At 69.4% G+C, this 55152-nt stretch carries 52 protein-coding genes and 1 riboswitch (2 of these 53 cut by a window edge); of the genes, 28 read left to right on the plus strand and 24 right to left on the minus strand.

The features are described from left to right. The 3 genes from AC07OY_RS25350 to AC07OY_RS25360 all read right to left on the minus strand — a co-directional run. Positions 1–306, minus strand: the beginning of a protein-coding gene (locus AC07OY_RS25350; protein ID WP_495045367.1) for a DUF885 domain-containing protein. Its footprint begins 1392 nt before the window's first position; 306 of the gene's 1698 nt are visible here — the first part of the coding sequence; the start codon lies at positions 304–306; its stop codon lies beyond the left edge, outside the window. A gap of 72 nt (positions 307–378) precedes the next feature. Continuing rightward, positions 379–1326: a glutathione synthase gene (gene gshB, locus AC07OY_RS25355; protein WP_495045368.1), complete on the minus strand. Its 948-nt coding sequence runs from the start codon at positions 1324–1326 to the stop codon at positions 379–381. A 57-nt stretch (positions 1327–1383) separates the two neighbouring features. Beyond that, positions 1384–2562: a benzoate/H(+) symporter BenE family transporter gene (locus tag AC07OY_RS25360; RefSeq protein WP_495045369.1), complete on the minus strand. Its 1179-nt coding sequence runs from the start codon at positions 2560–2562 to the stop codon at positions 1384–1386. A 47-nt stretch (positions 2563–2609) separates the two neighbouring features. Between AC07OY_RS25360 and AC07OY_RS25365 the strand changes: the two genes are divergently transcribed. Then, the gene (locus tag AC07OY_RS25365; protein ID WP_495045370.1) at positions 2610–3392 is read left to right on the plus strand and encodes a class II glutamine amidotransferase; all 783 of its coding nucleotides are present in this window, start codon (positions 2610–2612) and stop codon (positions 3390–3392) included. Here AC07OY_RS25365 and AC07OY_RS25370 read toward each other — a convergent pair. The 8 genes from AC07OY_RS25370 to AC07OY_RS25405 all read right to left on the minus strand — a co-directional run bounded on the left by AC07OY_RS25370 (position 3379) and on the right by AC07OY_RS25405 (position 15132). Then, on the minus strand, positions 3379–4695 hold the full coding sequence (locus AC07OY_RS25370) for an APC family permease (RefSeq protein ID WP_495045371.1): 1317 nt from the start codon (positions 4693–4695) through the stop codon (positions 3379–3381). The two genes, AC07OY_RS25365 and AC07OY_RS25370, sit on opposite strands and share 14 nt — an antisense overlap. Continuing rightward, entirely contained in the window at positions 4692–6542 is a 1851-nt protein-coding gene (locus AC07OY_RS25375) for a potassium transporter Kup (RefSeq protein ID WP_495045512.1), read from the minus strand. The genes AC07OY_RS25370 and AC07OY_RS25375 overlap by 4 nt, the downstream gene beginning before the upstream one ends. Positions 6543–6781: 239 nt before the next feature. After that, positions 6782–9733 (minus strand): TonB-dependent receptor plug domain-containing protein, encoded by a 2952-nt coding sequence (locus AC07OY_RS25380; RefSeq protein ID WP_495045372.1) that lies wholly within the window; start codon positions 9731–9733, stop codon positions 6782–6784. Between the two features lie 185 nt (positions 9734–9918). Continuing rightward, complete coding sequence (gene gshA / locus AC07OY_RS25385; RefSeq protein ID WP_495045373.1) at positions 9919–11184, minus strand: glutamate--cysteine ligase; 1266 nt, start codon at positions 11182–11184, stop codon at positions 9919–9921. A gap of 55 nt (positions 11185–11239) precedes the next feature. Then, positions 11240–12373 (minus strand): GGDEF domain-containing protein, encoded by a 1134-nt coding sequence (locus AC07OY_RS25390; RefSeq protein ID WP_495045374.1) that lies wholly within the window; start codon positions 12371–12373, stop codon positions 11240–11242. Positions 12374–12478: 105 nt separating this feature from the next. Further along, complete coding sequence (gene amt / locus AC07OY_RS25395; RefSeq protein ID WP_495045375.1) at positions 12479–14005, minus strand: ammonium transporter; 1527 nt, start codon at positions 14003–14005, stop codon at positions 12479–12481. 35 nt (positions 14006–14040) lie between these two features. Further along, positions 14041–14379 (minus strand): P-II family nitrogen regulator, encoded by a 339-nt coding sequence (gene glnK / locus AC07OY_RS25400; protein ID WP_056192325.1) that lies wholly within the window; start codon positions 14377–14379, stop codon positions 14041–14043. A gap of 24 nt (positions 14380–14403) precedes the next feature. After that, a complete protein-coding gene (locus AC07OY_RS25405) occupies positions 14404–15132 on the minus strand; it encodes a TorF family putative porin (protein WP_495045376.1) in 729 nt (242 codons plus the stop codon). 253 nt (positions 15133–15385) lie between these two features. On the opposite strand from AC07OY_RS25405, the gene AC07OY_RS25410 reads away from it, so the two are divergent. Genes AC07OY_RS25410 through AC07OY_RS25435 form a run of 6 tightly spaced genes read left to right on the plus strand, consistent with a single transcriptional unit; the run spans position 15386 to position 23055 of the window. Then, the gene (locus tag AC07OY_RS25410; RefSeq protein ID WP_495045377.1) at positions 15386–16039 is read left to right on the plus strand and encodes a hypothetical protein; all 654 of its coding nucleotides are present in this window, start codon (positions 15386–15388) and stop codon (positions 16037–16039) included. Then, positions 16036–17559: a S1 family peptidase gene (locus tag AC07OY_RS25415; protein WP_495045378.1), complete on the plus strand. Its 1524-nt coding sequence runs from the start codon at positions 16036–16038 to the stop codon at positions 17557–17559. The genes AC07OY_RS25410 and AC07OY_RS25415 overlap by 4 nt, the downstream gene beginning before the upstream one ends. Continuing rightward, complete coding sequence (locus tag AC07OY_RS25420; protein WP_495045379.1) at positions 17559–19091, plus strand: YifB family Mg chelatase-like AAA ATPase; 1533 nt, start codon at positions 17559–17561, stop codon at positions 19089–19091. The genes AC07OY_RS25415 and AC07OY_RS25420 overlap by 1 nt, the downstream gene beginning before the upstream one ends. Before the next feature lie 2 nt (positions 19092–19093). Further along, positions 19094–20065, plus strand: coding sequence for an ABC transporter substrate-binding protein (locus AC07OY_RS25425; protein ID WP_495045380.1), 972 nt, complete (start codon positions 19094–19096; stop codon positions 20063–20065). 37 nt (positions 20066–20102) lie between these two features. Further along, positions 20103–21077: an ABC transporter substrate-binding protein gene (locus AC07OY_RS25430; RefSeq protein ID WP_495045381.1), complete on the plus strand. Its 975-nt coding sequence runs from the start codon at positions 20103–20105 to the stop codon at positions 21075–21077. Between the two features lie 4 nt (positions 21078–21081). Beyond that, positions 21082–23055, plus strand: a complete 1974-nt coding sequence (locus tag AC07OY_RS25435; RefSeq protein WP_495045382.1) for a diguanylate cyclase domain-containing protein — start codon at positions 21082–21084, stop codon at positions 23053–23055. Positions 23056–23073: 18 nt separating this feature from the next. Here the strand turns inward: AC07OY_RS25435 and AC07OY_RS25440 are convergent, their stop codons facing one another. From AC07OY_RS25440 to metH, 3 genes are all read right to left on the minus strand, one after another. After that, positions 23074–23526 (minus strand): glycine zipper 2TM domain-containing protein, encoded by a 453-nt coding sequence (locus tag AC07OY_RS25440; RefSeq protein WP_495045383.1) that lies wholly within the window; start codon positions 23524–23526, stop codon positions 23074–23076. A 49-nt stretch (positions 23527–23575) separates the two neighbouring features. Further along, positions 23576–24142: a glycine zipper 2TM domain-containing protein gene (locus AC07OY_RS25445; protein ID WP_495045384.1), complete on the minus strand. Its 567-nt coding sequence runs from the start codon at positions 24140–24142 to the stop codon at positions 23576–23578. Positions 24143–24237: 95 nt separating this feature from the next. Further along, complete coding sequence (gene metH, locus AC07OY_RS25450; RefSeq protein WP_495045385.1) at positions 24238–26934, minus strand: methionine synthase; 2697 nt, start codon at positions 26932–26934, stop codon at positions 24238–24240. An 18-nt stretch (positions 26935–26952) separates the two neighbouring features. Further along, positions 26953–27019, minus strand: a riboswitch (S-adenosyl-L-homocysteine riboswitch). An 85-nt stretch (positions 27020–27104) separates the two neighbouring features. Here metH and AC07OY_RS25455 point away from each other — a divergent pair. From AC07OY_RS25455 to AC07OY_RS25480, 6 genes are all read left to right on the plus strand, one after another. Beyond that, positions 27105–28307: an HD-GYP domain-containing protein gene (locus tag AC07OY_RS25455; RefSeq protein WP_495045386.1), complete on the plus strand. Its 1203-nt coding sequence runs from the start codon at positions 27105–27107 to the stop codon at positions 28305–28307. 100 nt (positions 28308–28407) lie between these two features. Further along, on the plus strand, positions 28408–28797 hold the full coding sequence (locus AC07OY_RS25460) for a GntR family transcriptional regulator (RefSeq protein WP_495045387.1): 390 nt from the start codon (positions 28408–28410) through the stop codon (positions 28795–28797). Beyond that, positions 28794–29678: an ABC transporter ATP-binding protein gene (locus AC07OY_RS25465; RefSeq protein WP_495045388.1), complete on the plus strand. Its 885-nt coding sequence runs from the start codon at positions 28794–28796 to the stop codon at positions 29676–29678. Before AC07OY_RS25460 ends, AC07OY_RS25465 begins: the two co-directional genes overlap by 4 nt. Next, positions 29675–30343, plus strand: coding sequence for an ABC transporter permease (locus AC07OY_RS25470; protein WP_495045389.1), 669 nt, complete (start codon positions 29675–29677; stop codon positions 30341–30343). Before AC07OY_RS25465 ends, AC07OY_RS25470 begins: the two co-directional genes overlap by 4 nt. Positions 30344–30351: 8 nt before the next feature. Further along, positions 30352–32451: an ATP-binding cassette domain-containing protein gene (locus AC07OY_RS25475; RefSeq protein ID WP_495045390.1), complete on the plus strand. Its 2100-nt coding sequence runs from the start codon at positions 30352–30354 to the stop codon at positions 32449–32451. Between the two features lie 92 nt (positions 32452–32543). Then, positions 32544–33305, plus strand: a complete 762-nt coding sequence (locus AC07OY_RS25480) for an ABC transporter permease (protein WP_495045391.1) — start codon at positions 32544–32546, stop codon at positions 33303–33305. On the opposite strand, the gene AC07OY_RS25485 is transcribed toward AC07OY_RS25480, so the two are convergent. From AC07OY_RS25485 to AC07OY_RS25495, 3 genes are all read right to left on the minus strand, one after another. Next, complete coding sequence (locus AC07OY_RS25485) at positions 33302–34090, minus strand: hypothetical protein (RefSeq protein WP_495045392.1); 789 nt, start codon at positions 34088–34090, stop codon at positions 33302–33304. The two genes, AC07OY_RS25480 and AC07OY_RS25485, sit on opposite strands and share 4 nt — an antisense overlap. A 41-nt stretch (positions 34091–34131) precedes the next feature. Beyond that, a complete protein-coding gene (locus AC07OY_RS25490) occupies positions 34132–34890 on the minus strand; it encodes a hypothetical protein (protein WP_495045393.1) in 759 nt (252 codons plus the stop codon). A 108-nt stretch (positions 34891–34998) separates the two neighbouring features. After that, on the minus strand, positions 34999–36285 hold the full coding sequence (locus AC07OY_RS25495) for a S8 family serine peptidase (RefSeq protein WP_495045394.1): 1287 nt from the start codon (positions 36283–36285) through the stop codon (positions 34999–35001). A 77-nt stretch (positions 36286–36362) separates the two neighbouring features. Between AC07OY_RS25495 and AC07OY_RS25500 the strand changes: the two genes are divergently transcribed. Together AC07OY_RS25500 and AC07OY_RS25505 are read left to right on the plus strand one after the other, a co-directional pair. Further along, entirely contained in the window at positions 36363–36869 is a 507-nt protein-coding gene (locus AC07OY_RS25500) for an RNA polymerase sigma factor (RefSeq protein WP_495045395.1), read from the plus strand. Further along, positions 36866–37456, plus strand: coding sequence for an RT0821/Lpp0805 family surface protein (locus tag AC07OY_RS25505; protein WP_495045396.1), 591 nt, complete (start codon positions 36866–36868; stop codon positions 37454–37456). Before AC07OY_RS25500 ends, AC07OY_RS25505 begins: the two co-directional genes overlap by 4 nt. Positions 37457–37462: 6 nt before the next feature. On the opposite strand, the gene AC07OY_RS25510 is transcribed toward AC07OY_RS25505, so the two are convergent. The 3 genes from AC07OY_RS25510 to AC07OY_RS25520 form a co-directional block, all read right to left on the minus strand. Next, entirely contained in the window at positions 37463–37756 is a 294-nt protein-coding gene (locus tag AC07OY_RS25510) for an antibiotic biosynthesis monooxygenase family protein (protein ID WP_495045397.1), read from the minus strand. A 7-nt stretch (positions 37757–37763) separates the two neighbouring features. After that, the gene (locus tag AC07OY_RS25515; protein WP_495045398.1) at positions 37764–38201 is read right to left on the minus strand and encodes a nuclear transport factor 2 family protein; all 438 of its coding nucleotides are present in this window, start codon (positions 38199–38201) and stop codon (positions 37764–37766) included. Between the two features lie 230 nt (positions 38202–38431). Then, complete coding sequence (locus AC07OY_RS25520) at positions 38432–39064, minus strand: TetR/AcrR family transcriptional regulator (RefSeq protein WP_495045399.1); 633 nt, start codon at positions 39062–39064, stop codon at positions 38432–38434. Positions 39065–39185: 121 nt separating this feature from the next. Between AC07OY_RS25520 and AC07OY_RS25525 the strand changes: the two genes are divergently transcribed. From AC07OY_RS25525 to AC07OY_RS25555, 7 genes are all read left to right on the plus strand, one after another. Beyond that, positions 39186–40517: an NAD(P)-dependent oxidoreductase gene (locus AC07OY_RS25525; protein WP_495045513.1), complete on the plus strand. Its 1332-nt coding sequence runs from the start codon at positions 39186–39188 to the stop codon at positions 40515–40517. After that, positions 40510–41817 (plus strand): NAD-dependent dihydropyrimidine dehydrogenase subunit PreA, encoded by a 1308-nt coding sequence (gene preA, locus AC07OY_RS25530; protein ID WP_495045400.1) that lies wholly within the window; start codon positions 40510–40512, stop codon positions 41815–41817. The genes AC07OY_RS25525 and preA overlap by 8 nt, the downstream gene beginning before the upstream one ends. A gap of 10 nt (positions 41818–41827) precedes the next feature. Further along, on the plus strand, positions 41828–43327 hold the full coding sequence (locus AC07OY_RS25535; protein WP_495045401.1) for a CoA-acylating methylmalonate-semialdehyde dehydrogenase: 1500 nt from the start codon (positions 41828–41830) through the stop codon (positions 43325–43327). 124 nt (positions 43328–43451) lie between these two features. Continuing rightward, complete coding sequence (locus AC07OY_RS25540; RefSeq protein ID WP_495045402.1) at positions 43452–44921, plus strand: NCS1 family nucleobase:cation symporter-1; 1470 nt, start codon at positions 43452–43454, stop codon at positions 44919–44921. Further along, positions 44918–46366 carry a dihydropyrimidinase gene (hydA, locus tag AC07OY_RS25545; protein WP_495045403.1) on the plus strand — a complete coding sequence of 483 codons (1449 nt, stop codon included), beginning with the start codon at positions 44918–44920 and terminating at the stop codon, positions 46364–46366. The genes AC07OY_RS25540 and hydA overlap by 4 nt, the downstream gene beginning before the upstream one ends. An 11-nt stretch (positions 46367–46377) precedes the next feature. After that, positions 46378–47634 (plus strand): Zn-dependent hydrolase, encoded by a 1257-nt coding sequence (locus tag AC07OY_RS25550; protein WP_495045404.1) that lies wholly within the window; start codon positions 46378–46380, stop codon positions 47632–47634. 71 nt (positions 47635–47705) lie between these two features. Then, a complete protein-coding gene (locus tag AC07OY_RS25555; protein WP_495045405.1) occupies positions 47706–48773 on the plus strand; it encodes an alpha/beta fold hydrolase in 1068 nt (355 codons plus the stop codon). Here AC07OY_RS25555 and AC07OY_RS25560 read toward each other — a convergent pair. Beyond that, entirely contained in the window at positions 48754–49179 is a 426-nt protein-coding gene (locus tag AC07OY_RS25560) for a hypothetical protein (protein ID WP_495045406.1), read from the minus strand. The two genes, AC07OY_RS25555 and AC07OY_RS25560, sit on opposite strands and share 20 nt — an antisense overlap. A gap of 81 nt (positions 49180–49260) precedes the next feature. Here AC07OY_RS25560 and AC07OY_RS25565 point away from each other — a divergent pair, with 81 nt between their 5' ends. Together AC07OY_RS25565 and AC07OY_RS25570 are read left to right on the plus strand one after the other, a co-directional pair. Further along, positions 49261–49635: a MerR family transcriptional regulator gene (locus AC07OY_RS25565; RefSeq protein WP_495045407.1), complete on the plus strand. Its 375-nt coding sequence runs from the start codon at positions 49261–49263 to the stop codon at positions 49633–49635. Between the two features lie 158 nt (positions 49636–49793). After that, positions 49794–50528: a PEP-CTERM sorting domain-containing protein gene (locus AC07OY_RS25570; RefSeq protein ID WP_495045408.1), complete on the plus strand. Its 735-nt coding sequence runs from the start codon at positions 49794–49796 to the stop codon at positions 50526–50528. 19 nt (positions 50529–50547) lie between these two features. Here the strand turns inward: AC07OY_RS25570 and AC07OY_RS25575 are convergent, their stop codons facing one another. Continuing rightward, complete coding sequence (locus AC07OY_RS25575; protein ID WP_495045409.1) at positions 50548–51693, minus strand: methionine aminotransferase; 1146 nt, start codon at positions 51691–51693, stop codon at positions 50548–50550. Positions 51694–51772: 79 nt separating this feature from the next. Here AC07OY_RS25575 and AC07OY_RS25580 point away from each other — a divergent pair, with 79 nt between their 5' ends. Next, positions 51773–52309, plus strand: a complete 537-nt coding sequence (locus tag AC07OY_RS25580) for a GNAT family N-acetyltransferase (RefSeq protein WP_495045410.1) — start codon at positions 51773–51775, stop codon at positions 52307–52309. Here AC07OY_RS25580 and AC07OY_RS25585 read toward each other — a convergent pair. Together AC07OY_RS25585 and AC07OY_RS25590 are read right to left on the minus strand one after the other, a co-directional pair. Continuing rightward, positions 52286–52744 carry a hypothetical protein gene (locus tag AC07OY_RS25585; protein WP_495045411.1) on the minus strand — a complete coding sequence of 153 codons (459 nt, stop codon included), beginning with the start codon at positions 52742–52744 and terminating at the stop codon, positions 52286–52288. The genes AC07OY_RS25580 and AC07OY_RS25585 overlap by 24 nt on opposite strands. Then, on the minus strand, positions 52741–53154 hold the full coding sequence (locus AC07OY_RS25590) for a VOC family protein (protein ID WP_495045412.1): 414 nt from the start codon (positions 53152–53154) through the stop codon (positions 52741–52743). The genes AC07OY_RS25585 and AC07OY_RS25590 overlap by 4 nt, the downstream gene beginning before the upstream one ends. A 134-nt stretch (positions 53155–53288) precedes the next feature. Between AC07OY_RS25590 and AC07OY_RS25595 the strand changes: the two genes are divergently transcribed. The 3 genes in view from AC07OY_RS25595 to AC07OY_RS25605 are tightly spaced (at most 14 nt apart) and all read left to right on the plus strand, a layout consistent with a single transcriptional unit that may run on beyond the window. After that, a complete protein-coding gene (locus AC07OY_RS25595; protein ID WP_495045413.1) occupies positions 53289–53897 on the plus strand; it encodes an RNA polymerase sigma factor in 609 nt (202 codons plus the stop codon). After that, positions 53894–54394 carry a hypothetical protein gene (locus tag AC07OY_RS25600; protein ID WP_495045414.1) on the plus strand — a complete coding sequence of 167 codons (501 nt, stop codon included), beginning with the start codon at positions 53894–53896 and terminating at the stop codon, positions 54392–54394. The genes AC07OY_RS25595 and AC07OY_RS25600 overlap by 4 nt, the downstream gene beginning before the upstream one ends. Before the next feature lie 14 nt (positions 54395–54408). Then, a protein-coding gene (locus AC07OY_RS25605; RefSeq protein ID WP_495045415.1) for a hypothetical protein crosses the window boundary here: on the plus strand, positions 54409–55152 show its 5' portion. Its footprint extends 417 nt past the window's final position; the window shows 744 of its 1161 coding nt (coding positions 1–744); the start codon lies at positions 54409–54411; its stop codon lies beyond the right edge, outside the window.

Below are 55152 nucleotides of genomic sequence, written 5' to 3' on the forward strand. Positions count from 1 at the left end.
CGTCAGCAAGGCGAGGTCCATGCGCTGGCTGGTGCTCAGCGAAGCGTCGGTCTGGCGTTCGAACTCGGCCAGCCAGCGCTTGTGGAAGACGCGCATGCGCTCGCGCTGGGCGCTGCTGGGCAGGGTCATGCGCGGCGCGAATTCGAAGCGGCCCGCGGCAACGGCCGCATCACCGTCCACGCGCCACAAGGCCTCGAGGAACTTGTCGGTCAGCTTGTCGAAGCTGCTGTCCTGGGCACGCGCAACCGAAGGAATGACGGAGGCGGCGGCGAGGGCGAGGCTGAACTGGCGGCGGTTGAATGGCATGGGCGCGACGAGCTGGTTGAGCCGCTATCGTCGCTCATGGCCAGGTCATGGCCAAAAGAAAGGCCGCCCTGCTCAGCGCAGCGCCGCCTCCAGCGCGTCGACGAACATCTTCGCGACATCGAAGCCGCTCTGGTCCGTGATCTCCTGGAAGCAGGTCGGGCTGGTCACGTTGATCTCGGTGACGTTCTCGCCGATGACGTCCAGGCCCACCAGCAGCAGGCCGCGGGCGGCCAGGATGGGGCCGAGGTACTCAGCGATCTCGCGGTCGCGGCTGGTGAGCGGGCGGGCCACGCCCTTGCCGCCGGCGGCGAGGTTGCCGCGCACCTCGTTGCCTTGCGGGATGCGCGCCAGGCAATGCGGCACCGGCTTGCCGCCGATGATGAGGATGCGCTTGTCGCCCTCGGTGATGGCGGGGATGAAGCGCTGCACCATCACCGTCTGCGTGCCGTCCTTGTTCAGCGTCTCGATGATGGAGCCGAGGTTGAGACCGTCGTCCTTGACGCGGAAGATGCCCATGCCGCCCATGCCGTCCAGGGGCTTGAGGATGATGTCGCGCTGCTCGGCGTGGAAGGCGCGGATCTCGGCCGGGTCGCGCGTCACCAGGGTCGGCGAGATGAACTGCGGGAACTCGAGGATGGCCAGCTTCTCCGGGTGCTCGCGCAGGCTGCTTGCGCGGTTGAACACCTTGGCGCCTTCGCGCTCGGCCTGGCTGAGCAAGTGGGTGGCGTAGAAGAACTCGCTGTCGAACGGCGGGTCCTTGCGCATCAGCACCGCGTCGACATCGGCCAGCGCGACATCGCCGGTCGACGCAACCGTGTACCAGTTGTCCGCATCACCGGTCAGCTTGATCTCCAACGCATTGCGCGCCGTCACGCGGCCGCCGCGCTGCCAGACGAGCTGGCCCACCTCGCAGGCGACGAGGCTGTGGCCGCGCCGGCCGGCCTCGCGCATCATCGCGAAGGTGGAGTCCTTGTAGGTCTTGAAGGTGTCGAGAGGGTCGGCAACGAAAAGCAGCTTCATGGTCGGGGCGCCTGTGCAATCCGGCCAGTGTTGCACAGGGCTACCCGCCCTGCCCGCCTAGGGTTGCGACCGCCTGAAACTGGCCACAGCCGTCGCCACACCGCCCGCCACCACGCCCCAGAAGGCCGCGCCGATGCCGAAGGCGCTGATGCCGGACAGGCAGACCAGGAAGGTCAGGATGGCCGCGTCGCGGTGCCCCTCGTCCTTCAGCGCCGTGGCCAGGGCGCCGGCGATGGTGCCGAGCAGGGCCAGGCCGGCAATCGCCGCCACGAGCTCGCGCGGGAAGGCCGACAGCAGGATGGCGACGGCGCCACCGGCCAGGCCGAGCAGCACATAGAACAGCCCGGCGGCCACGCTGGCCGTGTAGCGGCGCGCCGGGTCCTCATGCGCCTCGCGGCCCATGCAGATGGCGGCCGTGATGGCGGCGAGGTTGAAGGCATAGCCGCCGAAGGGTGCGAGCAGCGTCGTCGCCGCGCCCGTGACGGCGATGCTGGCCGAGACCGGCGTCTGGTAGCCGCTGGCGCGCTGGGCCGCGACGCCCGGCAGGTTCTGCGAGGCCATGGTGACGATGAACAGCGGCAGGGCCACGCCGATGGCGGCATGCCAGGTGAAGACCGGCGCCGTCCAGGCCGGCATCGCGAACAGCTGCGAGGTGTCGACGCCGGCGAAGCTCAGCCGCCCCTGGGCCAGGGCCACGATGACGCCGGCGATCAGCACGCCCGGCACGGCATAGCGCGGCCACAGCCGCCGGCCGAGCAGATAGGCGGCGGCCATCGCGAGCACGAGCAGGGGCGCCGTCTTCACGCTGCCGACGGCGTCCAGGCCGAAACGGGCCAGCACGCCGGCCAGCAGGGCCGAGGCGATGGCCACGGGGATGCGATCCATCAGCTTCTCGAACCAGCCGCTGGCGCCGGCCCAGGCGATCAACAGGCCACAGACGATGAAGGCGCCGATGGCCTCGGGCATCTCGACGCCCGAGGTCGAGGCCAGCAGGGCCGCGCCGGGCGTGGACCAGGCGGTCAGGATGGGCTGGCGCGTCCACAGGCTCAAGCCCAGGCTGGTCAGGCCCATGCCCAGGCCCAGGGCCCACAGCCAGGAGGCGGTCTGGGCCGGCGTGGCGCCGAGGGCGACGGTGGCCTGGAAGATGATGGCGACGGAGCTGGTGTAGCCCACCAGCACCGCCACGAAGCCGGCAACAACAGTGGACGGCGAAAAGTCTTGCAGCAAGGAACGCATGCATCCAGCATAGCCACCACTTCATCAATGACGGGGAGTGCACGCGGATGTGCCGTTTTCTCGCCTACTCGGGCGACGCGATCTATCTGGAAGACCTGGTCTGCAAGCCGCGCCATTCGCTGGTGCGCCAGAGCCTGCAGGCCGAACAGGCCAAGTCGGTGACCAATGGCGACGGCTTCGGCATCGGCTGGTATGGCGAGCGCGACACGCCGGGCGTCTACCGCGAGGTGATGCCGGCCTGGAGCGACGAGAACCTGCTGGCCCTGTGTGCCAATGTGCGCTCCCACCTCTTCATGGCCCATGTGCGGGCGGCCACCGGCGGCGGCGTGTCGCGGCTGAACTGCCACCCTTTCCACCTGGGGCCCTATCTCTTCATCCACAACGGCCAGATCGGCGACTTCCCGCGCCTGCGCCGCGGCATGGAGGCGCAGCTGTCCGACGAGCTCTACGACCTGCGCCGCGGTGCGACGGACTCCGAGCTGCTCTTCCTCCTCATCATGGGCCGCGTGAAGGCCGGCGCGACGGTGGAAGCGGCGACGCGCCAGGTGCTGCTGGACACCGTGGACGAGATGGAGGCCCGCGGCATCACGACGCCGCTGCGCTTCTCGGCGGCCCTGGCCGATGGCGAACAGCTCTGGGCCGTGCGCTGGGCCAGCGACGACAAGCCGCCCAGCCTCTACCTCAAGCCCCAGCCGGGCGGCTGGGCGATCGCGTCCGAGCCGCTGGGGGACGACGCCGAGTCCTGGCAGCCGCTGTCAAAGGGCGAGGTCGTGCATGTGCACGACGGGCGCATCGAGCGGCGCCTGCTCTGCGGGGCTAGCGCCGCCTGATCAGCAACAGCAGCAGCGCGCCGGCGGCCAGCACGGCCACGCCGGCGACGGCGCCGGCCTTCACATAGGCGAGGCTCGCCCACAGCAGGTAGACGCTGCAGGCGCTGAACAGCAGCGGCAGCCAAGGATAGAGCGGCACACGGAAGGGCCGCGGCCTGCCGGGTTCGCGGCGGCGCAGCACGATGAGGGCGGCGCCGCTCAGCACCAGGAAGGCCCAGTAGACCGGCGAGAGGTAGTCCACCATGGTCGAGAAGCCGCCGCGCGTGGCGTCGCCCAGGGCCACCAGCAGCAGGGCCACCACGGCTGTGGCGACGATGGCCGCGCTCGGCGTGCCGCGCTGCGCATTCCACTGCGCCAACCGCCACTCGGCCGCGAGATCGCGCGCCGCCGCATAGGTGGTGCGCGGGCCGGCGATGAGGATGGCATTCATGACCGACAGGGCCGTCAGCGTGACGACGCCCACCATCAGCAGCTCGGCGCCGCGCCCGAAGGCCACTCGCATCAGCTCGGCCGCCGGCGCCTCGCTGCGCGCCAGCCCGGGCAATCCCAGCACGCTGACATAGGCCCAGTTGGCCAGCAGATAGAGGGCCATGACGACACCCAGGCCGAGCAGCAGCGCGCGCACGATGCCACGGCGTTCGTCGCGCATCTCGGCCGACAGCGTCGCCGCGTCGCTCCAGCCGCCGTAGGCCAGGAAGACAAAGACCATGGCCGTGCCCCAGTCGGCGCTGGCGGTCGCCGCGCCCTGGGTCACCGCAGGGCGGTCGCCGAACTGCTGCGCGCCCAGGCCCAGCAGCAGCAGGCCGGCGATGACGAGGGTGGTCAGCCCCAGCTGCGTGCCCAGGCCCACGCGCACGCCGAGCAGGTTGAGCCCCGTCAGCAGCACGATCAGCGCCGCGGCCAGCACCGCGCTGGCATGGCTGCCCAGCCAGGGGCTGAGGTCCACGACCTGGGCCAGGTAGTCGCCGAAGACAAAGCCCAGCAGGGCCATGGAGCCGGTGTGGATGACGGCGAAGCGCGACCAGGCGAACAGAAAGCCCAGGCGGCGGCCATAGGCGCGGCTCAGGAAGTGATAGTCGCCGCCGGCGTCGGGAAAGGCCGCGGCGAGTTCCGCAAAGCACAGCGCGCCGACAAAGGACAGCAGGCCGCCCAAGGCCCAGGCCAGATAGAGCTGGGCCGCATCCGGCAGCGACTGCGCCACCATGGGCGAGGTCTTGAAGATGCCGGCGCCGACGACCATGCCGACGCACAGGGCGCCGGCGTGGCGGGCGCCCAGGCGGCGCTCCGGCGTGGCCAGATTCAAATCTCGACTTTCGAGCCCAGCTCGACGATGCGGTTGGTTGGCAGGTGCAGGAAGTCGGCCGCCGCGGATGCGTTGCGGTGCATGCTGGCGAACAGCTTCTCGCGCCACAGCGCCATGCCCGAGCCGATGGTCGGGATGATGATGTCGCGGCTCAGGAAATAGCTGGTCTCCATCTCGTCGAGCTGCACGCCCTGCTTCTTCTTCAGCTGCTCCAGCGCCTCGGGCACGTCGGGCTCGTTCTTGAAGCCGAAATGCAGGGCCACCTGCCAGCAGTTGTTGCCCAGGGCCTCGACCTCGCAGCGCTTCTCCTGGGCAATCCACGGCACCTCGTGGTGCTTGACCGTGACGAAGATGTTCTGCTCGTGCAGTACCTTGTTGTGCTTGAGGTTGTGCAGCAGCGCATTGGGCGTGCTGCCCTTCTCCGACGACAGGAAGACGGCCGTGCCGGACACCCGCGTCGGCGGGTTGATGAAGACGGCTTCCAGGAAGGCATCGAGCTCGATGGCGTCCTCGCGCAGCTTGTCGGACAGCTGGCGGCGCCCCTGCTTCCAGGTCAGCATCAGCGTGAACACGCAGACGCCGATCAGCAGCGGGAACCAGCCGCCATGCAGCAGCTTCAACAGGTTGGACGCCAGGAAGGTGACGTCGATGAGGAAGAAGATGCCGGTGGCGGCCACGCACAGCGCCAGCGGGTAGCGCCAGCCGTAGCGGATGACGAAGAAGGTCATCACCGTGGTGATGGTCATGTCGATGGTGACGGCCACGCCGTAGGCACCGGCCAGCTTGCTCGACGAGCCGAAGAACACCACCGCGACCACCACCAGCGCGAACAGGCTCCAGTTGATGAAGGGCACGTAGATCTGGCCGGTGTCGCGCACGCTGGTATGCACGATGCGCAGCCGCGGCATGATGCCCAGCTGGATGGCCTGCTTGGTGACCGAGAAGGCCGCCGTGATGAGGGCCTGCGAGGCCACCGTGGCCGCGGCCATGGCGAGCAGGAACAGCGGGATCTCGGCCCAGGACGGCGCCAGCAGGTAGAAGGGGTTCTTGATGGCCGAGGGATCGTTCAGCAGCATCGCGCCCTGGCCGAAGTAGTTGACGACCAGCGACGGCATGACGACGCCGTACCAGGCCATGCGGATGGGCTTCTTGCCGAAATGGCCCAGGTCGGCATAGAGGGCCTCGCCGCCGGTGACCACGAGCACCACCGCGCCCAGCGCGACGAAGGCGACCCAGCGGTACTCCAGGCAGAAGTTCAGCGCGTAGACGGGGTTGACGGCCGCCAGCACGCGCGGGTTCTCGAGGACGTGGGGCAGGCCCAGCGCCGCCAGGGTCAGGAACCACGCCAGCATGACCGGCCCGAAGGCCTTGCCGATGCCACCGGTGCCGAAGCGCTGCACCGCGAACAGGCCGGCCAGCACGATGAGGGAGATCGGCAGCACGGCATCGTGGTACTGCGGCGCATAGACCTCGATGCCCTCGATGGCGCTCAGCACCGTCATGGCCGGCGTGATGACGGCGTCGCCGAAGAAGATGGCGGTGCCGAACAGGCCGACCAGCATCAGCGTGCGCCGCAGCGGCGGCTTGTCGTTCACGGCATTGGTCGCCAGGGCCAGCATGGCGATGAGGCCGCCTTCGCCGTTGTTGTCGGCCCGCAGGATCAGCAGCACATACTTGATCGAGACGATGACGGTCATCGTCCAGAACAGCAGGGACAGCACGCCGAGGATGTTGTCGGGCGTGGTGGCGACATGGCCGCCATGGAAAACTTCCTTGAGGGCGTACAGCGGGCTGGTGCCGATGTCGCCATAGACCACTCCGAGTGCCCCGAGGGTCAGGCCCGCCATCGCCGAGGGGCTGCGGGCCGCATGAGAAGAACTCACGTCGCGAAGGCCATCTGCTGCTGCAGTGGCGTTTGTTGTTCGAAAGTGGGGATTCTGCGCCCGGTTTTGGTGTTTTGTGCAGTGCAGCAATCTATTGACATCCGGCCCGACAAGCGCCATGAGGCCCTTCCCCAATGAAAAACGGCGCCCCGAGGGGCGCCGCTGCAGCCTTGCCGCCGGCCGGGGCCGGCAGCGGACTGGCATCACTTGAAGATGTAGTCCACCGACACGTTGAAGCGACGGCCCAGCTGGGCGGTCGTGCCGGTATCCCAGAAGGTGAAGGCCGACGGGATGTTGATGGAGCGGCGATAGCTGTTGGTCAGGTTCAGGATGCTGGCCGAGATCACCAGGTCCTTGATGCCACGGTAGGCGCCGCCGATGTCGAAGGTGCCTTCGCGGCCGACGTGGCAGCCAGTCTGCTCCTGCAGCATCACGTTGGCGGCCGCCGTCGACGTCAGGCAGGCGTCGGTCGTCGGGCGCCACAGCGCGTCCTGGTGGTTGTAGCGCGCCCAGCCGGAGGCGGTGTCGCCCTTCCAGTTCACTTCCAGCGTCGCCTTGGACTTGGGCAGGTCGGCCGTCGAGGTGCCAGCCAGGCGGTCCACCACGCCACCGGCCAGCACGAGCTGGTCGAAGCGCTGGGTGTAGGTGCCGCTGAACTTGCCGCCGAACTTGCCCCACTCGCCGGCCGGCAGGCGCACGTTCAGCTCGTAGTCCAGGCCGGCCGTCTTGGTGTACTGGAAATTGCCGTACTGGCGCACCAGGGCCAGGATGGGACCGCTGTTGGCGACGCCGGGCAGCCAGGTGGCCGGGTTCGGGTCGCGGATGACGGCCGCGGCATTGGCCACCGGGTCGGCGTTGTAGGCCGCCATGATGTCCACGCCACGCTGCACGCGGATTTCCTGGTTGCGGCGGAAGTACCAGGCGTCCAGGCTCAGGTCGATCTCCTTGCTGGGCGAGAGCAGCAGGCCCAGCGTGAAGGACTTGGACTCCTCGGGCTTGAGGTTGCGGTTGGCGCTGACGACGGTCGGCAGGTTGCCGACGGCGTTGGTCAGGGTGCGGCCCAGCACGTTGCAGTCACGCAGGTTCGGCGGGTCGGAGCGGCTGACGCCGTTGTTGCAGCGCAGGTTGTCGACGACGGCGTAGTCCTGGAAGCTGTGGAAGGACGCCAGGTAGGAGTCGCCGATCTGCGAGATGGACGGTGCGCGGAAGCCCGTGGCGGCCGTGCCGCGGAAGGCCAGCGTCGACGGGATGGCCGAGTATTTGAAGCCCAGCTTGCCGGTGGTGGAGTTGCCGAAGTCGCTGTAGTGCTCAAAGCGCAGGGCGGCCTGCACCTCGACATCCTTCAGCACCGGCAGGCTCAGCTCGGTGAAGGCGGCGCTGGCCTTGCGCTTGCCGCTGGCACCGTTGGCCACCAGGCCGATGTAGTCGCCGGCCAGGTAGTTGGCGTCCGGCGTGGAGGTCAGCTTCTCCTGGCGGTATTCGGCGCCCAGGGCGATGGCGGCGGGGCCACCCGGCAGGGCGAACAGCTCGCGGCTGGCGCGGGCGTCGACGCTGGTGATGCTGGAGTCGCCGGTGTTGATGGCGTCCGAGCCGATGCTGGCGATGGCCTCGGGCGTGTTGATCTTGCCGAAGCGATAGGTGCCGGAAGCGATGGAGGCGGTCAGCTTCGAGGAGCGCAGGCGGTTCTGCTGCACGCGCTCGTTCTCCTGCTTGCTGTGCATGATGGCCGCGTCGACGTCCCAGCCGGCCACGACGCCTTCGACGCCCAGCAGGAAGCGACCCGACTTCAGCGTCGAGATGTCGTCCGAAGGCACGTCCTCGAAGCGGTGGATCAGCTGCACCGGCTGCGCATTGGCCGTGCCGTTGGTCGGGTTGTCCGGGTGGCCCACGGGCAGGATGATGGCGCTCTGGCGCAGGAAAGTACCATCCAGCTTGGGCCAGGTGACGGCCGAAGGTGCGGTCGCGCTGCTGAAGACACCGGTCGTCAGCGTGCGCGGCACGCCCTTCTCGGTGGTCTTGGTCTTGGACAGCATCACGTCGGCGTAGGCCGTCAGGTCATTGCTGAGGGCGAAGCTGCCATGCAGCATGCCGCTGACCTTCTCCTGGGCGGAGATGGCTTCGTCGGCGTTGTCGAGGTTGAAGCGGCACTGGCCGGTGATCAGGCTGGCACCGTTGGTGGCCAGGCCGTCCGGGCGGTTGGGCACGCCCTGGCCGACGGTGCGGTCGGCCGGGCAGCCAGGCATGGTGCCCAGGTAGTTGGCGCCGAAGGGGCTGTTGTTGGCGACGGTCTTGCCGTCGATGACGGTGCTGCCGGCGGTGCTGGCAGGCACCTTGTAGTAGCTGCCGTACATCGAGGCCACGGAGTCGGGCGTGAAGCGGGTCAGGCCGTTGGCGGTGGCGGTGGCGGTGGCGTTCAGGTAGCGGTCGTACAGGGCCTGGTTGCCGCGGTCCTTGAGTTCCGAGTGCATGACCGAATCGCGCTTGGAGACGTCGATGCCGCCGAAGACGTTGAAGCGCTGCGTGTCGAGGTTGCCGAAGCCGAAGGTGACGCCGCCGGTCTTCTGGCCGCCCACGCCCTTGTCGTTGGCGCTGTAGCCGGCATTGCCTTCGATGCCCTGGAAGTCCTTGCGCAGCACATAGTTGACGACGCCGGCCATGGCGTCGGAGCCGTACATGGCCGAGGCGCCGTCCTTCAGGATGTCGATGCGGTCGATGGCACCCTTGGGGATGGTGTTGGTGTTCAGCAGCGTGCCGCGGCCGAAGTTGATGTCGACGGCGCCCACGGGCGCGATGCGCCGGCCGTTGATCAGCACCAGCGTGCCCTGGGAGCCGAAGCCGCGCAGCGAGATGGTGGACAGGCCGCCGACGAAGCCGGTGGCGGCGCCGTCCTGGATGGAGCTGGCGTCGACCGCGCTGTTGGCGCGCAGCATTTCATCGATGGTGGCGTAGCCCGAGCCGCGGATGTCTTCGCGGGTGATGGACTGGACGGGCGAGGGCGTGGCGCGGTCGACGCGCTTGATCAGCGAACCGGTGACTTCGACCCGCTCGATCTTGTTGACCGGCTCGGCGGTCGTCTGGGCAAGGGATTGGCCGCAAAGGACGGCCAGCGCTGCGACGGCAATGCCATGCCGGCGCATCGTGGGATTTCGACGCATGAGGGAACTCCAGTGGACAGCCCAGTGGCTGCATCCCGTCACCCTAGGGAACGCCCCCCACACATGACGTAAGTCAGCCCGCAAAAACCGCGTTTTCCCCTAGACAAACCGACACATGCACGCAACAGATGCGCAACATTCGGCGCCGGCCCGCGGGCTTGCGCGCGCCTCCCGGCGCGCGGCCCTCAGGCCGCTTCGGCCTCGGCCTGCGGGTCGGTGGCCTCGAGCTCGTAGCTGGCCGCCAGCATGGCCAGGCGGCCGATGACGCCGTACATGTAGAAGCGGTTGGGCGCGCTGGCGCCGGGCTTCTCGCCGGGGCGGGGCAGATGAGGCGACTCGGCGAAGGCCAGCGGCACATAGCTGGCGCCGGGGGCGTTCAGGTTCTCGTCGATGCCGCGGTGGGCGTGCACGCGGTAGTAGCCGCCGACGACATAGCGGTCCATGGTGTAGACCACGGGCTCGGCCACCGCCTCATGCACGCGCTCATGCGTGGGCACGCCTTCCTGCACGATCACCTGCTGGCCGAGGTTCTCGGGCAGGGCCGCGGCCAGGCCCTCGATGTCCTTGGCGTCGCGCACCGTCATGACGCCGCGGCCATAGCTGCCGACGTCGCTCTTGATGATGACGAAGGGCTTCTCGTTGATGCCGTATTCCTTGTACTTGCGGCGCACCTTGGTCAGCTGGGCGTCGGCGGCGGTCTGCAGGGCCTCCAGGCCCTTCTTGCCGTGCATGTCGACGCCCTGGAACATCGGCGTGATCAGCCAGGGGTCCATGCCCAGCAGCTTGCCGAAGCGCTTGGCCACTTCCTCGTAGGCGCGGAAATGCTGGCTCTTGCGCCGCACCGTCCAGCCGGCGTGCAGGGGCGGCAGCAGGTATTGCTCGTGCAGGCCCATCAGCTGCGGCGGCGTGCCGGCGGACAGGTCGTTGTTGAGCAGGATGGTGCAGGGATCGAAGCCCTTGAGCATCAGGCGGCCGCGCTTGCGCACCAGCGGCTCGACGGTGATGCTGCCGCCGTTGCCGATCTTCAGCTCGGTCGGCTCGGTGACCGCCGTGTCCAGCGTGCCGAAGCGCACGTTCAGGCCGGCCTGCGTGAAGATGCGCGCCAGCGTGGCGAGGTTGTCCAGGTAGAAGCTGCAGCGCGCGCCGGTCTCGGGAATGACGAGCAGGTTGCGGGCCTCGGGGCAGATCTTCTCGATGGCCGCCATGGCCGCCTGCACGGCCTGGGGCAGCATCTGGGCGGTCAGGTGGTTGAAGCCGCCGGGGAAGAGGTTGGTGTCCACCGGCGCCAGCTTGAAGCCGGCATTGCGCAGGTCCACCGACGCGTAGAAGGTCGGCGTGTGCTCCATCCATTCCAGCCTGAACCAGCGTTCCGTGGCCGGCATGGATTCCAGGATGCGGGCCTCCAGCTCGTTGATGGGGCCGTTCAGGGCGGTGATCAGATGGGGAACCATGGCCGAATGATCTCAAACTCGGGAAGGGCGTCCCACTTGGGGGCGCCAGCGGGGATCACAAGACGCCCTCGGCGCAGCTGGTCTGGGCGCGGCCGGCATGCTTGGCGCGGTAGAGCTGGTCATCGGCCCGCTTGATGGCCGCGGCCAGGGCCTCGCCGGCCTCCACCCGCACGGCGCCGGCGCTGAAATCGACGACAAAGCCCAGGCTGCTCTCGCAGCGCCGCGTCAGCGCCATGTGCAGGCGCGCGTCCAGGCGGCGGAAGGCCTCGGGCTCGCAGTGGTTCAGCAGCAGGCAGAACTCCTCGCCGCCGTAGCGGCCGACCAGGTCGGTGGCGCGCAGCTCGCCGCGCAGCACCTCGCCGGTCAGCTTGAGCACCTCGTCGCCGACCGGATGGCCGCGCTCGTCGTTGATGCGCTTGAAATGGTCCAGGTCCAGCATCAGCAGCACGGCGGGGTTGTCCGACGCGGCCTGGATGCCCAGGGCCTGGCCGGCGCGGTTCATCCATTCGCGGCGGTTCAGCAGGCCGGTCAGCATGTCCAGCGACGCCAGCCTCACCAGGGCCTGCTCGGCGGCATCGCGGTGCGCGAGCAGAAAGCCCATGGTGCCCAGCACCAGGCTGGCGTTCAGCAGCATCATCGAGCTGAAGTTGAGCGGATTGGGCGCGAGGAAGCGCGGGTAGATCTCGGGCCAGCCCAGCACCAGGCAGCCGCGCGCCAGCGTCAGCACGCCATTGGCCACGGCCGCCACGCCGCACAGCCAGCGCCAGCGCACCTGGCCGACGCCGCGCAGCAGCAGCCAGCCGCCCCAGATGATCTGGACACCGATGGTCAGGTTGGTCACGCCGGTCGCCACGCCGAGGTCGCTGAAGACGGCGGCATGCACGACGCCCAGGCCCAGCGGCACGGCCAGCAGCCAGCGGCTGGGCACCGTCAGGCCGAGGAAGCGGCAGACCGTCAGCACCATGGCCGAGGCCGACCCACTCAAGGCCATGACACCGAGCGTGGCCATCAGCCGCGGCGCGCCAAAGGTGGCGCCGATCAGCAGGCCGAAGCCCAGCGCCTGCCCCAGCAGCATGAACTGCCAGGCCTGCAGGCCGCTGCGCGAGCGGATGCCGACACCGACGAACAGCGCCAGCATCATCAGCAGCGCATTGACCAGGACCGCCGCGAGCAGGGTGAGCACATCCATGGCCGGCCAGCATAACGGCCGGTCGGCAGGCCCAAAGAAAAAGCCGCCCCGGGGGGCGGCCAGTCGTGAACTAGGGCCGGCGCTTGCCGGCCCCAGGCGTTCACATCACTTGTGATATGCCGTCTCGCCGTGCGACGAGATGTCCAGGCCCTCGCGCTCTTCCTCTTCGGTGACGCGCAGGCCGATGGTCATGTCCACCAGCTTGTAGGCGACGACGGAGACGACACCCGACCAGGCCAGCGTCACCAGCACGGCCTTGGTCTGGATCCAGACCTGGCCGGCGATGGAGTAAGCGTCCGGCGTGATCATGGTCGCGGTGACCCAGTCGCCCATGGCGCTCGGGCCGCCGAGGTTGGGCGAAGCGAACACGCCCGTCAGGATGGCGCCAACGATGCCGCCGACACCGTGGACGCCGAAGACGTCCAGCGAGTCGTCCGCACCCAGCAGCTTCTTCAGGCCCGACACGCCCCACAGGCAGGCGAAGCCGGCGACCAGGCCGATGACCAGGCCACCGCCGATGCCGACGTTGCCCGCGGCCGGCGTGATGGCGACGAGACCGGCGACGGCACCCGAGGCAGCACCCAGCATGGAGGCCTTGCCCTTGAGCAGCGCTTCACCCACGCACCAGGCCAGCACGGCGGCAGCGGTGGCGGCCAGCGTGTTGAAGAAGGCCAGGGCGGCGAAGCCGTTGGCTTCCAGGGCGGAGCCGGCGTTGAAGCCGAACCAGCCCACCCACAGCAGCGAGGCACCGACCATGGTCAGCGTCAGGCTGTGCGGCGTGAAGGCTTCCTTGCCATAGCCGACGCGCTTGCCGACCATGAAGGCACCCACCAGGCCGGCGACGGCGGCGTTGATGTGCACGACCGTGCCGCCGGCGAAGTCCAGCGCGCCCCACTGCCAGAGCATGCCGGCCTTGCTGTTCATCTCATCGGCGACAGCGGCGGCGCTGTAGGCATCCGGGCCCATCCAGAACCAGACCATGTGGGCCATCGGGATGTAGCTGAAGGTGAACCACAGCACCAGGAAGGCCAGCACGGCGGAGAACTTCATGCGCTCGGCGAAGGCACCGATGATCAGGCAGGCGGTGATGCCGGCGAAGGTCGCCTGGAAGGCCGCGAACACGATCTCGTACATCGGCGTGCCCTTGCTGAAGGTCGCACCCAGGGCGAACGCGCCGGTGACGTTGTCCCACAGGCCCTTCATGAAGAGTCGGTCCGTGCCGCCGATGAACTTGTTGCCCTCGGTGAACGCAAAGCTGTAGCCGTACAGCACCCACAGCACGACGATCAGCGAGAAGCCGACCATGACCTGCATCAGCACCGACAGCATGTTCTTGCTGCGCACCAGGCCGCCGTAGAACAGGGCCAGGCCCGGCACCGTCATCATGATGACGAGCAGCGTCGACAGCATCATCCAGGCGGTGTCGCCCTTGTTGGGCTGGACCGCGGGGGCTGCGGGGGCGGAAGCGGCTTCGGCCGGCGCCGAAGCGGCAGCCGCCGGAGCGGCATCGGCCGCGGAAGCCGCAACCGGCGCGGCGGTGGCCGCGGCCGAGGCGGCCGGATCCTGGGCCCAGGTCGCGCCCGGCGCCAGCACGGCCGCCGCCAGGGCGAGGCCGGCAAGGAATTTCTTCATTTGAGTGTTCTCCAAGCGGTTGTTATGGACGTGCCTCAGAGCGCGTCATTGCCGGTTTCACCGGTGCGGATGCGAACGACCTGATCCAGCGGCGACACGAAAATCTTGCCGTCGCCGATCTTGCCGGTGCGGGCGGACGACTCGATGGCCTCGATGACGCGCTCGACGACGTCGTCATTCACGGCGGCTTCGATCTTGACCTTGGGCAGGAAGTCGACGACGTATTCAGCACCGCGGTACAGCTCGGTGTGGCCCTTCTGGCGGCCGAAGCCCTTGACTTCGGTGACCGTCAGCCCCTGCACGCCGATGGCGCTGAGGGCTTCACGCACCTCGTCGAGCTTGAAGGGCTTGATGACGGCAGTGATCAGTTTCATGGGGTTCTCTCCTCGCGCGTTGGATCAGAAGGCGTACTTGAGCCCGACGACCACGGAGGTCTTGCCCAGGAACTTGTCCTTCACGGTGTAGAAGCCCTTGTCGGCGTCCGTGCCGATCACCGCAACGCTGGGCGTCAGGCCGCCGAAGGCCTTGGACAGGGTCAGCGAGTAGTCGGTGTAGGTGGCCGGGCCGCTGAACGGGCCCTTGATCTTCTGGTAACCGATATGCGGCGCCAGCGTCCAGCCGTCGGCGACCTCGAAGCTCGCCGTGACGTCAAGATAGCCACTGTTCTTGCTGTCCAGATTGGCGAAGGTGTCGGTCAGCGCGTGCGAGTACTTCACGGTGACCGGGCCGAAACTCAGCGCGCCGTACAGCTCGAAGGTGTTGGCGCTGGGGTTGAGCTTGTTGCTCGGGTAGTAGTACTGCAGGCCGCCGACGTCCAGGGTCAGGCCCTTGGCGACTTCGCCCTTCCAGCCGCCATAGACGTCGATCTCGACCTCGGAGTCGCCCCCGAAGTCCTTGATCCACTTGATGGTGGAGCCCCAGGCGCCGACGTAGAAACCGCCCGGCAGGGCGTAGTCAACGCCGCCCTGCAGGGCCGGCTTCAGGCGGGTCTGGGAGATGCCGCGATAGCGGTATTCGCTGACGACGCCGACGTTGAAGGACAGCGGGTCCGGCGCCGGCTCATCGGCGAACGCGGGCAGGGCGACCGCGGACAGCGCGAGTGCGATCAGCGAAGGGGACAACTTCATGGCGGAGCTCCTGAGTGGGTAGAAGGGGTGGGATACGGTCCGGCGGGGTATTTGCAGCTTCCGTGCCAAGCGTCACACCTTGTCACGCCGCACGAATCTGGGCCGCCGGCGCCCTCATCCCAGGCGTTTGCACCAAACTGGATCCTCCCGATGAAGGACACGGCACGCAATTGGTGCGTTGTTGGGAGAAGCACCGGGCCGACTGGCGCCAGACCGGCGGCTAGACTGCCTCGACACCTCTGGGAGCCCCCCGATGCCGGAGCCCTCCGCCTCCCCGCCCGCCCCCGCAGCCAGCCCGGCGCCGACGGCCATCGACTGGGCCGCCGGTGCCGCCCTTGGGCTGCTGCTCGGGCTGCTGGTGGGCCTGTCGACCGCGCCGGTGGTGTCGGCCGTCGTCACCGGCCTGGTCGCCCTGCTGGCCGCCATGTTCGGCCTGTCAGACAAGCTGCCTGTCGGTGGTCTAGGCCTGAGCCGTGCCGGCGCCCACCGCCTGACCGCCTTTGCCCTGGCCGCCGCCGTCGCCGTGCTGCTCGGCATGCAGATGCGCACGCGCTGGCTGCAGCCCGATGTGGATGCGCTGCGCGACCAGCTGGCCGAGATCGGCATCACCGACCCCGCCGAGCAGAAGGCCATGCTGCGCTATCTGCGCTTCGGCCTGGCGCCCGACGGCAGCAAGGCCGCCGAGCCGCCCAAGGGCGGGCAGAACGTGCTGTACAGCGAGCGGCCGGACTTCTGCCCCAATCTGCGCCGGCAACTGGCCGAGCAGGCGGCGCCGGGCGATGTGCTGCTGCACCTCGGTTCCGGCAGCGAACGCGCCCGGCAGGCGGCGCGCGCCATCGCCGCCCTGCCCGAGGTGGAGCGCGTCCCCGCGCTGCGCGCCGCGCCGGCCTATCTGTGCACCCCATGAAGCAGCTCGCCGCGCTCGCTCTGCTGGGCGCCGGCGCGGCGGGGGCCCAGGCGCCCAGCTTCGAGACCCGCCAGCAGGTGCTGCAGACCCTGGTGCAGGTGACCGCGAGCGACTGCGCCGACGGCGTGTCGCGCAGCGGCAGCGGCTTTGCACTGGAAGCGCCGGGCCGCATCGTCACGGCCCACCATGTCGTCGGTGGCTGCCGCACGGTGCAGGTCAGCTACGAGGCCGTCAAGTCGCCCGCCCCCAAGCGCCGCGAGGCCCGCGTGGTGCGCGTGCTGGCCGCGGGCGACCTCAGCCTGCTGCAGATCGATGCGCCGCCTCACGTGCCGACGCTGCGCCTGGCCGGCCGGCCGCCCTCCCGCGACCAGGTCTTTGCCGGCTTCGGCTATGCCTTGGGCATGCCGACGGCGGGCGACCAGGAGGTGCGTTTCTCCACCGGCGCCACGCGGCTGACGGACATCCTGCCCGCGGCCGCGGCGGAGGAACTGCGCAACAGCGGCAGCCCCATCGCCGTCGATCGCGAGGTGCTGCGCTTCAACGTCGCGCTGCAGCCGGGCATGAGCGGCGGCCCCATCGTCAACGCCGCGGGCGAGGTCATCGGCATCGTCGCCGGCGGGCTCAAGGCCGGCGCCGCGCCGGCGAGCTGGGGCTGGCCGGGCGACGGCGTGCGGCGGCTGCTGGAGTCCAGCGAGCCGACGGACCGGGTGGTGCGCGTGGCCAGCACCTACTACTCGCTGCAGGACTTCACCCAGGTTTCGCGCGCCCTGGCACAGAACCGTCGGCTGCGTTGCGGCGAGCTGGAGTTCACGGACATGGGGCTGCGGCGCTTCAGCGAGCTGGCGCGCGGCGCCGATGACATGCAGCGCCTGCTCTACGTCATCGGGCTTTCCGGCGACAGCGTCGCGACGCTGGCCAATGAGCAGTACCGCGTCTGGGTGCACACGCCCAGCGGCGCGACCGCCGTCGTTCCGCTGGGGGCGGAATTGAAACCCGACGGCTCCGCCTGCGTTGCCAGCTCCGGCGACGGGCAGCTGCGGCAGCTGGTGTGGGGCACCGCCACGCCGGCGATCCAGGACTTGCAGGCGCGCTCCGTTGATTTCGAGAACCGCGTTCTCGCGCCACGCCTGCCGCGCTTCGTGTTCAGCCAGTTCGACACCAACCTGACCACGACGGTCATCAACCCCATGAATGGCATGCCGGTGCCCGGCCCGCAGATCCGCGGCAATCCGAACGACATCGACAACCTGCTCGTCTTCAACCGCACAGGCCTGTCGATGCAAGCCCGCCCACCCCAGTTCATGGGCGAACAGCCGCCTTACGGCCATGTGTTCCGCGCCTTGGCGGCCCGCTCGCGCCATTTGCTCGCCACGGCCACCCTCTATGCCCAGGTGGACCCGATGATTGCGACCTGTCGCCTGCAACCCGCTGCAATGGGTTGCGTCGGCGCGCAGCAGCATCAGCGCCAATGGACCCGCTTCGTCCTCGCCACCCAGCTCTCCACCTTCCCGACCTATTGATGTCCCTCGCCACCGTCCACAGCCGCGCCCTCGATGGCCTCGCCGCCGCGCCGGTGACCGTGGAGGTCCATCTCGCCAACGGCCTGCCCTCCTTCACCGTGGTCGGCCTGGCGGACACCGAGGTCAAGGAGGCCCGCGAGCGGGTGCGCGCGGCGCTGCAGAACAGCGGCCTGTCCTTCCCGGCCAACAAGCGCATCACCGTCAATCTCGCCCCGGCCGACCTGCCCAAGGAGGGCGGCCGCTTCGATCTGCCCATGGCCCTGGGCCTGCTCGCCGCCAACGGCCAGATCGACGCGACCAAACTCGCGCGCTTCGAATGCGCGGGCGAGCTGTCGCTGGCCGGCGAGCTGCGCGCGGTGCGCGGTGCCCTGGCCATGGCCCTCGCGCTGCGCCAGGACGGTGCCGAGCGCGAGCTGCTGCTGCCCGAGGCCAGCGCCGCCGAAGCCGCCCTCGTCGACGGGCTGGTGGTGCACCAGGCCGGCCATCTGCTCGACGTCGTGGCGGCCCTGCAGCCCGACGGCGAGGCCCTGCCGCGCGCCACCGCCCTGCCGCGCGCCACCGCCCTGCCCCGCGAGGCCGCGCGCGGCCTGCCCGACCTGGCCGACATCAAGGGCCAGGCCGCGCCCAAGCGGGCGCTGGAGATTGCCGCGGCGGGCGGCCACAGCCTGCTGCTGGTGGGGCCGCCCGGCACCGGCAAGTCCATGCTGGCCCAGCGCCTCGCCAGCCTGCTGCCGGCGCTGGACGACGAGGCCGCCCTCGAGTCCGCCGCCGTGCTCAGCCTCGCGGGTCAGTTCGACATCGGCCGCTGGGGGCAGCGCCCGCTGCGCTCGCCGCACCACTCCGCCTCCAGCGTGGCCCTGGTGGGCGGGGGCTCGCCGCCGCGGCCGGGCGAGATCTCGCTGGCCCAGCACGGCGTGCTCTTCCTCGATGAACTCCCTGAATTTCCCCGCGCCGCCCTGGAAGCCCTGCGCGAGCCGCTGGAGACCGGCCGCATCCTGATCTCGCGCGCCGCGCGCCAGGCCGAGTTCCCGGCGCGCTTCCAGCTCGTCGCCGCGATGAACCCCTGCCCCTGCGGCCACCTGGGCAGCCCGCTGAAAGCCTGCCGCTGCACGCCCGACCAGGTGTCGCGCTACCAGGGCCGGCTCAGCGGCCCCTTCCTCGACCGCCTCGACCTGCTCATCGAGGTGCCCGCCGTGCCGCCGCGCGATCTGCAGGACCTGGCGCCGGGGGAGGCCAGCGCCACCGTCGCCGAACGCGTCGCCGCGGCACGCCAGCGGGCCGTCGACCGCCAGGGCACCTCCAACGCGCTGCTGCAGGCCCAGGAGCTCAACGAGCACGCCACGCTGGAGCCCGCCGCCAAGGCCCTGCTGGAACGCTCGGCCGAGCGCCTGGGCTGGTCGGCCCGCAGCTTCCACCGCGTGCTGCGCGTGGCCCGCACGGTGGCCGACCTGGCCGGCGCCAGCCTCATCGCCGGCCCCCATGTGGCCGAGGCCGTGCAGCTGCGCCGCGGCCTGCCCGGCCAGGGGGCATGAGCATGCTGCGGCTCGCACGCCTGGGTCTGATGGCGGCGCTGCTGGCGATGGCCGCCTCATCGGCAAGCGCCGCCACCATCAGCATCGCCATGCCCACCGGCCCGGTGTCGCTGCCGCTGCTGGTGGCCGTCGAGCGGCGGATGTTCCAGGACGAGGGCCTGGACGTCGTGCGCATCCCCTGCAACAGCGGCAAGGCCTGCCTGGCGGCACTGCGCTCGGGCTCGGCCGACATCGCCGCGAGCGCCGAGTTCGCCGTCGCGATGACGGCCAGCCAGACGCCCGCCGTCGCCATCCTCGCGTCCATCGGCGAATCCACGGCCCAGATCAAGCTCATCGCCAGCCGCAAGGCCGGCGTGCGGCAGAGCGCGGACATGGCCGGCAAGCGCATCGCGACGGTGGCCGGCACCTCGGCCGAATACTTCGTGGACCGCTGGCTCACCTACCAGGGCATCGACCCCGAACGCGTCAAGCTCAGCTTCGCCGAGCCCGGCGCCCTGGGCGACCTGGTGCACCAAGGCAAGGCCGCCGCCGCCGTGGTGTGGGAGCCCGAGGCCTCCCGCATCGAGGACAAGCTGGCCGAGGATGCGGTGCGCCTGCCCTCGGCTCACGTCTACACCCAGCATTTCTGCATCGTCGCCCAGGCCCGCGCTGTCGAGCGGGACCGGCCGCGCTTCGAGAAGGTGCTGCGCGCCCTGCAGCGCGCCCAGCGCTTCATCGCGGAATCGCCCGTCGAGGCCCAGACCCTGCTCGCCGCCAGCCTCAAGGTCAGCGCGTCGGTGGCGCAGCGCCTGATGGCCGAGCAGGACTACCGCCTCGCCCTGCACACCTCGCTGCCGGCCACCATGCTGAGCCAGATCCGCTGGCAGCTCGGCCAGGACGGCAAGTCGACCGAAGCGCCTCCCTCGCTGCAGCAGCTGATCGACGCCCGCCCGCTGCAATCGCTGCAGCCGAGCGCCGTCACCCTCACGCGCTGAAGCCGCACCGGCGGGTTTCTCCAGGAAGGACATCTGCATGCTGTCACTGCCGTTGAATTGGCCCGGCCTGCTGCTGATGGCCGCTTGGCTGGCCGGCACGGCCAGCGCCGCGCCGCTGACGATCGCGGTGTCGCGCTCGCCGCATTCCCTGCCCGTCTTCGTCGCCCTGGCCGAGGGCCTGTTCGAGGCCGAGGGCCTGGCGGTCAAGGCCATCGAGGCGCCCAGCGGCCGCCGCTGCCTGAAGCTGATGGCCGAGGGCCAGGCCGACCTCGGCACGGCAGCAGAGACGGCCATCGCCTTCGAGTCCCTGGAGCGCAGCGACTTCGCCGTCGTCGCGACCTTCTCCAGCACCTCCAGCGACGTCGAACTGGTGGCCCGCCGCGCCGCCGGCATCAAGTCGGCTCGTGACCTCGTCGGCAAACGCGTCGGCGTCGTGAAGGGCACCTCGGCCCAGTATTTCCTGGACAACTTCCTGCTCGACAAGGACATCGACCCCAAGACCGTGCTGCAGGTCGCCCTCCAGCCCGAGGCCGCGCTGGACGCGCTAGCCTCGGCCCAGGTCGACGCCGTGGCCGTCTTCCAGCCCTTCGCCTATGCGGTCGCCCACAGCCCGCGCGTGGACGCCGTGGTACTCAGCGAGACCGGCGACTACAAGCAGACCTTCAACCTCGTGGCGCAAAGCCGTTTCCTGAAGGTGCGGCGCGCCGACGTCGAGCGCTTCCTGCGGGCCATGCACAAGGCCAATGAATTCATCCGCGCCCAGCCGCGCCGGGCCGAGGCCATCTTCGTCAGCCGCCTGGGCGTCGAGCCGGCTTTCGCGCTGTGGTCCATGCAGCGTACACATGCCGTGCTGGCGCTGGAGGAGTCCCTGCCGCGGGCCCTGCAGTCGCAGGCGAACTGGGCGCTGCGCGAAGGCCATGCCAGCGGCCGCAAGCCGGCCGACTACCGCAGCCTCATCGAGGCCGCGCCGCTGCGCGCCGTGCTGCCCAACGCCGTCAGCCTGCCGCGCTGAGCCCATGAAGATCCGCACCCTCTTCATCGTCGCCGGCGCCGCCACGCTGCTGGTGGGCCTGGCGGCCATCGCGGCGATGTGGCAGGCCACCCGCGAGGAGGCACTCGCCGAAGCGCATCAGCAGCGCGCCCAGCAGGTGGCGCGGGATGTGGCGGGCCTGGTCGGCGCCACCTATGTCTTCCAGCGCGAGCGCGATGAGCTGTCGATCTCGGAATGGAAGAGCTGGCATGTCAACATCGTGCGCGATCTGGCCGGCGCCGAGCCCCACGGCGTGTCCGAGGCCGAGGTCGAGCTGTTGAAGGATGCTGTCGAGCGCCTGCCCGCCCTCTTTGAGCGCGCGTTGAAGACGGCCGCCGCGCCGGCCAGCGAGTTCGAGCGCCGCCGCCACGACCAGGCCTTCGACCTGCTGCTCGGCGACACCCAGGCCATGGCGGACGCGGCCTTCCGCTGGTCACGCAATGCCGGCGATGCGCGCCGTCTGGCCGAGGACCGGCACGAGGCCGTCGCCATGGGCGCGGTCGCAGCCTTCGGTGTGCTGCTGCTGGTGCTGGCCATCGTCGGCGTGCGCCGCGTGCTGCGCCCGCTGGCTCGGCTCACCCAGGCCACCGAGGCCCTGGAGCGCGGTGAGCAGGTGCCGCTGTTCGCCAGCACGGCCCAGGACGAACTCGGCGCGCTGAAGCGCCGCTTCGATGCGATGACGATTGCCCTGCAGCGCCGCACCGACGAGTTGCGCGAGGCCGAGCAGCGCATGCGCAAGATCACCGACAACATCCCCGTCGTCGTCTCCCATTTCAACCGCGACATGCGCGCCGACTTCGGCAATCTCGCCGTCGAGCGCGTGCTGGGCCGGCCGGTGTCGGAGCTGACGGGCCTCACCTTCCGCGAGATCCGCGGCGATGCGGTGTGGGAGATCGCCCAGCCGCATATCGACGCCGTGCTGAAGGGGGAGCCTCAGGAATTCGAGTCCTTCGTGACCCGGGACGGGCAGACCCGCTACTTCGCGCAGCGCTATGTGCCCGACTTCGACGCCCACGGCGAGGTGCAGGGCTTCTACTCCGTCTCTTTCGACATCACCGAACGCCGCCAGGCCGAGGCGCGGCTGGCCGACAGCGAGAAGCGGCTGCGCGACATCGCCGACAACCTGCCCGTCATGATCTCGTACATCGACAAGGACCAGCGCCTGCTGTTCCTGAACCAGACCTTCAGCGAATGGACGGGGCTGGACCACCGCGCCACCATCGGCAAGACCGTGGCCGAGGCCGTGCCGGCGCCGCTGTACGAACAGCGCCGCGAGGCCCTGGCCCGCGCCCTGGCCGGCGAGCGGGTGGAGTTCCAGCTGGAATCCCGGTCGCTCGGCGTGGCCCGCTCCCTGCACAACCTCTACCTGCCCGACGTGGCTCCAGACGGCTCGGTGCGCGGCCTCTACGCCCTCAGCACCGACGTGACCGAGCACCGCCGCCTCGAGCGCCGGCTGGCCGAACTGGCCCGCACCGACACCCTCACGGGCCTGCCCAACCGCTACAGCTTCAACGAGCAGCTGGCCACCGTCATCAAGCGCGCCCAGCGGGCCCAGAGCATCACGGCCCTGCTCTACCTGGACATCGACAAGTTCAAGCTCATCAACGACAGCCATGGGCACGGCGTCGGCGACGAGGTGCTGCGCGAGTTCGCGCGCAGGCTGCTGGAACTGGTGCGCGGCACCGACTTCGTCGGGCGGCTGGCGGGCGACGAGTTCGTCGTCGTGCTGGAGGGCCTGCATTCAGCGGCCGAGGCCGAGGCCGTGGCGGGCAAGATCATCGAGTCCATCAACCGGCCCTTCGAGCTGTCGGCGGGCTCGCTGGCGATTGCGACCAGCATCGGCATCGCCGTGCACGCGGGCGACGAACTCGACGGCGAGGAATTGCTGGGCCGGGCCGACCAGGGCCTCTACCTGGCCAAGGGCGCGGGCCGCAACCAGTACCGCGTGCACGCGCCCTGAAGGCGGCGCACGGTGGGGTCAGCGGCGGACGAGCATGCCGTCGCGCTCGCGCACCGTATCGCCGGCGGTGAGCATGGGATCGGCGCTCATCTCGACGCGGCGCATCTGGCCGCTGCGGTCGACCACCTGGGCCACCCAGACGGTGGACTTCTTGGCGTTCTTCTCGACCTCGTTGCCGGCATAGCCGCCGGCCACCGCGCCGCCCGCGGTCGCCAGCTTCTTGCCGGTACCGCCGCCGATCTGGTTGCCGAGCAGGCCGCCGATGACGGCGCCGCCGACCACACCCAAGCCGCTGCCCTTGCCCTGGCGCGTCTCGGCATGGATCTCCTGCACCCACAGGCAGTCGCGGCACAGCGCATCGCGCTGGGCCTGGGTGGGAATGGACAGCACCGGCGCGGGATGGTCATCCGCACGGGCCACGGTGGACGACAGGGCGGCCGCCAGGGCGGCGGTGGTCATCAGCAATTTCATCGCTTCACTCCTTGGAACCCGCCCTGTTGTTGCCGGACATCGCCGCGCTTCAGACGCGCGAGAAGCCGTTCTCCGTCAGCCTGACCTCGTCGCCGGCGCGCAGGCCCGGATCGGCGCTGCGCTCGAAGCGGCGCAGGCGGCCGTCGCGCTCGCGCACCTGCACGATCCAGACGGTGTAGCTCTTCTGGTTCTTCTCGATCTCGTTGCCGGCATAGCCGCCGCCAACGGCACCCGCCACGGTGGCGATCTTCTTGCCGTTGCCGCCACCGACCATATTGCCCAGCAGGCCGCCGACGACGGCGCCGCCCACGGCACCCACGCCGCTGGCCTTGCCGCGGCGGGATTCGGTATGCACATCGGTCACGCGGCCGCAGCTGCTGCACAGGGCCGGTTGGGCCTGGCTTTCAACCACCGGCGCCGGCTGGCTCTGGCGCACCGGGTCGGCGCTGGCCAGACGCTGCGGCTGTGCCGCGGGAGCCTGGGTCGCCGCGACGACCGGCTCGCTGTCCGCCGTCTGCGATCGGCCCACCGCGTAGGCGCCGCCGAGCAGCGCCAGCACGACGGCCACGCCGGCGACGATCTGGGTGGACTTGACGGAATGTGTGGGGGTCGACATGGGGCCTCTCCGGGGCTGTTCGTATGACCCGCAGGATGCCGCCCCCCTGCGGCCCGCCCTGTAGGACGAGGCCGCTTCGACCTAGGGGTGTCGACCTAACCCAACAGCGGCGCCAGTGCGCGGCGGGCCTCGGCCTCGCCCAGGCCGCAGCGCGCGGCCCAGTCGGCGAGCTGGTCGTCGCCAATGCGACCGACGTTGAAGTAGGCCGCGTCGGGATGGGCCAGGTAGAAGCCGCTGACGCTGGCCGCCGGCGTCATGGCCATGCTGTCGGTCAGGCCCATGCCGATCTCGTCCGGTGCCAGCACCTTGAAGAGATCGCGCTTGGACAGGTGATCCGGGCAGGCCGGATAGCCGGGTGCGGGGCGGATGCCGCTGTACTTCTCGGCGACCAGTTCCTCATTGCTCAACGCCTCGTCAGCGGCATAGCCCCAGAACTCGCGGCGCACGCGCTCGTGCAGCCATTCGGCCGCGGCCTCGGCGAGGCGGTCGGCCAGGGCCTTGAGCATGATGGCCGAGTAGTCGTCGTGGGCCGCCAGGAAATCGGCTTCCTTCTTGTCGACGCCCAGGCCGGCCGTCACGGCAAACATGCCCACGTGGTCGCCCTGCTCGGCGACGAAATCGGACAGGCAGCGGTTGGGCCTCTTCACGCCTTCGACGACCGGCCGTTCGCTCTGCATGCGCAGGCCGCGCCAGGTCATCGGCGGTTCGCTGCGGATCTCGATGTCGTCCTCGTTGACGCGCGCCGCCGGGTAGAGGCCGAAGACCGCATGGGCCTGCAGCCAGCGGCCGTCGATGATCTTCTTCAGCATGGCCTGGGCGTCGGCGAAGACCTTGCGCGCTTCGGTGCCGACGACGGCGTCGTCCAGGATGGCCGGGTAGGGGCCGGCCAGGTCCCAGGTCTGGAAGTAGGGGCCCCAGTCGATGTAGCGGGCCAACTCGGCCAGGTCGAGGTTCTTCAGCACGCGGCGGCCGGTGAACTTCGGCGCCGGCGGCACGCGGGCCATGTCCAGCACGGCCTTGTTGGCGCGCGCCGCGGCCAGCGTGACCAGGGGCGTCTGCTTCTTGTTGGCGTGCAGCTGGCGGGTCTTCTCGATGTCGGCACGCAGCTCGGCGACATAGGCCGCGGCGCGCTCGTCGCTGAGCAGCTCGGAGCAGACGCCCACGGCGCGCGAGGCATCGGGCACGTAGACGACCGGGCCCTCGTAATGCGGCGAGATCTTGACGGCCGTGTGCACGCGGCTGGTGGTGGCGCCGCCGATCAGCAGCGGCATGTGGCGCGAGGCGAAGTAGGCATCGCGCTGCATCTCGGCGGCGACATGCTGCATCTCCTCGAGGCTGGGCGTGATCAGGCCCGACAGGCCGATGATGTCGGCGCCCTCTTCCTTGGCCTTCTTGAGGATGTCCTGGGCCGGCACCATGACGCCCATGTTGACGACCTCGTAGTTGTTGCACTGCAGGACCACCGTGACGATGTTCTTGCCGATGTCGTGCACATCGCCCTTGACGGTGGCCATGACGATCTTGCCCTTGGGCTTGGCGTCGCCGCCGCCTTCGATCAACAGGCGCTTTTCTTCCTCGATATAGGGCAGCAGGTGGGCGACGGCGGACTTCATCACCCGCGCGCTCTTGACGACCTGGGGCAGGAACATCTTGCCCTGGCCGAACAGGTCGCCGACGACATTCATGCCGGCCATCAGCGGGCCTTCGATGACGTGCAGCGGCCGGCCGCCACCGGCCTTGATGGCGACCCAGGCTTCCTCGGTGTCCGCAACGATGAAGTCGGTGATGCCGTGCACCAGCGCATGCGACAGGCGCTCGTTGACGCTGCCGGCACGCCAGGCCAGGCGGGCCGAGTCGTCCTTGCCGGCGCTCTTGGCGCGGTCGGCGATCTCGATGAGGCGCTCGCCGGCATCGGGGCGGCGGTTCAGCACCACGTCCTCGACACGCTCGCGCAGCTCGGCGTCGAGGTCGTCGTAGACGCCCACCATGCCGGCGTTGACGATGCCCATGTCCATGCCCGCCTGGATGGCGTGGTACAGGAAGACGGTGTGGATGGCCTCGCGCACCGGCTCGTTGCCGCGGAAGCTGAAGCTCACGTTGCTCACGCCGCCCGACACCTTGGCACCCGGCAGGTTCTGCTTGATCCAGCGCGTGGCCTCGATGAAGTCCACGGCGTAGTTGTCGTGCTCCTCAATGCCTGTCGCGATGGCGAAGATGTTGGGGTCGAAGATGATGTCCTCGGGCGGGAAGTCCACCTCGTCGACGAGGAAGCGGTAGGCCCGCTCGCAGATCTCGGTCTTGCGCGCGAAGGTGTCGGCCTGGCCCTTCTCGTCGAAGGCCATCACGACGGCCGCCGCGCCGAAGCGCTTGACGAGCTTGGCCTGGCGCTTGAATTCGGCCTCGCCTTCCTTCAGCGAGATGGAATTGACGATGCCCTTGCCCTGGATGCACTTCAGGCCGGCCTCGATGACGGCCCACTTGGACGAGTCGATCATGATCGGCACGCGCGCGATCTCGGGCTCGCCGGCGATCAGGTTCAGGAAGCGCACCATGGCCGCCTGGCTGTCCAGCATGGCCTCGTCCATGTTGATGTCGATGACCTGGGCGCCGTTCTCGACCTGCTGGCGGGCGACGGCCAGGGCGTCCTCGAACTGGCCCGCCAGGATCATGCGGGCGAAGGCCTTGGAGCCCGTGACATTGGTGCGCTCGCCGATGTTGACGAACAGGCTGCTGGCGTCGATGGCAACGGGCTCGAGGCCGGAGAGCTTGAGGGGAGGCGGGGCGGTGGTCATCGACGGACTCGTGGGGAGGTTCGATGAGCGCCGTTGGAAATCCGAGCCTGGCAGGTGCTGAACCCGTCGCAGCGCTCCTCGGATGAGCCGGGAATTCTACGCAGGGGGCCCTTCGCTGTCGCTCAAGAACGCCTCCGCAATGCCGAAGGCCGTTGAGAATGCCGCAATCCATGGCCTCCGAACTCATCCCCCTGCCCGCCCGCACGCTGCGGCTGGGCATGACCCTGCCCTACGACCTCTTCGACGCCGGCGGCAAGCTGCTGTTCGCGCGTGGCCAGGTGCTGCGCGACTCGCCCCAGGTGCGCAGCCTCATCGACGGCGGCGCCTGGGTGAATTCCGCCGACACCATGGAATACCAGCGCGCCCTGGCCCACCGCCTGGACACCATGGTCATGCAGGACGTGTCGCTGTCCGACATCGCCAAGGCCGACGGCAGCTTCCGCCTGGACGCGCAGGCGCCCGCCAAGGTCGAACTGGGCCCGCGCGAGGTCTGGTCAGACCTGCTGATGCACACCCACAGCCTGCTGCGCGAGGCCGAGCCGGCGGACTTCGCCACCCGGTTGGCCACACTGCGCGACACGGCCCTGAAGCGCCTGCACGCCCATCCGGATTCGACGCTGATGCTGCTCATCTTCGAGAGCAGCCAGGAGTTCGGCGACTACAGCGCCCGCCATGCCCTGCTGACCCTGCTGGTCTGCGACCTCGTCGCCCAGCAGCTGCAACTGGCGCCGGAGCTGCGCACTGCCCTGCAGGGCGCCGCGCTGACGATGAACTACGGCGCCACCGCCGCTCATGACCGCATGGCGGCCCAGCTCGACGCCGCCACGCCGGCCCAGCGCCAGGCCCTGGCCGCCCATGGCGACCGTGCCGCCCAGCGCCTGGCCCAGGTCGGCGTCAACGACGCGGTCTGGCTGACGGCGGTGCGCCTGCACCACGAGGCCGGCCCCGGGCCGCTGGGCGGCCGCAGCGACGGCGAGAAGCTGGCGCGCCTGCTGCGCCGCATCGATCTCTTCGGCGCCCGCCTGTCGCCGCGCCGCAGCCGCCAGGCCATGAGCGGCGCCGCCGCGGCCCGCGCCGTCTTCCTGGACGAACTGGGCCAGCCCGACGAAGCCGGCGCCGCCCTGATCAAGACCGTCGGCCTCTATCCGCCCGGCAGCATCGTGCGCCTGGCCAATGGCGAGGTCGGCCTGGTCTTCAAGCGCGGCTTCAGCGCCAACGAGCCGCTGGTGGCGGCCCTGATCGGCAAGAGCGGCAGCCCCTTGAGCAATCCGGTGCCGCGCGACACCCGCCTGGCCTCCCAGGCCATCACCGCCAGCCTGGCGCCGGCGGAGTTCAAGCTGCGCGTCAATCTGGAAGCGCTGCTGAAGCTTTGACGGCCGGCTGAGGAGTCCTCAACGCAAAAGCGGCCCACGGGCCGCTTTCTGCATTCCGGGGCTTGCAATCCACCAACTGTGCACATAGCATATACACACAATGCACAGTGGACTCCTGATTTCCCAGGCCGACGCGCGGCCGATGTATCTGCAGATCACCGAGCAGATCCGTCAGCGCGTCGCCGCGGGGGATTGGCCGCCGGGCAAGGAACTGCCGTCCATCCGGGCGCTGGCGGCCGACCTGAGGGTGAGCGTCATCACCGTCAAGCGCGCCTACCTCGACCTCGAGACGGAGGGCGTCATCGTGACCCGACATGGCAAGGGCTCCTTCATCGCCGACGCCCTGGACCTGGCCCAGGCCGGGCAGCGCGCCGAGCTGGACGGCCATCTCGCCGCCGCCAGCCGCATCGCCCGCACCCTGGGCCTGCAGGAGCCCGAACTGATTGAACGACTGCGCCACGCGCTGAACCCCCAGGAGCCGACGGAATGAGCGCCACCCAGGCCATCGCGATGAAGGGCGTCAGCAAGGCCTTTCGCTTCTTCACGCTGGAAGACGTGTCGCTGGCGCTGGAGCAGGGCCAGATCATGGGCCTGGTCGGCCCCAATGGCGCCGGCAAGAGCACCACCATCCGCCTGCTGATGGGCCTGCTGGCGGCCGACGCGGGCGAGATCCGCCTGCTCGGCCACGCCATGCCCGAGCATCAGGCCGCGGCCAAGGCCGAGGTGGCCTTTGTCAGCGATGACATGCGCCTCTTCCAGCACGCCACGCTGCGCTGGCATATGGACTGGGTGGCCTCGATGTTCCCCGGCTGGGACGCCGCCTATGCCTCCCGGCTGCTGAAGCGCTTCGGCCTGCATGCCGAGCAGCCGGTCAAGGGCCTGTCGACGGGCGAGCACATCAAGGCCGCCCTGCTGCTGGCCCTGGCGCGCCGGCCACGCCTGCTGGTGCTGGACGAGCCCACCTCGGGCCTGGACCCGGTCGCGCGGCACGAGCTGCTGACCGAGTTCATGGATGTGCTGCGCGACGACAGCCGCTCCATCCTGTTCTCCTCTCACAACACCGTGGACGTGGAGCGCATCTCCGACCGCATCACCTTCATCGACCGCGGCCGCGTCGTTGCGTCCAGCGACAAGGAAGACTTCCTCGAGCGCTGGCGGCGCGTGCAGCTGCGCACGGACACGCCGCTCCGCGACCTGCCAGAGATCGTCCACAGCGAGCGCGATGGCGCCCTCGTCACGCTGACCGTCGACGGCTTCTGCGACGACTTCCTGGCCCGCCTCGGCGCCCCGGTACAGACCGTGCAGCGCATGAGCCTGGAAGAGATCTTTGTCGCCACCGTCATGCACAGCCGGGAGGCTCGCGGCCTATGAACCTCGTCGTGCGCAAGCTCATCGCCAAGGAGCTGCATCTGAACCGCTGGTTCCTCGTCAGCGTCACCGCGGCCGGACTCGCCAGCCTGGTGGTGGCGCCGGGCGGCGAGGGTCTGTTCCAGGTCGGTTTCCTGGTCTGGCTGACGGCCGTCATCGCCCTGGGCGTCATGCTGGCCATCTTCGGCGTCGCCAACGAGCGCAAGGAGCGCGCCCTGCTCTTCGTGCTCAGCCTGCCGCTGTCGCCGCGGGACTATGTGCTGGCCAAGCTGCTCGGCCTGCTGCTGTGCTTCCTGCTGCCCTGGAGCGTGCTGAGCGGCGGCGCCCTGGCCCTGGTGGCGCTCACGCCCGGCATCCACGACGGCCTGCTGCCCTATGGCGTGCTGCTGTGCGTCTACCTGCTGGCCAACTACGCGCTGGTGCTGTGCGCCACCCTGCACATCAAGTCCGAGGCCGGCATGGCCGGCGTCATCGTCCTCACCAATATGTCGGTGTCCCTCTTCATGATGGGCATCCCCCGCATCGCTGAAATCGGCCAGCACATGGCCGCCGCTGCGCCGGTCTGGAACGGCGCCTTCTGGCAGGTACTCGCGGCCGAGCTCGCCGTGACCCTGCTCGCCCTGTCCCTGCCCCTGCTCATCGCCGCGCGACGGCGCGACTTCCTCTAGGAGTTCCCATGAACCCCCACCCCAACGGCGAGAGGCTGCACGCCCTCGACGCAGTGCGGAGCTTTGCCCTTTTGCTGGGCGTCGCCTTCCACGCCATGCTGTCCTTCATCCCCGGCATGCCGCCCGGCGTCTGGGCCATGGTCGACAACTCGCCCAGCCCCTGGCTGGCCGACGCGAGCTTCGTGGCCCACAGCTTTCGCATGACGCTGTTCTTCTTCATCGCCGGCTTCTTTGCGCGGCTGCTGCACCAGCGCCTGGGCACGGCCGGCTTCTGGGCCAACCGTGGCAAGCGCATCGCCGTGCCGCTGGTGGTGGGCTGGCTGCTGCTGTTTCCGGCCATCGCCTTCGTCTGGTATCTGGGCCTGCAGAAGGTCTTCCATGGCGCACCACCCGCCATGCCGGAAATGCCCAAGCAGCCGGGCGCCTTCCCGCTGACGCATCTGTGGTTCCTCTACCAGCTGCTGTGGCTGTATGCCGGTGCGCTGCTGGCGCGCAGCCTCATCGTCCGCTTCGACGGCCAGCAACGACTGCGCGGCCTCGTCGATCGCGTCGTGACCGGCGCCATCCGCTGGCCGGCCGGCGCGCTCATGCTGGGCCTGCCCCTCGCCAGCGCCCTGCTGTCCCTGCCGATGTGGCTGCCGATGATCGGCATCCCCACGCCCGACCAGTCGCTGATCCCGCAACTGCCCGCCACCGTGGGCTATGGCGCGGCCTTCGCCTTCGGCTGGCTGGTGCAGCGCGCCCCCGGAGCGCTGGCCGCCTTGCGCTCCCGCTGGCTGCCGCATCTGCTGCTGGCGATCGCTTCCTCGGGCGTCTGCCTCTACATCCTGAAGACCCAGCCGCTGTTCGGCATGCCCGAGCAACCGAAACTGATCTTCACGCTGTCCTTCGTCGCGTCGAGCTGGGCCTGGAGCTTGGGCGTCACGGGCCTGGCCCTGCGCTTCCTGTCCGGCCATCACCCAGCCTTGCGCTATGTGGCCGACGCCTCCTACTGGATCTACCTCGTGCACCTGCCCCTCGTCGCGGCCCTGCAGGTCTGGGTGGGCGACTGGCCCCTGCACTGGAGCCTGAAGTACCCCTTCATCGTCGCGGCCAGCCTGGCGCTGCTGCTGTCGAGCTACCACCTGCTGGTGCGCTCGACCGTCATCGGCAGGCTGCTGAATGGCAAGGCCTATCCGCGCCGGGCCATCGCAGCCCCAGCCCCGGTCGAAGCGCCCATCGTGGGCGACGTGGTCGCCTCGCTGCGCGGCGTGTCCAAGCGCTATGGCGCGCTGGAGGCCCTGAACCGCCTCGACCTCGACCTCAAGCGCGGCGAGCTGCTGGCCCTGCTCGGCCCCAACGGCGCCGGCAAGTCCACGGCCATCTCGCTGTGGCTGGGCCTGCAGGAGGCCGACAGCGGCAGCGTGCTACTACTCGGCGGTTCGCCGCAGCAGCTGCAGCAGCGGCTCGGCCTGGGCGTCATGATGCAGGACGTCGAGCTGCCCAAGGACTTGAAGGTGCACGAGCTGGTCGCCCTGTCGGCCAGCTATTACTCCCAGCCGATGACGGTGAAGCAGGCGCTGGAGCGCGCCGGCATCGTCGAGCTGGCCCAGCGCCCCTACGGCAAGCTCTCCGGTGGCCAGAAGCGCCAGGTGCAGTTCGCGCTCGCCATCTGCGGCCGGCCCCAGGTGCTCTTCCTCGATGAGCCCACCGTCGGCCTCGACCTCCAGGCCCGCGAGGCGATGTGGAACAACATCCGCGCCCTGCTGCGCGAGGGCTGTTCGGTGCTGCTGACCACCCATTACCTGGAAGAGGCCGAGGCCCTGGCCACCCGCGTCGCGGTGCTGAACAAGGGCCGCCTGATCGCCTCGGGCAGCGTCGACGAGATGCGCGCCCTGGTGTCGCGCCGCCACATCCGCTGCAACACCACGCTGCCGCCCATCGAGGTGAGGCGCTGGGCCGGGGTTGTCGACGTGGCTTGCGACCACTCGCAGCTGTCCATCGTCGCGACCGATGCCGAGGCCGTCGTGCGCCGCCTGCTCGCGGCCGATCCCGCGCTCTCGCGCCTGGAAGTCCGCCAGGCCGGGCTCAACGATGCCTTCAACGAACTGACCCGGGAGGCCGCATGAGCCCCGCACGGCCGCCCGAAGGGGCTCTACTCCCGCTTGGCGGGACAGCGCACAGCGCGAAGGGTGCACCAATGACTGCCTTGACCCACCCTATGCCCATGCCCGCAAACCGCACGCTGGCGGTCTACGCCCTCGAGATCCGGCTGGAACTCGTCCGTTTGCTGCGCATGCCGGCCTTTGCCCTGCCGATGTTTCTGCTGCCGGTGGCCACCTATCTGCTGTTCGCCTTCGCGGTGGCCGGCGAGGCGGTGGCCAAGGACCCGGATGCGGGCCGCTTCATGTTCGCCGGCTTCTCGGTGATGGCCGTCACGATGGCGGCCCTGTTCGCCACCTGCCCCAATCTCGCGATGGAGCGCGAGCAGGGGCTGCTGACGCTCAAGCGCGCCCAGCCGGCGCCGCCCGGCGCCTGGCTGACGGCCAAGATCGTCGCCGGCGTGGTCTGCGGCGCCCTGGCCTATCTGCCCATCCTGGTGCTGGCCGCTGTCACGGGCCAGGCCCATCTGAGCGCTGCGCAACTGGTGGCCATGAGTGCCGTGCTTGTCGCCGGCACGATTCCCTTCTGCGCCCTGGGCGTCATGCTGGGCGCACTGACCAGCGGCTCGGCAGCGCCGGCCTATGCCAACCTGGCCTATCTGCCGGGGCTGTATCTGTCGGGCGTGTTCTTCCCGCTCCCGAAGTCCATGCACTTCCAGACCGTGTTCTGGCCGCACTTCCATCTCGACCAGCTGGTCTTCGCCGCTGGCGGTGTGAGCAAGTTCCGCTGGATCGCGCCGGAGATGGCTTTTGCCGTGCTGCTGGGCTTCACGGTGATGTGCAGCGCCGTGGCGGTCTATCGCTTGAAGCAGCGCGGCTAGCAGGGCACGGCCATCAATGCGACGCCCAGCGCCGTGGCGACGCCATTCACGACCAGGGTGCTGGCACGCGCGCGGTTCCAGGCCACATCGGCCAGACCCGCAATGGCCAGCGTCAGCCAGGGCACATAAGCCCAGCCGAGGTAGTCGCTCAACAGAATCGTCTGCAACCAGTTCTGCGAAAACAGATAGGCGCTGGCCACCACCGCGGCGGCACCCAGCAATACCGCAGCGGGCACAAGCAACTGAACCGTGGCCCGCCGACGCATGAGGGCAACGACGCCCAGCAATGCGAACACCACCGCATTGCTGGCGGCAAAGATGCGCAGTTCCCGCATCAGCGCACTGGACACCTCGGCGTACTTGGCCTGAGCGAACTGCCGCAGCTTGTCGTTCAGCGAACCCAGCTGCTCGATCCGCCCTTCCCATCCCGAACGTTCCAGCTCACGCCATTTGCGTCGGCAAGGGCAGTCGGGATCCTGCATCTCCCGCACCGTCAGTTCAACCAGCGCACGACGAGCCGCGGCGATCTCATCGGCATGCTGGCGCAGCTTCTGCTCGGCAGCGCGTACCAGGCCCGGCTTCTCCAGGCTCTGCCAGCGCGCCTCGACGCGGCTCTGCACCTCATGCCCAATGGCCTGGCGCGCCCACCTTTCCACCTGAAGCGGCGCCGCGAATGAAAGCGCCAGCAGGGCCGTGCACAACAAGAAGCCCAACGCGGAGGTGGCCAGGATCAGGATTCGCATGCGCCCTATCTTCACCGCCCCTGCCGAGGCTGCCAAAAGCAAGGCGGCCCGCAGGCCGCCTGGTCCATCAGCCGTGGCGACGATCAGCGCTTGGCCGAGCTGTCGGCCGCGGCGTTCAGCGCGACGCCGTTATCGGTGCGCGTGGCCTTGGCCGAGGCGTTGCCTGCAGCTTGCGTGTTGCGGCCGGCGGCCTGGCCGCTGGCGTTGCCGCCGACTTCCTTCTTGCTGGCATTGCCGCTGGCGTTGCCGCCCAGGGCCAGCGGCGAAGCCGGCGGTGCGGGCGTCGTGGTGGCCGTGGGCGTGGCCGGTGCGGCGGGTGTCGTGCCCGCCGGCGTGGCGGGCGCGGCCGGCGTCGTCGCGGCCGGCGTGTCGCTCGGCTTCAGCGCGCCGCTCAATGCGCCACTGCCCTGTCCGGCCAGGCTGCCGCTGACGCCGTTGGCCGTGCCGTTCAGCGCGCCGGTCACGCTGCCGTCAGCGCTGCCGGAAGCATTGCCGGCCGTGTTGCCCAGTGAGTCCTTGGCGCCGTCAGCGGCGGTCTTCAGCTCGCCCACCTTGCCAGTGGCCGTGTCCTTGACGCCGCCGACGGCACCCTTGGTCTTGTCCAGCGCGCCCTTGACCAGCGAGCCATCGGCCGAGCCGCTGGCGTTGCCGTTGGCACGGCCGCCGACGTCGAGCTGGCGCGGCGAGACCACGCCATTCAGGCCACCGGTCAAGCCGCCGGTGAGACCACCACCGGCGCCGCCGAGCAGGCCGGCGTGGGCGTGAGAAGCGATCAGAGCAGCGGCCATGGCGGCAACGCTCAAGGTGCTGCGAAGAACTTCGGTGTGACGGGTTGCAAACATGAGGGATCTCCGGATGTCGTTGCGGAAGAGCCAGCCATTCCGGCCCTTTCACTGAGTACAACGACCGCCGGCGCCACATGCTTCCCGGCCGGGATGCAACGCTTTGTGTCAGCGCCGCTGGCGAGCCTGCAAGTGCTCGGGCACGACGCGCAGATCCTCGGCGACCAGGCCTCGGCCATAGACAGCATCGCGGCCTGGCGCGCCCAGGTCGATGGCCCCCGACGCCAGCCTCTCGATGGCGGCGGCGGCAGCAGCCACATCGGGCTGACGGAGTTCGGCCGCAAGCAGGCCCGCCACAAGCGGCGCCGCGAACGAAGTCCCGCGCGCAATGCCATAGCCGCCGCCCTTGCGCGCGACGGCGAGGTCGGCGCCCGGCGCCGTCAGCAGCACCTGCGCCCCCTGCGCGGCCTCGACCAGCACGCGGCGGTTGGGATGGATGCCGGTCACGCCGACCACGCCGGCATAGGCCGCCGGGAACAGCGGCGGCGCGGCCGGGCCGTCATTGCCCACGGCCGCCACCAGCAGATGGCCACGCTTCACGAGGGCTGCCACGCCCAGCTCCAGCAGGCGGTTCTGCGGCCCGACCAGGCTGACATTGATGACGGCGACGCGCTCGCGCGCCAACCAGGCCAGGGCCCGCACGACCTCCTCGGCCGAGCCGCCGTCCGGCCTGTCGCAATAGACGTCGGCGGCGAAGAGCTCGGCCTTGGCGGCCGCGCCTTCAAAGCCCCGGTCGCGGCCGACCAGCAGGGAGGCCACCGCCGTGCCGTGCTCGCTGGGCAGCACGCTGCCGCCGCAGCCCAGGCTGTTGCCGCCGGCACGCCGCAAGGCCGCGTGGCGGCGGTCCACACCGCCATCGATGAGGCCCACGCGCACCGGGCCCGTCTGCTGGATGGGCGCGCCCTGAGCAGCCGCCACCTCGCCGCTGCGCGAATACAGATGGTTGAAGTCGGCCTGCAGATCGGGTTGGGCGGCGCGCAGCTTCTCCAGCGCCTCGGCCGTGCCCAGGCCGGGCGGCACGCGCAGCACCACCTCGCGCAGATCGAGCTCGGGCCAGGCTTCCTCGCGCAGCTTGACCAGACCCAGGGCCGCCGCCGTCGCCAGCGCCGCCTCGCTGGGCGCCAGCAGCAGCAGCTCGGCCCGGCGGATCAACTCGCCACGCGGGTCGGCCTCGACGACGTCGGGGTGGCGCTGCAGCAGGTCGCGCACCTGGGTCAGGCGCAGGTCGACGAGCTGGGTTGTGGACGACAGCAGCTCGGGCAGGGGCTGCACCACGCGGTCGACGACCCGGTCCACCACGCCGGGCAGGCGCTGCACGCCCGGCAGCTGCGGCAGGCGCAATTGGGCCTGGGCCGCGAGGCTCACGCTCAGTGACAGGGCAACAAAGGCTTTCATGGCAATCGGGTGGTTTGTTGAGGATAACGAGCGAGGGTGGGAAGAAAATCCATGCCTCGTCCGTTGTTCCGGTATCGATGCCCGCAACCCTTTCCGAACTTCGCCAGGAGATCGCCTCTCTGCTGCCGCGGCTGCGCCGTTTCGGCCGCACGCTGGCCCACTCCCGCGAAGACGCCGACGACCTCGTGCAGGTCGCCATCGAGAAGGCCCTGACCCGCACCGACCAGTGGACGCCTGGAACGCGTCTGGACAGCTGGATGTTTCGCATCATGCAGAACGCGTGGATCGATGAACTGAGGGCGCGCGAGCGGCGCGGCCAGACCTTTCTGCCCGAAGAGGAAGGCGAGCATGTCGGCGACGGCGGGGCAGGCTCGGGTTCGGGCTCGCAGCTCGACGCCATCCTGGTGCGCAAGGCCGTGGCGAAGTTGAGCGACGAGCACCGCGCCATCGTCGGCCTGGTGCTGGTCGAAGGCCTGAGCTACCAGGAGGCGGCCGAGACCCTGGGCGTGCCGGTCGGCACCGTCACGAGCCGCCTGGCCCGCGCCCGCGAGGCGCTGCAGGAATTGCTGGGAGAGTGGCCATGAGCCGCAGTGAAGATGAGATGCTGAAGGCCGAGCGCGCCCGCATGGGCGCGGCCTTCGCCGATGTGTTGAAGGAGCCGGTGCCGGATCGCCTGAAGGCCTTGCTGGCCGAGCCGGCAGCCCAGGTCGTGGATCTGGGCGCCGTGCGCGCCCAGCGTCGCGGCATGTCGAACTGGATGGCCTGGGGCGGCATGGCGGCCACGCTGGTGATGGGCACGCTGATCGGCACGCGCCTCACGCCGTCGGGCGATGAGCGCCTGCTGGCCAGTGGCGCGATTGCCCAGGCCCTGGACACGCAGCTGGCCAGCGCCCCGGGCGGCGCGGTGGCCGTGCAGCTCAGCTTCAAGGCCAAGGACGGCCGCTGGTGCCGCAGCTTCTCGACCAGCGCCTCGGCCGGCCTGGCCTGCCGCGAGGCGGATGGCGCCTGGGCGCTGCAGCAGGTCGCGGCCGTGAGCGGTTCGGGTGGCGAGATGCGCCAGGCGTCGAGCAGCCTGCCGCCCTCCGTGCTGGCCGCCATCGACGCGGCCAGGGCCGGCGAGGCTTTGAATGCCGAACAGGAGAAGGCGGCCCGCGACGCCGGCTGGCGCTGACAGGCGTCAGAGCACGGTGCTGAAGTGCTCCATGCTCGGCGGGCTCGCGAAGAAGCTGCCGATATGGCTGCGCCAGACGGCGAACAGCGGTCCGTTGCGGAAGCCCTGCATATGGTCATCCAGCGTCTGCCATTCGACGAGCAGCACATAGCGCTCGGGCGACTCGAGGCCGCGCTCGACGCGGGCGCTGATGAAGCCCGGCGACTGCGACAGCGCCTCGGCAATGCCCAGCTTCAGCGCGGCTTCGAAGGCCGCCTGCTGGCCGGGATGGATGCGGAAATCGGCAATCTCAAGGATCATGGCGAGCTCACTCGGGAATGCGGCTGATCTGCACGCTGACGATCTTCCAGGCCCCGTTGCGGCGCACATAGATGTCGATGTAGCGGTAGTGGCTCTTGAAGGCCTGGCCCTCGTAGCTGCCGGTCATGCGCGTGCGGCCGCTGACCAGGGCGGTGTCGCCGTAGACACGCACCTCGAAGTCTTCCACCGTGTAGGGATCCAGCACCAGCGCGGGCGACACCAGGCCGTCGACGAAGCTGGCCTGGGTCTCGACATTGCCGCGGCCATCGATCTGGCGGAAGTCCGGCGCCATATTGGCCTCGATGGCGGCGCGGTCCTTCCTGACGATAGCCTGGTCCCAGGCATCGGCCTGGGCCTTGAGCTGGGCCACCAGCTTGGCCGGTGGCGCGGCCAACGCCAGGCCGCTGAACGCGAGTGCGGCCACGGCCAGCAAAGCGCGGCGCATGAATTCTGCGGGCCGAGCGACGGGCCGCTCCCTAGCCGGCCCGCGCTGGCGATGTGCTTGCGGCTCGATGCCGCAAGCACCGCCGTCCCCGCGGGGGCTGAGGCCGGACACATTGCGCCCAGTGGGCGCGATGTGCCTGCCGAAGGGCTGCGGTGCGAGCCGCGGCGCGGTCTGCAAGACCGACCAGGCATGCCCGCGTCCAGCGGGGCAGGACTGGGCGAGGGGCTCCGTCATGGCTTGAGGCTGCGCCAGATCAGGCTGGTGATCAGTTCGCGCGCGGCCTCGAAATCGGACTCTTCCAGCCGCGGCTTGCCCATGTAGAGGGAGAACTGCGGCCCCAGGTCGGCGTAGGCCTGGGTGGACGACCAGATCAGGAACATCAGATGGGTGAAGTCCACGCGCCGGATCAAGCCCTCGCGGGCCCAGCCCTCGAAGCGGTCCACGTCGGCGTGCAGCAGCGGCATGACCTGGGCCTTGAGTACATCCTGGTAGCGCGGCGCGCCGGCCATGATCTCGCGCGTGAAAACGGCGTTGCCGCTGGGCCGCTCGCGGCTGAAACGTAGCTTCACCGCCACATAGGTCTGGATGGCCGCCTCGGGCTCGTCGGCCTCGGCAATGGCCGTCATGTTCTCCATCCACTCGCCCATGACGCTGTCCAGCACGGCGCGGTAGAGCTCCTCCTTGCTGGGCCAGTGGTAGAGCAGGTTCTGGCGCGACAGATCGAGCACGGCGGCGATGCTGTCGAGGCTGACGCCTTCAAATCCGTAACGGGCAAACTGGCGTTCGGCTTCGGCAAGGATGGCCTCCTGCTTGCGCAGGGTGGCGGCGCGCGGCGTGCGCGTCACGGCGGCGGTGTCGGTCATGGCCCGCATTCTGACGGGGCGCACCAAGCCGGCCCTGCGGGTTTTTACGCTTCGGTCAATTTTTACAGGGTAGTAATGTTTGACTGTTTTGTCTTGGGAGACTCCCGTGGACCTTGCCGACATGAAGTCGGGCCGCCTTGAGGCCGCCGACTATGACCAGAACTTTGCCGACGCCCACCCGCCGCTGAACCGCACGCAGGCGCTCATCGAGGCCGAGCGTTGCTACTACTGCTACGACGCGCCCTGCCAGACGGCCTGCCCCACCGGCATCGACATCCCCAGCTTCATCCAGCGCGTGGCTCAGGACAATGTGCGCGGCGCGGCCGAGGCCATCCTGACGGCCAACCCGCTGGGCGGCATGTGCGCCCGGGTCTGTCCGACCGAGGTGCTGTGCGAGCAGGCCTGCGTGCGCAACACCAATGAGAGCAAGCCGGTCGAGATCGGCCTGCTGCAGCGCTTCGCGGTCGAGGGTCACTTCGCCAATCCCGGAGCCAGGCCGCTGTTCGAGCGCGCGGCGGCGACCGGCAAGCGCATCGCTGTCGTCGGCGCCGGGCCGGCCGGCCTGGCCGCGGCCCACGGCCTGGCGCGGCGCGGCCACGACGTCGCGCTGTTCGACGCCAACCCCAAGCTCGGTGGCCTGAACGAATATGGCCTCGCCACCTACAAGGTCGCCGGCGGCTTCGCGCAGAAGGAGATAGCCTGGCTGCTCAGCATTGGCGGCATCAGTCCCAAGCTGGACTGTCGGCTCGGCCGCGACATCACCCTCGACGGCCTGCTTTCTGAATACGACGCGGTCTTCCTCGGCCTCGGCCTGGCCGGCGTGAATGCGCTGGGCATTGCCGAGCCGCAGGTCACGGGCCTGCGCAATGCGGTGGACTTCATCGCCGAGCTGCGCCAGAGCGAGCCGGCCCAGGTAGCCGTGGGCCGCAAGGTCGTCGTCATCGGCGGCGGCATGACGGCCGTGGATGCGGCCGTGCAGAGCCGGCTGCTGGGGGCCGAGCAGGTGACCATGGTCTACCGCCGCGGCATGGAGGGCCTGTCGGCCTCCGAGCACGAGCAGCACTGGGCGCAGACCAATGGCGTGACCATCCGCTGTTGGGCGCGGCCCCTGTCCGTCGAGGCGGCAGGCGGCGTGCTGCGCGGCATGCGCTTCGCGGCGACGAGGCTGGAAGGCGGCAAGCTGGTCGACACCGGCGAGCAGTTCTTCCTCGAGGCCGACATGGTGCTGCGCGCCATCGGCCAGACCTATGAGGCGGCACCAGCCGGCGCCGGCATCGAGCTGCAGGGCGGCCGCATCAAGACCGACGCGCAGTTCCGCACCAGCCTGGCCCGCGTCTGGGCCGGCGGCGACTGCCGCTACGGCGGCCGCGACCTGACGGTGGAAGCCGTCGAGCACGGCAAGCGCGCCGCGGAATCCATTCACGCTGAACTGACGGGGGTGGCCCATGGCTGACCTGAGCACCGATTTCCTGGGCATCAAGAGCCCCAACCCCTTCTGGCTCGCCTCGGCCCCGCCGACCGACAAGGAGGTCAATGTGCGCCGCGCCTTCGAGGCCGGCTGGGGCGGCGTGGTCTGGAAGACGCTGGGCGAGGACCCGCCGGTCGTCAACGTCAACGGCCCGCGCTACGCCACGCTGTGGAGCCAGGACCGCCGCGTCATCGGCTTCAACAACATCGAGCTGATCTCCGACCGGCCGCTGCAGATCAACCTGGACGAGATCAAGCGCGTGAAGCGCGACTTCCCGGACCGGGCCATGGTGGTGAGCCTGATGGTGCCGGTCAACGAGCCGGCCTGGAAGGCCATCCTGGAGCGCGTGGCCGACACCGGCGCCGATGGCGTGGAGCTGAACTTCGGCTGCCCGCACGGCATGAGCGAGCGCGGCATGGGCTCGGCCGTCGGCCAGGTGCCGGAGTACATCCAGCAGGTCACCGAGTGGTGCAAGAAGCACACCAAGATGCCCGTCATCGTGAAGCTGACGCCCAACATCACCGATGTGCGCTTCCCGGCCCGCGCGGCCAAGAACGGCGGCGCCGATGCGGTCAGCCTCATCAACACCATCAACTCGGTGATGGGCGTGGACCTGGACCGCATGACCATGAGCCCGGTCACCGACGGCCTGGGTTCGCACGGCGGCTACTGCGGCCAGGCCGTCAAGCCGATTGCGCTGAACATGGTGGCCGAGATCGCCCGTGACGCGGCCACCGCCGGCCTGCCCATCAGCGGCATCGGCGGCATCACCACCTGGCGCGACGCGGCCGAGTTCATCGCCATGGGCTGCGGCACGGTGCAGGTCTGCACCGCCGCCATGGTCTATGGCTTCAAGATCGTGCAGGACATGTGCTCGGGCCTGAGCAACTTCATGGACGAGAAAGGCTACAGGACGCTGGCCGACTTCCAGGGCCGCGCCGTGCCCACGGTGAAGAACTGGAACCAGCTCAACCTGAACTACGTCGAGAAGGCCGTCATCGACCAGGACAGCTGCATCCAGTGCGGCCGCTGCCACGTCGTCTGCGAGGACACCTCCCACCAGGCCATCTTCGCCACCAAGGACGGCAAGCGCCATTTCCATGTCAACGACGCCGAATGCGTCGGTTGCAATCTCTGCGTGTCGATCTGCCCCGTCCCTGGCACCATCACGATGCGCAAGCTGGAGGCCGGTGAGACGGATGCCCGCACGGGCCGCGTCATCGACGGCAGCTATGCGAACTGGACCACGCACCCCAACAATCCCATGCGTTCCGGGTGCGCATGAAGGAAGCGTCATGAGCCATTACGAAGTCGCCCACTGGATCAACGGCAGCGTCACGCGCGGCCAGGCCAAGGGCCAGCAGGACATCTACAACCCCGCCACCGGCGCCGTGCAGGGCAAGCTGCTGCTGGGCAGCGTGGCCGACCTGGACGCCGCCGTGGCCAGCGCCACCAAGGCCGCCAGGGCCTGGGCGCAGACGCCGGCCCTGGCACGCTCGCGCGTGTTGTTCAAGTTCCTGTCCATCGTGCAGGACAAGCGCGATGAGCTGGCCGATGCCCTCGTCCGCGAACATGGCAAGACCAAGCCCGACGCGCTGGGCGAAGTGGCCCGCGGCATCGAGAACATCGAGTTCGCGACCGCCATGCCGCAGCTGCTGAAGGGCGAGTACACCGAACAGGTCGCCCGCGGCCTGGACGCCTGGAGCGTGCGCCAGCCCCTGGGCGTCGTTGCCGGCATCACGCCGTTCAACTTCCCCGCCATGGTGCCGATGTGGATGTATCCGCTGGCCATCGGCTGCGGCAATGCCTTCATCTTGAAGCCCAGCGAGCGCGACCCGAGCGCCTCGCTGCTGATGGCGCAATGGCTGAAGGAAGCCGGCCTGCCGGACGGCGTGTTCAGCGTCGTGCAGGGTGACAAGGACATCGTCGACGCCATCCTGGCCCACCCCGGCATCGCGGCGGTCAGCTTCGTCGGCTCCACGCCGGTGGCCGAGCACATCTACAAGGTCGGCTCAGCCCACGGCAAGCGCGTGCAGGCCCTGGGCGGCGCCAAGAACCACATGGTCGTCATGCCCGACGCCGACCTCGAACAGGCCGTGGACGCGCTGATGGGCGCGGCCTATGGCTCGGCCGGCGAGCGCTGCATGGCGATCTCGGTGGCCGTGGCGGTGGGTGACGCAGCCGATGCGCTGGTGGCGGCACTCGCGCCCAAGGTTGCCGCGCTGAAGATCGGCGAGGGCCATGGTGCCGGCATGGAGATGGGCCCGCTGATCACGCGCGCCTCGCAGCAGCGCGTCGAGCGGCTGATCGGCGAAGGCGTTGCCGCTGGCGCCAAGGCCGTGGTCGATGGCCGCGGCTACCGCGTGCCGGGTCATGAGGACGGCTTCTTTGTCGGCGGCACGCTGCTGGACGGCGTGTCGGCCGAGATGAGCTGCTACACCGAGGAGATCTTCGGCCCGGTGCTCTGCGTCGTGCGCGTGCCCGACCTGGCCGCGGCGCTGGCGCTGATCGAGGCCAACGAGTATGCGAACGGTGTGGCCATCTTCACCCGCGACGGCCACGTGGCGCGCGAGTTCGTGCACCACATCCAGGTCGGCATGGTGGGCGTCAACGTGCCCCTGCCGGTGCCCATGGCCTTCAACAGCTTTGGCGGCTGGAAGCGCAGCCTGTTCGGCGACCATCACGCCTATGGCCCCGAGGCGGTGCGCTTCTATACCAAGCACAAGGCCGTCATGCAGCGCTGGCCCGACAGCCTGCCCAAGGGCCCGCAATTTGCTTTTCCTCAGAACACCTAACTGGAGTTCGTATGCAACCTCTCGTCTTGGCGTACCCATTGCGGGCTGAGCGCTGGGCCGCTCCCGAGCCGGCCCGCATCCCCTCGGGGGATCGGCCGATGTACTCGTCGGACGAGGGGCTGACATGACTGCCGACCCGACGCTGAGCAATCCCGATCTCGTTCCCACGACGGCCGCGCAGCGAACGTGGCGCTGGTATCACTTTGCCGCGCTGTGGGTGGGCATGGTCATGTGCATCCCGGCCTACACGCTGGCGGCCAGCCTCATCGAGTCGGGCATGAGCTGGAGCCAGGCCGTCGGCACCGTCTTCCTGGGCAACCTCATCGTGCTGGTGCCCATGCTGCTGATCGGCCATGCCGGCGCCAAATACGGCATCCCGTATGCGGTGCTGGCGCGCGCGTCGTTCGGCACCCAGGGCGCGCGGCTGCCGGCGCTGCTGCGGGCCCTGGTGGCCTGCGGCTGGTACGGCATCCAGACCTGGTTCGGCGGCCAGATGATCTACACGCTGGTGGGCGTGCTGATGGGCGAGCCGCTGGCCGGCGACCCGCTGCCCGGCCTGGGCATCAACGCGGCGCAGCTGGGCTGCTTCCTCGCGTTCTGGGCCCTGCAGTTCTATTTCGTCGTGCATGGCATCGAGGCCATCCGCAAGCTCGAGACCTGGACGGCACCGATCAAGATCGTCATCTGCTTCGTGCTGCTGTGGTGGGCCTGGGACAGGGCCGGCGGCTTCGGTCCCATCCTCGACCAGCCCTCGCAATTCGTCGAAGGCGGCAAGAAGGCCGGCCAGTTCTCGGCCGTGTTCTGGCCGTCGCTAACTGCCATGGTGGGCTTCTGGGCGACGCTGGCGCTGAACATCCCCGACTTCACCCGCTTCGCCAGGAGCCAGCGCGACCAGCTCGTCGGCCAGGCCATCGGCCTGCCGCTGCCCATGGGCCTGCTCGCGGCCCTCGCGGTCTTCGTCACGTCGGCCACCGTCGTCATCTACGGCAAGGCGCTGTGGGACCCGGTGGATGTGGCCAGCCGCATGACGGGTGCCGCGGTGCTGATCGCACTCATCGTGCTGCTGATCGACACCGTCAGCGTCAACCTCGCCGCCAACCTGGTCGGCCCAGCCTACGATTTCTCGGCACTGGCGCCGGGCAAGATCAGCTACAAGACCGGCGGCATGCTGACGGCCGGCATCGCCATCGTCATGATGCCGTGGAAGATCCTGGCCTCGACCGAGGGCTATATCTTCACGTGGCTGATCGGCTATTCGGCCCTGCTGGGCCCGGTGGCCGGCATCCTCATCGTCGACTACTACGTGCTGCGCAAGACCGAGCTGGTGGTGGATGAGCTCTACTTTGAGGGCGGCCGCTACAGCTACCGCGGCGGCTGGAACATCGCCGCCGTCATCGCCTTCGTCGTCGGCGTGGCGCCCAATATCCCCGGCTTCCTGAACGCCGCCTTCCCGGCTGCCTTCCCCGAGGTCGGCGCGGCCTTCAAGGCCATCTACACCTATGCCTGGTTCGCCGGCCTGGCCCTCGCCGCCATCGTCTATGGCGTGATGATGGCCGGCAAGGTGCAACCGCAACTCGCCAGGAGCACGACATGACCTCCCTCCTCATCCGCGGCGCCGTCGTCGTCAATGCCGACGCCGAATCCCGCACCGATGTGCTCTGCATCGACGGCCGCATCGCGGCCATTGGTGAACGCGCCGTGCGCGAGGCGCCGGCCGGCACGACGACGCTGGACGGCACCGGCCAATACCTGCTGCCCGGCGGCATCGACCCGCACACCCATATGCAGCTGCCCTTCATGGGCACGGTGACGCAGGACGACTTCTTCAGCGGCACCGCGGCGGCCCTGGCCGGCGGCACGACGAGCATCATCGACTTCGTCATCCCCAACCCCCAGCAACCGCTGATGGATGCCTACCAGCAGTGGCGTGGCTGGGCCGAGAAGAGCGCGGCCGACTACGCCTTCCACGTCGCCGTGACCTGGTGGAGCGAGCAGGTCCATGCCGACATGGGCACCCTGGTGCGCGAGGAGGGCGTGAACAGCTTCAAGCACTTCATGGCCTACAAGAACGCCATCATGTGCGACGACGAGACGCTGGTGAACAGCTTCAAGCGTGCGCTCGAACTCGGCGCCATGCCGACGGTGCACGCCGAGAACGGTGAGCTGGTCTATCTGCTGCAGGCCGAGGTCGCCAAGATGGGCATCACCGGCCCCGAAGGCCACCCGATGAGCCGCCCGCCCATGGTGGAAGGCGAAGCCGCCAACCGCGCCATCGCGATTGCCGACGTGCTGGGCGTGCCCATCTACATCGTGCACGTCAGCTGCATCGAGAGCGCCGAGGCCATCGCCCGGGCTCGTGCCCGCGGCCAGCGGGTCTACGGCGAGGTGCTGGCCGGCCATCTGCTGATCGACGACAGCGTCTACCGCGATCCCGATTTCGCCAAGGCCGCGGCCTATGTGATGAGCCCGCCCTTCCGCCCCAAGATCCACCAGGAGTTCCTGTGGCGCGGCCTGCAGAGCGGCCAGCTGCACACGACGGCCACCGACCACTGCACCTTCTGCGCTTCGCAGAAGGCCGCCGGCATCGACAACTTCGCCAAGATCCCCAACGGCTGCGGCGGCGTCGAGGAGCGCATGGCCGTGCTGTGGGATGCCGGCGTCAACTCCGGCCGCCTCACACCCAGCGAGTTCGTCGCCATCACCTCGGCCAATGCGGCCAAGCTCTTCAACATGTACCCGCGCAAGGGCGTGATCGCTGAAGGCGCGGACGCTGACCTGGTGCTGTGGGACCCGGCCGGCATCAAGACCTTGAGCGCCAAGACCCAGTTCTCCAGGAACGACTTCAACATCTTCGAAGGTCGCACCGTGCGTGGCATTCCCAGCCACACGATTGCGCAGGGCCGTGTGGTGTTCGCCCGCGGCGAACTACGTGCCGAGCAAGGCAAGGGCCGCTATCTGAAGCGCCCGCCGTTTGGCGCGCAATTCGATGCGGCCGCCAAGCGCGCGCATGACCTCGCGCCGACCGCCGTCGCGCGCTGAAAGGAATCGACATGGACATGCCCACCACCAAGCCCGACATCACCCAACTGCGCGTCAACGGCCAGCGCCTCTGGGACTCGCTGATGGAGCTGGCCCGGATCGGCGCCACCGAGAAAGGCGGCGTCTGCCGCCTGACGCTGACCGACCTCGACAAGCAGGGCCGCGACCTCGTCACGCGCTGGGCGCGCGAGGCCGGCATGACGGTCACCATCGACCAGATCGGCAACGGCTTCATGCGCCGCCCGGGCCGCAACAACAGCCTGCCGCCCATCATGACCGGCAGCCACATCGACACCCAGCCCACCGGCGGCAAGTTCGACGGCAACTACGGCGTGCTGGCCGGCATCGAGGTCGTGCGCACGCTGAACGACCACGGCATCGAGACCGAGGCGCCCATCGAGGTCGCCTTCTGGACGAATGAAGAAGGCTCGCGCTTCGTGCCCGTCATGATGGGATCGGGCGTGTTCGCCAAGGCCTTCACGCTGGAGCATGCCTACGCGGCGACAGACACCGAGGGCAAGTCGGTCAAGGGCGAGCTGGAGCGCATCGGCTATGTCGGCGACCAGATTCCTGGCGACCACCCCATCGGCGCCTATTTCGAGACCCACATCGAGCAGGGCCCGGTGCTGGAGGACCACGACAAGACCATCGGCGTCGTCACCGGCGTGCTGGGCATCCGCTGGTATGACTGCGTCGTCACCGGCATGGAGGCCCACGCCGGCCCCACGCCGATGGCCCTGCGCAAGGATGCGCTGCAGGTCGCGACCAAGCTGATGCAGGAGGTGGTTGCCTGCGCCCACCGCCACCCGCCACATGGCCGCGGCACTGTGGGCATGGTGCATGTGCACCCCAACAGCCGCAACGTCATCCCGGGCCGCGTCAAGTTCAGCATCGACCTGCGCAATGCCACCGATGCGCTCTGCGAGGCGATGGACGCAGACATCCGTTCAGTGGCCGCCAAGCTGAGCGCTGAATCGGGCCTGCCCATCGAGATCACGCCCGTCAGTGCCTACCCGGCCCAGCCCTTCCACGCCGACTGCATCGCCGCCGTGCAGAAGGCCGCCGACACGCTGGGCTACAGCAATATGCGCGCGGTCTCCGGCGCCGGCCACGACGCCGTCTACATGGCCCGCCTGGCCCCGGCCGGCATGATCTTCATCCCCTGCAAGGACGGCATCAGCCACAACGAGATCGAGGACGCCAAGCCCGAGCACATCGAGGCGGGCTGCAATGTGCTGCTGCAGGCGATGCTCGAGCGCGCCGGCTGAGCAGCGGCAAGACCTGCCCCTATAGTGCGCCGCCAAGGCGCTCGGCTGTCAGCGCCTCTCCAGGAGGCCGCTTGATCCGACGTCTGCTCACCCTTGCCGCCCTGGTGCTCTCGCAGACCACGCACGCCGCTGAACCGCTCGCGCCGGCCTGCGAGGCCAAGGCCTCGGACCGCGCCGTCCGCGAGCAGGGCTTCGTGCCGCTGAACGGCATTTCGCACTGGCTGACCATCACCGGCCAGGACTGCCGCAACCCCGTGCTGCTCTTCGTCCACGGCGGCCCGGGCAATCCCATGAGTCCCTACGCTGACACCCTCTATGACGCCTGGGCCAAGGATTTCACCCTCGTGCAGTGGGACCAGCGCGGCGCCGGCCGCACCTACGGCAAGAACCTGCCGGCGCGTGAGCTGGAGCCAGCCGAGTTCGAGAGCACGCCGCTGACGCTGCCCTTGATGGCCGCGGACGGCATCGCGGTGGCCGAGTACCTGCAGAAGCGCCTGGGGCACGCCAAACTGATCCTGACCGGCAGCTCCTGGGGCTCGGCCCTGGCCGTGGAGATGGCCCATCTGAAGCCCGAGCTCTTCCATGCCTATGTCGGCATGTCCCAGCTCGTCGGCACGCCGGATCTGGTCGCCAGCCACGCACTCGCACTGCAACGCGCCCGGGAGCTGCGTGACGAGAAAGCCCTGGCTACGCTGCAATCCCTCGGCACCCCGCCCTGGCAGAACCCGCGCAACTTCGGCCAGCTGCGCCGCATCGTGCGCGGCTACGAGGCGCAACGCACCGATCCCGGCCCTGCCTGGCGCCCCGCGGCTGAATACGCCGGCGCGCAGGACCAGGCCGCCTACGAAGCGGGCGAGGAGTTCTCCTTCCTGAAGTTCGTCGGCTTCAAGGGCGACGGCATGTTCTGGCAGCTGGCGCTCAACGAGCAGCGCACGCGGTTGAAGCTGCCGGTCTTCCTGATCCAGGGTGAGGAAGACCTGCTGACCCCGCCGGCCGTCACCCGCGCCTGGTTCGAGCGCCTCGACGCACCGAGCAAGAAGCTCGTCCTGGTGCCGCGCGCCGGCCACGATCCGAACGGGCCCTGGCTGGCGGCCCAGTACCGGGTGCTGCGCGAAGACGTCACGCCGCTGACGCGCTGACCTCGGCCTCGCGCCGCACGCACCACAGCTGCACCACGGCCCAGCTCAGCTCGGGCAGCAGGAAGAGCAGCAGCACCGGCTCCCCGGTCTGGCTCCAGGCCCAGGCCATCCACAGGCTGAACAACAGCCGCCCGGCCGCGTCGTAGCGACCGAACTGCCGCGTCGGCCCGCGCAGCCTCAGCACCGACCAGACCATGACGATGCTGCCCATCAGCAGCGCGAACAGCGTCTGCATGGGCTCGAAGGCCGGCATGGCCTGGCCACCGAGCGCCTGGTTGACGAGGCCGAGGTGGCCGATGGCGATGGCCATCGTCCAGGGCGTGGCGAAAGGCGCCGTGACGAGGAGGTCGTAGGCGGCGCTGGCCCATACGACGCGACGGAACTGGGCAGGGCTGAAGGAGGGCATGGCGGATTGCGGAAGTGACGAAGGCCGCCATGCTCGACCCTCGAGTACGCTCCAAGGTCAAGCCCTTTTTCCTCGACCACCATGCAGATCGGCACCCTTTCCGAACTGACCGGCCTGAGCCGCGACAGCCTGCGCTTCTACGAGAAGCGCGGCCTGCTGCAGGCGCGCCGCGCCGACAACGGCTACCGCGACTATCCCGAGGAGGCCGTGCAGTGGCTGGGCTATGTGCGCACGGCCCAGCAGCTCGGCTTCACGCTGGCCGAGATCGCAGCGGATCTGCCCCTGCTGACCCAGGGCGAGGACGCCGGCCCGGCGCTGCGGGCGACGCTGGCGCGCAAGCTGGCCGACATCGACGAGCGCATCGCGGCCCTGCATGGCTTGCGTGCCGAACTGGCCAGCCGGCTGGCAGACACGCCCGAGACGGGTGCGAGCTGCCCGTTGCGCCCGGCCGCGTGAAAGAAAGGTCGCGACTCCGGCACCCGCAGATGGGGACTGGCCACGTGCCACTCGTTTTTACGACTTGCCCGAGCGTCGGCTGCAGCGAGAATTCTTCGCTCTCGTCCAGGGCTTGCAACGCCTTGACCAAGGATTCCAAAGACCAATAGGGAGAAAACATGCTGCTTCGCTGGGCCATCCTGGCCTTTTGTGCCATTGCATCCGCCCAGGCCGCAACCAACCCGACGATCGACAAGATCAACGTCAGCACGGTCCCCGAATCCGGTGACACCCACTACCCGGGGCCCTATACCAATTACGACAGGTTCAGCATCCTCGGCGCGGCGTCTTCCTATCAATTGAGCGACGGGCAAGTTCGACAATACGGTGCCGGCTGGATTCCCTACACGAATGGTCGCCTGTCGACGGTCACGGTGCACGACAACGTCGTCAGCTACGAATTCGACAAGGTCTTCAACTGGGCGAAGGGCGACGGCACCCTCTTCCACTCCCGCGGCCAGGTCTGGTGCCCTACGTGCAACGAACCGGGCGTCGGTTGGTGGACCGAGGGCTCTCTGGTTCCGGTGTCAGCCATCGTCATCCGCGCTGAGCTCGGGTCCAAGACCGCAACATTGACGGGCACAGCCAGGATTTCGTCGAACTCGAATACGCCGACGGGTTCAGCGCGCGCTGAAGACTTCCTCTCCTATGCGTCGCCCGTGGGATCCCTCGTCACCTATTCAGCCACCTACACGTTGATCGACGGCTCGGCTTGGGATGTCGCCGCCTTCGATCGGCGCTTCGACTACACCATGTTCGGCAGCATCAACCTGTCACCCGTGCCGGAATCTGGCACCGCTGCCCTGCTTGCCCTGGGTTTGGTGGCAGTGCTGGCACGGCGCAAAGAACGCTGAAAGCCGGCGTGCCGTTCACTCACGCCAACCGGGACAGCCGCCAGGTCGCCTCGGCCAGCGTCTCGTCCCGCTTCGCAAAGCAGAACCGCACATGCCGCCGCTCCTGCGGCTGCTGGTAGAAGACCGACAGCGGGATGGCCGCCACGCCGAGTTCGGTAGTCAGCCAGCGGGCGAAGTCCAGCTCGCTCTTGTCCGAAACCGCGCTGTAGTCCACGGTCTGGAAATAGGTGCCTTCGCAGGGCAGCAGCTTCAGCGGCGTGGCAGCCAGCGCGGCACGGAAGCTGTCGCGCTTGGCCTGGTAGAAGCCGCTCAGACCCTGCCAGGGCGCCGGGTCGGCCAGGTAAGCCGCAATCGCATGCTGGGTCGGCGTGTGCACCGTGAACACCGTGTACTGGTGCAGGCGGCGGAAGGCCGCGCTCAGCGCCGGCGGCGCGGCGACAAAGCCCACCTTCCAGCCCGTCACATGGAAGGTCTTGCCAAAGCTGCTGACCAGGAAGCTGCGCTCGCGCAGGGCCGGGTAGCGTGCCACGCTCTCGTGCGGGGCGCCGTCGAAGACCATGTGCTCGTAGACCTCGTCGCTGACGATGAAGAGGTCGTGCTGCTCGGCGATGCGCTCCAACTCGAGCAGGTCCGCGGCCGTGGCGACGCGGCCGCTGGGGTTGTGCGGCGTGTTCAGCACCAGGGCCCGCGTGCGCGGCGTGATGGCGGCACGCACGGCCGTCCAGTCGATGCGGTAGTCCAGCGTCATCGCCACGCCCACCGGCACGGCGCCGGCCAGGCGGATGGCGGGGTCATAGCTGTCGTAGGCCGGCTCGATGATGATGACTTCATCGCCCGCGCCGACACAGCTGTGCAGGGCCGTGATCAGGCCTTGCGTGCCGCCGGCCGTGATGGTGATGTCGCGGTCGGCGTCATAGGCCGAGCCGTACAGGTCGTTGAGCTTGGCCGCGATGGCCTGGCGCAGGGCCGGCACACCGGTCATCGGCGGGTACTGGTTGTGGCCGGCGGCCATGGCATCCGTCACGGCCTGCAGCAGGGCCGGATCGGCGCCGAAGTCCGGGAAACCCTGGCCGAGGTTGACGGCGCCATGCTCGGCGGCCAGGGCCGACATGACGGTGAAGATGGTGGTGCCGGTGTTGGGCAGCTTGGTGGGCAGAACGGGCATGGTGGCGCAATTCTGCGTGAGGCGCAGCCGCCCTTCTGCGCCCAGCGCCTATGCTGATGCGTTTCGCGATGCAACGCCCTTGACCTCCAACCCCATCACCCTGCGCTCTGGCACGCCCGCTGACGCCGCCACCATCGCCGCGCTGGCCATCCAGGTCTTTCTGGACACCTATGCCACCGAGGGCGTGCGCCCCGACCTCGCTCGCGAAGCGCTGCACGAGTATTCGCCCGAGGCCTTCGACGTCCGCCTGCGCGAGCCGCAGCGGCGCTTCGTGCTCGCCGAGCGGGGCACGGGCCTGCTGGGCTTTGCGGAACTGCTGCTGCAGGACCTGGCCGCACCGGCCGGCGGCGTCGGCGGCGCCGAGCTGGTCCGCCTCTATGTGCAGCCGGCCGCCCAGGGCCAGGGCCTGGGTGCGCGCCTGATGCAGGCGGCCGAGGCGTTGGCGCTGGAGAACGGCCTGCCGGCTCTGTGGCTGACGGCCTGGGAAGGCAACCACCGCGCCCTGGCCTTCTATGCTCGCGCCGGCTATGCCGACGTCGGCGCGACGAGCTACTGCTTCGAGGGCAACAGCTATGGCAACCGCGTGCTGGCCCTAGGCCTGCCTCGGCCCACCTAGCAGCACCCGCCGCGCCGCCAGCGCGATCGGAAAGCCGAACACGAAGCAATGCGCCGCGATCGCGGCCGCATCGAGCTTGGGCGGCCAGAAGGGCGTGTGCAGGGCCGACAGCGGCAGCACGACGTTGTTCATGCCGAAATAGACGACGAAGCCATAGGCCAGGCCGGCCGCCGTCGCATTGCGCAGCAGGGCTGGCAGGCGCTGCGCTGCCATGCAGAACAGGGCCGCCCAGATCAGCGCAATGCCGTAGTGCAGGGCAACGCCCAGCGCGAAGGTGGCCGGCCCGCCGCCAAAGGCTGCCTCGCGGCCGATGAGGCCGGCGGCGACGGTCTGGAAGACCTTGAGCTTCATGCCGTAATAGCTCAGCGCGAAGACGAGGTCGCCGGTGCCGGCCAGCAGGCCGCCCCAGACGATGGCGCGGGTCAACGGTTTCATTGCAGGGCTCCCGGCGGACCCTTGAGCTCGACGACATTGCCCTCGGGGTCGCTCAGATAGATGGAGGGGCCCTCGCCCTCGGCGCCATAGCGGCTCTCCGTCTTGCCGCTTTCCACGCCCTGCGCCGCCAGGTGGGCGCGGATGGACTGGGCGTCGAAGGGCTCGACGCGCAGGCAGAAGTGGTCCAGGTTGCGGCCCTCGGCGCCCGGCGCGGCCCCGCCCATGCGGCCGAGCTTGCCGTCCACCGGCACGAGGTCGATCAGCGAGCGGCCGGCGCGCAATTGCACGAGTCCGATCTCGTCCTGGCGGCGCTCGACGGCGCAGCCGAGCACATCCACATAGAAGCGGACCATGGCGTCCAGGTCGATGACGCGCAGCACCAGATGGTCAATGCCTTGCAGCTTCAGCATGCAGCAGTCTCCTTGGGGGCCGCAGCATCATGCCCCGGCGGCCCCATGCCGAAAGTGACGACGGGTTTGTCCCGAGTAACGAAAGGAGGCCGTCGCGCTCAATAGGGCATGCAATTCCTGCAGGCCCCTACCCCATGCTGCCCGACATGAGCTGGCTGACCCGCCTCGGCTTTGTCGCCCCCGGCGCATCGGCACGCACCGACGAGGCCGTGCTGCTCGAGCGCGTCGCGGCCGGCGACGCCGAGGCCCTGGCCCTGGTCTACCGGCGCGAAAGCGGCTCGGTCTACCGCTATGCCCTGGCCCTGGCCGGCGATGAGGCGGCGGCGCTGGACGCCGTGCAGGAGGCCTTTGCGCAGCTGCTGCACGGCCCGCAGGGCTACCAGGCCGGGCGCGGTTCGCTCGGCGCCTATCTGGCCGGCATGGCCCGCCATCAACTGCTCAGCCAGTGGCGCGATGCCCGCCGCCATGTGCCGCTGGATGAGGCCGAGGCCGAGGACGAAGCCGTGGCCCTGCCCGGCAGCGACACGCGCCTGGCCGACGCCCAGCAGCAGAGCCAGCTCTGGGCGGCCATCCGCCGCCTGAGCTGGCCGCAACGCGAGGCCATCGTCCTTGTCGACCTGCAGGAACGCTCGTACGAGGACGCCGCGGCGATTGCCGGCGTCAGCGTCGACGTGCTGCGAACGCGGCTGCACCGGGCCCGCCAGCGGCTGGCCGACCTGCTGGCCGTGGGAGAACGCTCATGACCCCCGACACCACACCCGACTGGCTGCGGCCCGCGCGAGGCGAACTCGCCCGCCTGCATGCCGACGCCGGCCAGGATGCCGCCCTGCTCGCACGCCTGACGGCGCTGCAGCAGGCCCAGCATGCACGCCGGCGCGATATCGAAGACCACGAGCCTCACTGGCTGCGCCGCCTGGCCTGGGGCAGCGGCGCCCTGGGCGCGACGGCGGCCCTGCTGCTGAGCGCCATGCTGCTGCTCGACCCGCCCGGCGCCGGCATCGCCGAGGCCAGGCCAGTGGCCGGCAGTGGCTTCATCCCGCTGGTACCCGAGGGCGAATTCCGCGCCGCGCTGGCGGCCGGACGCAGCGCGGCCGTGTGGCTGCAGCCCACGGAGATGCCGCGCGAACGCCTGGCCGTGCTGGGCCTTCCCTTCGATGCCGCCCGCGCCGACGAGCTGGTGCGCGCCGAACTGATGCTGAACCCGAATGGCCAGGTGCTGGCCGTGCGCATCCTGAATTGACGACGGAGAACGACATGAAGACCCCTCTCACCGCTCTGACACTGATTGCGCTGGCCACCTCGGCCACCGCACTGGAGGCTGACCGCCTGATCGAGCGCAATTTCGAACGCGACATCGAGCGCCACGTGCAGCTGGCCCTGTCCGACCTGCCCATGCGCATCGCGCTGGACGAGCGCACGCTGGCCTTCGCCGGCCGTGAGCTGGAGGGCGAGCGCGTCGTCAAGGGCGCACCGTACTGCGCGACGGCAGTGCACGAGAACGTGCAGCCCCTGGCCGACGGCAACCGCATCGTGCGCAAGCAGCAGAGCCAGCTCTGCCGTGATGGCGAGGGCCGCACGCGCCGCGAGGTGCAGCGCGAGGGCGGGCCCAAGGTCGTCTACCTGAACGATCCCGTGGCCAAGGAGAGCTGGGTCATCTATCCCGACGAGAAGCGCGTGCAGCGGCTGCGCGGCCACGCCGTCTGGATGCAGAGCGGCGACGCGGCGGCCCAGGCCGCCTGGGAAGCGTCGATGAAGGACTGGGGCGAGCGCATGAAGGAGCAGGCCGCGCGCTGGAAGGACTGGGGCGCCCGCGTCGCCGAGCGCGCCAAGGCCGCGGATGTGGAGCGCATCCGCAGCCGGGCCGGGGCCGGCGAGCCGGGCATCGTCATCGAGCAGGAACTGGCAGTGCCGGCGACGCCTGGCGCGAGCGCCACCGAGCGGCGCCGCGAGCTGCGCGTCATCCGCGCCAGCGAACTGCCCATGCCGCCGGCCATGCCG

It is taken from the genome of Roseateles sp. GW821-FHT09H10, assembly GCF_059415865.1.

What these genes read in the sequence shown, in the direction of transcription:
- gshB (WP_495045368.1), bottom strand. Translation starts at nt 1,326, where the DNA reads ATGAAGCTGCTTTTCGTTGCCGACCCTCTCGACACCTTCAAGACCTAC.
- AC07OY_RS25360 (WP_495045369.1), bottom strand. Translation starts at nt 2,562, where the DNA reads ATGCGTTCCTTGCTGCAAGACTTTTCGCCGTCCACTGTTGTTGCCGGC.
- AC07OY_RS25365 (WP_495045370.1), top strand. Translation starts at nt 2,610, where the DNA reads ATGTGCCGTTTTCTCGCCTACTCGGGCGACGCGATCTATCTGGAAGAC.
- AC07OY_RS25375 (WP_495045512.1), bottom strand. Translation starts at nt 6,542, where the DNA reads ATGGCGGGCCTGACCCTCGGGGCACTCGGAGTGGTCTATGGCGACATC.
- AC07OY_RS25380 (WP_495045372.1), bottom strand. Translation starts at nt 9,733, where the DNA reads ATGCGTCGAAATCCCACGATGCGCCGGCATGGCATTGCCGTCGCAGCG.
- gshA (WP_495045373.1), bottom strand. Translation starts at nt 11,184, where the DNA reads ATGGTTCCCCATCTGATCACCGCCCTGAACGGCCCCATCAACGAGCTG.
- AC07OY_RS25390 (WP_495045374.1), bottom strand. Translation starts at nt 12,373, where the DNA reads ATGGATGTGCTCACCCTGCTCGCGGCGGTCCTGGTCAATGCGCTGCTG.
- amt (WP_495045375.1), bottom strand. Translation starts at nt 14,005, where the DNA reads ATGAAGAAATTCCTTGCCGGCCTCGCCCTGGCGGCGGCCGTGCTGGCG.
- glnK (WP_056192325.1), bottom strand. Translation starts at nt 14,379, where the DNA reads ATGAAACTGATCACTGCCGTCATCAAGCCCTTCAAGCTCGACGAGGTG.
- AC07OY_RS25405 (WP_495045376.1), bottom strand. Translation starts at nt 15,132, where the DNA reads ATGAAGTTGTCCCCTTCGCTGATCGCACTCGCGCTGTCCGCGGTCGCC.
- AC07OY_RS25410 (WP_495045377.1), top strand. Translation starts at nt 15,386, where the DNA reads ATGCCGGAGCCCTCCGCCTCCCCGCCCGCCCCCGCAGCCAGCCCGGCG.
- AC07OY_RS25415 (WP_495045378.1), top strand. Translation starts at nt 16,036, where the DNA reads ATGAAGCAGCTCGCCGCGCTCGCTCTGCTGGGCGCCGGCGCGGCGGGG.
- AC07OY_RS25420 (WP_495045379.1), top strand. Translation starts at nt 17,559, where the DNA reads ATGTCCCTCGCCACCGTCCACAGCCGCGCCCTCGATGGCCTCGCCGCC.
- AC07OY_RS25425 (WP_495045380.1), top strand. Translation starts at nt 19,094, where the DNA reads ATGCTGCGGCTCGCACGCCTGGGTCTGATGGCGGCGCTGCTGGCGATG.
- AC07OY_RS25430 (WP_495045381.1), top strand. Translation starts at nt 20,103, where the DNA reads ATGCTGTCACTGCCGTTGAATTGGCCCGGCCTGCTGCTGATGGCCGCT.
- AC07OY_RS25435 (WP_495045382.1), top strand. Translation starts at nt 21,082, where the DNA reads ATGAAGATCCGCACCCTCTTCATCGTCGCCGGCGCCGCCACGCTGCTG.
- AC07OY_RS25440 (WP_495045383.1), bottom strand. Translation starts at nt 23,526, where the DNA reads ATGAAATTGCTGATGACCACCGCCGCCCTGGCGGCCGCCCTGTCGTCC.
- AC07OY_RS25445 (WP_495045384.1), bottom strand. Translation starts at nt 24,142, where the DNA reads ATGTCGACCCCCACACATTCCGTCAAGTCCACCCAGATCGTCGCCGGC.
- metH (WP_495045385.1), bottom strand. Translation starts at nt 26,934, where the DNA reads ATGACCACCGCCCCGCCTCCCCTCAAGCTCTCCGGCCTCGAGCCCGTT.
- AC07OY_RS25455 (WP_495045386.1), top strand. Translation starts at nt 27,105, where the DNA reads ATGGCCTCCGAACTCATCCCCCTGCCCGCCCGCACGCTGCGGCTGGGC.
- AC07OY_RS25460 (WP_495045387.1), top strand. Translation starts at nt 28,408, where the DNA reads ATGCACAGTGGACTCCTGATTTCCCAGGCCGACGCGCGGCCGATGTAT.
- AC07OY_RS25465 (WP_495045388.1), top strand. Translation starts at nt 28,794, where the DNA reads ATGAGCGCCACCCAGGCCATCGCGATGAAGGGCGTCAGCAAGGCCTTT.
- AC07OY_RS25470 (WP_495045389.1), top strand. Translation starts at nt 29,675, where the DNA reads ATGAACCTCGTCGTGCGCAAGCTCATCGCCAAGGAGCTGCATCTGAAC.
- AC07OY_RS25475 (WP_495045390.1), top strand. Translation starts at nt 30,352, where the DNA reads ATGAACCCCCACCCCAACGGCGAGAGGCTGCACGCCCTCGACGCAGTG.
- AC07OY_RS25480 (WP_495045391.1), top strand. Translation starts at nt 32,544, where the DNA reads ATGCCCATGCCCGCAAACCGCACGCTGGCGGTCTACGCCCTCGAGATC.
- AC07OY_RS25490 (WP_495045393.1), bottom strand. Translation starts at nt 34,890, where the DNA reads ATGTTTGCAACCCGTCACACCGAAGTTCTTCGCAGCACCTTGAGCGTT.
- AC07OY_RS25495 (WP_495045394.1), bottom strand. Translation starts at nt 36,285, where the DNA reads ATGAAAGCCTTTGTTGCCCTGTCACTGAGCGTGAGCCTCGCGGCCCAG.
- AC07OY_RS25500 (WP_495045395.1), top strand. Translation starts at nt 36,363, where the DNA reads ATGCCCGCAACCCTTTCCGAACTTCGCCAGGAGATCGCCTCTCTGCTG.
- AC07OY_RS25505 (WP_495045396.1), top strand. Translation starts at nt 36,866, where the DNA reads ATGAGCCGCAGTGAAGATGAGATGCTGAAGGCCGAGCGCGCCCGCATG.
- AC07OY_RS25510 (WP_495045397.1), bottom strand. Translation starts at nt 37,756, where the DNA reads ATGATCCTTGAGATTGCCGATTTCCGCATCCATCCCGGCCAGCAGGCG.
- AC07OY_RS25515 (WP_495045398.1), bottom strand. Translation starts at nt 38,201, where the DNA reads ATGCGCCGCGCTTTGCTGGCCGTGGCCGCACTCGCGTTCAGCGGCCTG.
- AC07OY_RS25520 (WP_495045399.1), bottom strand. Translation starts at nt 39,064, where the DNA reads ATGACCGACACCGCCGCCGTGACGCGCACGCCGCGCGCCGCCACCCTG.
- AC07OY_RS25525 (WP_495045513.1), top strand. Translation starts at nt 39,186, where the DNA reads ATGAAGTCGGGCCGCCTTGAGGCCGCCGACTATGACCAGAACTTTGCC.
- preA (WP_495045400.1), top strand. Translation starts at nt 40,510, where the DNA reads ATGGCTGACCTGAGCACCGATTTCCTGGGCATCAAGAGCCCCAACCCC.
- AC07OY_RS25535 (WP_495045401.1), top strand. Translation starts at nt 41,828, where the DNA reads ATGAGCCATTACGAAGTCGCCCACTGGATCAACGGCAGCGTCACGCGC.
- AC07OY_RS25540 (WP_495045402.1), top strand. Translation starts at nt 43,452, where the DNA reads ATGACTGCCGACCCGACGCTGAGCAATCCCGATCTCGTTCCCACGACG.
- hydA (WP_495045403.1), top strand. Translation starts at nt 44,918, where the DNA reads ATGACCTCCCTCCTCATCCGCGGCGCCGTCGTCGTCAATGCCGACGCC.
- AC07OY_RS25550 (WP_495045404.1), top strand. Translation starts at nt 46,378, where the DNA reads ATGGACATGCCCACCACCAAGCCCGACATCACCCAACTGCGCGTCAAC.
- AC07OY_RS25560 (WP_495045406.1), bottom strand. Translation starts at nt 49,179, where the DNA reads ATGCCCTCCTTCAGCCCTGCCCAGTTCCGTCGCGTCGTATGGGCCAGC.
- AC07OY_RS25565 (WP_495045407.1), top strand. Translation starts at nt 49,261, where the DNA reads ATGCAGATCGGCACCCTTTCCGAACTGACCGGCCTGAGCCGCGACAGC.
- AC07OY_RS25570 (WP_495045408.1), top strand. Translation starts at nt 49,794, where the DNA reads ATGCTGCTTCGCTGGGCCATCCTGGCCTTTTGTGCCATTGCATCCGCC.
- AC07OY_RS25575 (WP_495045409.1), bottom strand. Translation starts at nt 51,693, where the DNA reads ATGCCCGTTCTGCCCACCAAGCTGCCCAACACCGGCACCACCATCTTC.
- AC07OY_RS25585 (WP_495045411.1), bottom strand. Translation starts at nt 52,744, where the DNA reads ATGAAACCGTTGACCCGCGCCATCGTCTGGGGCGGCCTGCTGGCCGGC.
- AC07OY_RS25590 (WP_495045412.1), bottom strand. Translation starts at nt 53,154, where the DNA reads ATGCTGAAGCTGCAAGGCATTGACCATCTGGTGCTGCGCGTCATCGAC.
- AC07OY_RS25595 (WP_495045413.1), top strand. Translation starts at nt 53,289, where the DNA reads ATGCTGCCCGACATGAGCTGGCTGACCCGCCTCGGCTTTGTCGCCCCC.
- AC07OY_RS25600 (WP_495045414.1), top strand. Translation starts at nt 53,894, where the DNA reads ATGACCCCCGACACCACACCCGACTGGCTGCGGCCCGCGCGAGGCGAA.